Origin of the sequence: Persephonella sp. (assembly GCF_027023985.1) — a bacterium.
GTDB lineage: Bacteria > Aquificota > Aquificia > Aquificales > Hydrogenothermaceae > Persephonella_A.
The window spans coordinates 1-57,172 of the sequence record NZ_JALVTW010000029.1 but is presented as its reverse complement, the minus strand read 5'-3'; the positions used below and the strand labels follow the sequence as shown (position 1 = coordinate 57,172).

The 57,172-nt window shown below is 35.1% G+C and carries 68 protein-coding genes (1 of these 68 cut by a window edge); 55 read left to right on the top strand and 13 right to left on the bottom strand.

The genetic code is table 11. The features are described 5' to 3' along the window. The 7 genes in view from MVE07_RS07070 to MVE07_RS07040 are tightly spaced (at most 14 nt apart) and all read left to right on the top strand, a layout consistent with a single transcriptional unit that may run on beyond the window. Window positions 1-1,399, top strand: the 3' portion of a protein-coding gene (locus MVE07_RS07070; protein WP_297455752.1) for a nitrite reductase. Its footprint begins 245 nt before the window's first position; the window shows 1,399 of its 1,644 coding nt (coding positions 246-1,644); its start codon lies beyond the left edge, outside the window; it ends in the stop codon at window positions 1,397-1,399. Between the two features lie 14 nt (window positions 1,400-1,413). Then, complete coding sequence (locus MVE07_RS07065) at window positions 1,414-3,093, top strand: cytochrome D1 domain-containing protein (RefSeq protein WP_297455750.1); 1,680 nt, start codon at window positions 1,414-1,416, stop codon at window positions 3,091-3,093. After that, the gene (locus MVE07_RS07060; RefSeq protein ID WP_297455749.1) at window positions 3,077-4,219 is read left to right on the top strand and encodes a radical SAM protein; all 1,143 of its coding nucleotides are present in this window, start codon (window positions 3,077-3,079) and stop codon (window positions 4,217-4,219) included. The genes MVE07_RS07065 and MVE07_RS07060 overlap by 17 nt, the downstream gene beginning before the upstream one ends. Then, on the top strand, window positions 4,182-5,240 hold the full coding sequence (locus MVE07_RS07055) for a cytochrome D1 domain-containing protein (protein WP_297455747.1): 1,059 nt from the start codon (window positions 4,182-4,184) through the stop codon (window positions 5,238-5,240). The genes MVE07_RS07060 and MVE07_RS07055 overlap by 38 nt, the downstream gene beginning before the upstream one ends. A 14-nt stretch (window positions 5,241-5,254) precedes the next feature. Next, window positions 5,255-6,007, top strand: coding sequence for a uroporphyrinogen-III C-methyltransferase (gene cobA / locus MVE07_RS07050; RefSeq protein WP_297455745.1), 753 nt, complete (start codon window positions 5,255-5,257; stop codon window positions 6,005-6,007). Further along, window positions 6,004-7,032 (top strand): Lrp/AsnC family transcriptional regulator, encoded by a 1,029-nt coding sequence (locus tag MVE07_RS07045; RefSeq protein WP_297455743.1) that lies wholly within the window; start codon window positions 6,004-6,006, stop codon window positions 7,030-7,032. Before cobA ends, MVE07_RS07045 begins: the two co-directional genes overlap by 4 nt. Continuing rightward, window positions 7,016-7,498, top strand: a complete 483-nt coding sequence (locus MVE07_RS07040) for a V4R domain-containing protein (protein ID WP_297455741.1) — start codon at window positions 7,016-7,018, stop codon at window positions 7,496-7,498. Before MVE07_RS07045 ends, MVE07_RS07040 begins: the two co-directional genes overlap by 17 nt. A 54-nt stretch (window positions 7,499-7,552) precedes the next feature. Here the strand turns inward: MVE07_RS07040 and MVE07_RS07035 are convergent, their stop codons facing one another. The 7 genes from MVE07_RS07035 to MVE07_RS07005 all read right to left on the bottom strand — a co-directional run bounded on the left by MVE07_RS07035 (window position 7,553) and on the right by MVE07_RS07005 (window position 12,319). Next, window positions 7,553-9,856 carry a cbb3-type cytochrome c oxidase subunit I gene (locus MVE07_RS07035; RefSeq protein ID WP_297455739.1) on the bottom strand — a complete coding sequence of 768 codons (2,304 nt, stop codon included), beginning with the start codon at window positions 9,854-9,856 and terminating at the stop codon, window positions 7,553-7,555. A gap of 13 nt (window positions 9,857-9,869) precedes the next feature. Continuing rightward, window positions 9,870-10,280: a hypothetical protein gene (locus MVE07_RS07030; RefSeq protein WP_297455738.1), complete on the bottom strand. Its 411-nt coding sequence runs from the start codon at window positions 10,278-10,280 to the stop codon at window positions 9,870-9,872. A gap of 10 nt (window positions 10,281-10,290) precedes the next feature. Next, window positions 10,291-10,413, bottom strand: a complete 123-nt coding sequence (locus tag MVE07_RS07025) for a hypothetical protein (protein WP_297455736.1) — start codon at window positions 10,411-10,413, stop codon at window positions 10,291-10,293. Between the two features lie 222 nt (window positions 10,414-10,635). Beyond that, a complete protein-coding gene (locus MVE07_RS07020; RefSeq protein WP_297455734.1) occupies window positions 10,636-10,956 on the bottom strand; it encodes a cupin domain-containing protein in 321 nt (106 codons plus the stop codon). A 9-nt stretch (window positions 10,957-10,965) separates the two neighbouring features. Further along, complete coding sequence (locus MVE07_RS07015; protein ID WP_297455732.1) at window positions 10,966-11,406, bottom strand: Rrf2 family transcriptional regulator; 441 nt, start codon at window positions 11,404-11,406, stop codon at window positions 10,966-10,968. Further along, a complete protein-coding gene (locus MVE07_RS07010; protein WP_297455729.1) occupies window positions 11,406-11,861 on the bottom strand; it encodes a hypothetical protein in 456 nt (151 codons plus the stop codon). Before MVE07_RS07010 ends, MVE07_RS07015 begins: the two co-directional genes overlap by 1 nt. 2 nt (window positions 11,862-11,863) lie before the next feature. Further along, window positions 11,864-12,319: a CopD family protein gene (locus tag MVE07_RS07005; RefSeq protein ID WP_297455727.1), complete on the bottom strand. Its 456-nt coding sequence runs from the start codon at window positions 12,317-12,319 to the stop codon at window positions 11,864-11,866. A gap of 300 nt (window positions 12,320-12,619) precedes the next feature. On the opposite strand from MVE07_RS07005, the gene gspG reads away from it, so the two are divergent. The 16 genes from gspG (at window position 12,620) to MVE07_RS06925 (ending at window position 26,206) form a co-directional block, all read left to right on the top strand. Then, window positions 12,620-13,030, top strand: coding sequence for a type II secretion system major pseudopilin GspG (gene gspG, locus MVE07_RS07000; RefSeq protein ID WP_297455791.1), 411 nt, complete (start codon window positions 12,620-12,622; stop codon window positions 13,028-13,030). Next, window positions 12,981-13,328 (top strand): prepilin-type N-terminal cleavage/methylation domain-containing protein, encoded by a 348-nt coding sequence (locus MVE07_RS06995; RefSeq protein WP_297455725.1) that lies wholly within the window; start codon window positions 12,981-12,983, stop codon window positions 13,326-13,328. The genes gspG and MVE07_RS06995 overlap by 50 nt, the downstream gene beginning before the upstream one ends. Then, window positions 13,318-13,848: a prepilin-type N-terminal cleavage/methylation domain-containing protein gene (locus MVE07_RS06990; protein ID WP_297455724.1), complete on the top strand. Its 531-nt coding sequence runs from the start codon at window positions 13,318-13,320 to the stop codon at window positions 13,846-13,848. The genes MVE07_RS06995 and MVE07_RS06990 overlap by 11 nt, the downstream gene beginning before the upstream one ends. Continuing rightward, the gene (gene gspK, locus MVE07_RS06985) at window positions 13,845-14,735 is read left to right on the top strand and encodes a type II secretion system minor pseudopilin GspK (RefSeq protein ID WP_297455722.1); all 891 of its coding nucleotides are present in this window, start codon (window positions 13,845-13,847) and stop codon (window positions 14,733-14,735) included. The genes MVE07_RS06990 and gspK overlap by 4 nt, the downstream gene beginning before the upstream one ends. Then, window positions 14,736-15,860 carry a hypothetical protein gene (locus MVE07_RS06980; RefSeq protein WP_297455720.1) on the top strand — a complete coding sequence of 375 codons (1,125 nt, stop codon included), beginning with the start codon at window positions 14,736-14,738 and terminating at the stop codon, window positions 15,858-15,860. Continuing rightward, window positions 15,857-16,330, top strand: a complete 474-nt coding sequence (gene gspM, locus MVE07_RS06975) for a type II secretion system protein GspM (protein ID WP_297455718.1) — start codon at window positions 15,857-15,859, stop codon at window positions 16,328-16,330. Before MVE07_RS06980 ends, gspM begins: the two co-directional genes overlap by 4 nt. Before the next feature lie 83 nt (window positions 16,331-16,413). Then, on the top strand, window positions 16,414-16,974 hold the full coding sequence (locus tag MVE07_RS06970) for a hypothetical protein (RefSeq protein ID WP_297455716.1): 561 nt from the start codon (window positions 16,414-16,416) through the stop codon (window positions 16,972-16,974). Then, the gene (locus MVE07_RS06965; protein ID WP_297455714.1) at window positions 16,971-17,822 is read left to right on the top strand and encodes a PDZ domain-containing protein; all 852 of its coding nucleotides are present in this window, start codon (window positions 16,971-16,973) and stop codon (window positions 17,820-17,822) included. The genes MVE07_RS06970 and MVE07_RS06965 overlap by 4 nt, the downstream gene beginning before the upstream one ends. Next, window positions 17,809-19,815 carry a type II secretion system secretin GspD gene (gene gspD, locus MVE07_RS06960; protein WP_297455712.1) on the top strand — a complete coding sequence of 669 codons (2,007 nt, stop codon included), beginning with the start codon at window positions 17,809-17,811 and terminating at the stop codon, window positions 19,813-19,815. The genes MVE07_RS06965 and gspD overlap by 14 nt, the downstream gene beginning before the upstream one ends. A 2-nt stretch (window positions 19,816-19,817) precedes the next feature. Beyond that, a complete protein-coding gene (locus MVE07_RS06955; protein WP_297455710.1) occupies window positions 19,818-21,248 on the top strand; it encodes a GspE/PulE family protein in 1,431 nt (476 codons plus the stop codon). 3 nt (window positions 21,249-21,251) lie between these two features. Continuing rightward, window positions 21,252-22,457 carry a type II secretion system F family protein gene (locus tag MVE07_RS06950; RefSeq protein WP_297455708.1) on the top strand — a complete coding sequence of 402 codons (1,206 nt, stop codon included), beginning with the start codon at window positions 21,252-21,254 and terminating at the stop codon, window positions 22,455-22,457. A 48-nt stretch (window positions 22,458-22,505) separates the two neighbouring features. Next, window positions 22,506-23,192 carry a type I 3-dehydroquinate dehydratase gene (aroD, locus tag MVE07_RS06945; protein ID WP_297455706.1) on the top strand — a complete coding sequence of 229 codons (687 nt, stop codon included), beginning with the start codon at window positions 22,506-22,508 and terminating at the stop codon, window positions 23,190-23,192. Window positions 23,193-23,194: 2 nt separating this feature from the next. Next, window positions 23,195-23,545 carry a TraR/DksA C4-type zinc finger protein gene (locus MVE07_RS06940; RefSeq protein ID WP_029522751.1) on the top strand — a complete coding sequence of 117 codons (351 nt, stop codon included), beginning with the start codon at window positions 23,195-23,197 and terminating at the stop codon, window positions 23,543-23,545. 12 nt (window positions 23,546-23,557) lie between these two features. Continuing rightward, entirely contained in the window at window positions 23,558-24,142 is a 585-nt protein-coding gene (locus tag MVE07_RS06935; protein WP_297455704.1) for a nicotinamidase, read from the top strand. Next, window positions 24,139-24,450 (top strand): heavy metal-binding domain-containing protein, encoded by a 312-nt coding sequence (locus MVE07_RS06930; protein WP_297455702.1) that lies wholly within the window; start codon window positions 24,139-24,141, stop codon window positions 24,448-24,450. The genes MVE07_RS06935 and MVE07_RS06930 overlap by 4 nt, the downstream gene beginning before the upstream one ends. Window position 24,451: 1 nt before the next feature. Next, the gene (locus MVE07_RS06925; protein WP_297455700.1) at window positions 24,452-26,206 is read left to right on the top strand and encodes a bifunctional 3'-5' exonuclease/DNA polymerase; all 1,755 of its coding nucleotides are present in this window, start codon (window positions 24,452-24,454) and stop codon (window positions 26,204-26,206) included. Window position 26,207: 1 nt separating this feature from the next. Here the strand turns inward: MVE07_RS06925 and MVE07_RS06920 are convergent, their stop codons facing one another. Genes MVE07_RS06920 through MVE07_RS06910 form a run of 3 tightly spaced genes read right to left on the bottom strand, consistent with a single transcriptional unit; the run spans window position 26,208 to window position 29,067 of the window. Further along, window positions 26,208-26,573, bottom strand: coding sequence for an ankyrin repeat domain-containing protein (locus MVE07_RS06920; protein ID WP_297455698.1), 366 nt, complete (start codon window positions 26,571-26,573; stop codon window positions 26,208-26,210). 39 nt (window positions 26,574-26,612) lie between these two features. Further along, window positions 26,613-27,350, bottom strand: a complete 738-nt coding sequence (locus MVE07_RS06915; RefSeq protein ID WP_297455697.1) for a copper resistance protein B — start codon at window positions 27,348-27,350, stop codon at window positions 26,613-26,615. 10 nt (window positions 27,351-27,360) lie between these two features. Next, a complete protein-coding gene (locus tag MVE07_RS06910; protein ID WP_297455695.1) occupies window positions 27,361-29,067 on the bottom strand; it encodes a copper resistance system multicopper oxidase in 1,707 nt (568 codons plus the stop codon). A 113-nt stretch (window positions 29,068-29,180) separates the two neighbouring features. On the opposite strand from MVE07_RS06910, the gene recO reads away from it, so the two are divergent. Then, on the top strand, window positions 29,181-29,867 hold the full coding sequence (gene recO, locus MVE07_RS06905; RefSeq protein ID WP_297455693.1) for a DNA repair protein RecO: 687 nt from the start codon (window positions 29,181-29,183) through the stop codon (window positions 29,865-29,867). Window positions 29,868-29,930: 63 nt separating this feature from the next. Beyond that, window positions 29,931-30,572: a hypothetical protein gene (locus MVE07_RS06900; protein WP_297455691.1), complete on the top strand. Its 642-nt coding sequence runs from the start codon at window positions 29,931-29,933 to the stop codon at window positions 30,570-30,572. Here MVE07_RS06900 and MVE07_RS06895 read toward each other — a convergent pair. Then, complete coding sequence (locus tag MVE07_RS06895; RefSeq protein WP_297455689.1) at window positions 30,569-31,576, bottom strand: SDR family NAD(P)-dependent oxidoreductase; 1,008 nt, start codon at window positions 31,574-31,576, stop codon at window positions 30,569-30,571. The genes MVE07_RS06900 and MVE07_RS06895 overlap by 4 nt on opposite strands. A 62-nt stretch (window positions 31,577-31,638) precedes the next feature. On the opposite strand from MVE07_RS06895, the gene MVE07_RS06890 reads away from it, so the two are divergent. The 14 genes from MVE07_RS06890 to MVE07_RS06825 all read left to right on the top strand — a co-directional run bounded on the left by MVE07_RS06890 (window position 31,639) and on the right by MVE07_RS06825 (window position 43,861). After that, window positions 31,639-32,721, top strand: a complete 1,083-nt coding sequence (locus MVE07_RS06890; protein WP_297455686.1) for a glycosyltransferase — start codon at window positions 31,639-31,641, stop codon at window positions 32,719-32,721. Next, window positions 32,711-33,769: a polysaccharide deacetylase family protein gene (locus MVE07_RS06885; RefSeq protein WP_297455684.1), complete on the top strand. Its 1,059-nt coding sequence runs from the start codon at window positions 32,711-32,713 to the stop codon at window positions 33,767-33,769. The genes MVE07_RS06890 and MVE07_RS06885 overlap by 11 nt, the downstream gene beginning before the upstream one ends. 34 nt (window positions 33,770-33,803) lie before the next feature. Beyond that, window positions 33,804-34,760: a dihydroorotate dehydrogenase gene (locus tag MVE07_RS06880; RefSeq protein WP_297455682.1), complete on the top strand. Its 957-nt coding sequence runs from the start codon at window positions 33,804-33,806 to the stop codon at window positions 34,758-34,760. Between the two features lie 21 nt (window positions 34,761-34,781). Further along, the gene (locus MVE07_RS06875; protein WP_297455680.1) at window positions 34,782-35,114 is read left to right on the top strand and encodes a hypothetical protein; all 333 of its coding nucleotides are present in this window, start codon (window positions 34,782-34,784) and stop codon (window positions 35,112-35,114) included. A 9-nt stretch (window positions 35,115-35,123) separates the two neighbouring features. Further along, complete coding sequence (locus MVE07_RS06870) at window positions 35,124-37,106, top strand: M3 family metallopeptidase (protein WP_297455678.1); 1,983 nt, start codon at window positions 35,124-35,126, stop codon at window positions 37,104-37,106. A 10-nt stretch (window positions 37,107-37,116) separates the two neighbouring features. Further along, entirely contained in the window at window positions 37,117-37,437 is a 321-nt protein-coding gene (locus tag MVE07_RS06865; protein WP_029522736.1) for an antibiotic biosynthesis monooxygenase, read from the top strand. Between the two features lie 10 nt (window positions 37,438-37,447). Continuing rightward, window positions 37,448-38,599 (top strand): RuBisCO large subunit C-terminal-like domain-containing protein, encoded by a 1,152-nt coding sequence (locus MVE07_RS06860; RefSeq protein WP_297455675.1) that lies wholly within the window; start codon window positions 37,448-37,450, stop codon window positions 38,597-38,599. A gap of 4 nt (window positions 38,600-38,603) precedes the next feature. Beyond that, a complete protein-coding gene (locus MVE07_RS06855; protein WP_297455673.1) occupies window positions 38,604-39,299 on the top strand; it encodes an MtnX-like HAD-IB family phosphatase in 696 nt (231 codons plus the stop codon). A gap of 43 nt (window positions 39,300-39,342) precedes the next feature. Continuing rightward, window positions 39,343-40,119 (top strand): c-type cytochrome, encoded by a 777-nt coding sequence (locus MVE07_RS06850; RefSeq protein ID WP_297455671.1) that lies wholly within the window; start codon window positions 39,343-39,345, stop codon window positions 40,117-40,119. Between the two features lie 12 nt (window positions 40,120-40,131). Continuing rightward, window positions 40,132-41,526, top strand: coding sequence for a cbb3-type cytochrome c oxidase subunit I (locus tag MVE07_RS06845; RefSeq protein ID WP_297455669.1), 1,395 nt, complete (start codon window positions 40,132-40,134; stop codon window positions 41,524-41,526). A gap of 14 nt (window positions 41,527-41,540) precedes the next feature. Beyond that, complete coding sequence (locus tag MVE07_RS06840; protein ID WP_297455667.1) at window positions 41,541-42,272, top strand: cbb3-type cytochrome c oxidase subunit II; 732 nt, start codon at window positions 41,541-41,543, stop codon at window positions 42,270-42,272. A 51-nt stretch (window positions 42,273-42,323) separates the two neighbouring features. Then, on the top strand, window positions 42,324-42,620 hold the full coding sequence (locus MVE07_RS06835; RefSeq protein ID WP_297455665.1) for a hypothetical protein: 297 nt from the start codon (window positions 42,324-42,326) through the stop codon (window positions 42,618-42,620). Then, complete coding sequence (locus MVE07_RS06830; RefSeq protein ID WP_297455662.1) at window positions 42,620-42,844, top strand: cytochrome C oxidase subunit III; 225 nt, start codon at window positions 42,620-42,622, stop codon at window positions 42,842-42,844. Before MVE07_RS06835 ends, MVE07_RS06830 begins: the two co-directional genes overlap by 1 nt. A 342-nt stretch (window positions 42,845-43,186) precedes the next feature. After that, entirely contained in the window at window positions 43,187-43,861 is a 675-nt protein-coding gene (locus MVE07_RS06825) for a rhomboid family intramembrane serine protease (RefSeq protein WP_297455660.1), read from the top strand. Here the strand turns inward: MVE07_RS06825 and MVE07_RS06820 are convergent. Next, window positions 43,848-44,735, bottom strand: coding sequence for a lipoprotein (locus MVE07_RS06820; RefSeq protein ID WP_297455658.1), 888 nt, complete (start codon window positions 44,733-44,735; stop codon window positions 43,848-43,850). The genes MVE07_RS06825 and MVE07_RS06820 overlap by 14 nt on opposite strands. Continuing rightward, a complete protein-coding gene (gene kdsA, locus MVE07_RS06815; protein ID WP_297455656.1) occupies window positions 44,719-45,507 on the bottom strand; it encodes a 3-deoxy-8-phosphooctulonate synthase in 789 nt (262 codons plus the stop codon). Before kdsA ends, MVE07_RS06820 begins: the two co-directional genes overlap by 17 nt. Window positions 45,508-45,558: 51 nt before the next feature. Between kdsA and MVE07_RS06810 the strand changes: the two genes are divergently transcribed. The 16 genes from MVE07_RS06810 to purQ all read left to right on the top strand — a co-directional run bounded on the left by MVE07_RS06810 (window position 45,559) and on the right by purQ (window position 56,971). Next, a complete protein-coding gene (locus MVE07_RS06810; RefSeq protein WP_297455654.1) occupies window positions 45,559-46,035 on the top strand; it encodes a MotA/TolQ/ExbB proton channel family protein in 477 nt (158 codons plus the stop codon). Beyond that, a complete protein-coding gene (locus MVE07_RS06805; RefSeq protein WP_297455652.1) occupies window positions 46,035-46,442 on the top strand; it encodes a biopolymer transporter ExbD in 408 nt (135 codons plus the stop codon). The genes MVE07_RS06810 and MVE07_RS06805 overlap by 1 nt, the downstream gene beginning before the upstream one ends. Continuing rightward, window positions 46,439-47,362: an energy transducer TonB gene (locus MVE07_RS06800; RefSeq protein WP_297455650.1), complete on the top strand. Its 924-nt coding sequence runs from the start codon at window positions 46,439-46,441 to the stop codon at window positions 47,360-47,362. The genes MVE07_RS06805 and MVE07_RS06800 overlap by 4 nt, the downstream gene beginning before the upstream one ends. 2 nt (window positions 47,363-47,364) lie before the next feature. After that, window positions 47,365-47,802, top strand: a complete 438-nt coding sequence (gene rnhA / locus MVE07_RS06795; protein ID WP_297455648.1) for a ribonuclease HI — start codon at window positions 47,365-47,367, stop codon at window positions 47,800-47,802. Between the two features lie 48 nt (window positions 47,803-47,850). Beyond that, window positions 47,851-48,267, top strand: a complete 417-nt coding sequence (locus MVE07_RS06790) for a hypothetical protein (RefSeq protein WP_297455646.1) — start codon at window positions 47,851-47,853, stop codon at window positions 48,265-48,267. Between the two features lie 65 nt (window positions 48,268-48,332). Continuing rightward, entirely contained in the window at window positions 48,333-49,673 is a 1,341-nt protein-coding gene (radA, locus tag MVE07_RS06785; protein WP_297455645.1) for a DNA repair protein RadA, read from the top strand. Continuing rightward, the gene (locus MVE07_RS06780; RefSeq protein WP_297455643.1) at window positions 49,670-50,320 is read left to right on the top strand and encodes a uracil-DNA glycosylase; all 651 of its coding nucleotides are present in this window, start codon (window positions 49,670-49,672) and stop codon (window positions 50,318-50,320) included. Before radA ends, MVE07_RS06780 begins: the two co-directional genes overlap by 4 nt. Window positions 50,321-50,385: 65 nt before the next feature. Further along, window positions 50,386-51,069: an orotidine-5'-phosphate decarboxylase gene (gene pyrF / locus MVE07_RS06775; protein WP_297455641.1), complete on the top strand. Its 684-nt coding sequence runs from the start codon at window positions 50,386-50,388 to the stop codon at window positions 51,067-51,069. Then, window positions 51,062-52,360: an RNA polymerase factor sigma-54 gene (gene rpoN, locus MVE07_RS06770; protein WP_297455639.1), complete on the top strand. Its 1,299-nt coding sequence runs from the start codon at window positions 51,062-51,064 to the stop codon at window positions 52,358-52,360. The genes pyrF and rpoN overlap by 8 nt, the downstream gene beginning before the upstream one ends. Next, window positions 52,357-52,920: a ribosome-associated translation inhibitor RaiA gene (gene raiA / locus MVE07_RS06765; protein WP_297455637.1), complete on the top strand. Its 564-nt coding sequence runs from the start codon at window positions 52,357-52,359 to the stop codon at window positions 52,918-52,920. The genes rpoN and raiA overlap by 4 nt, the downstream gene beginning before the upstream one ends. 71 nt (window positions 52,921-52,991) lie before the next feature. After that, the gene (rplM, locus tag MVE07_RS06760) at window positions 52,992-53,444 is read left to right on the top strand and encodes a 50S ribosomal protein L13 (protein WP_029522716.1); all 453 of its coding nucleotides are present in this window, start codon (window positions 52,992-52,994) and stop codon (window positions 53,442-53,444) included. A gap of 18 nt (window positions 53,445-53,462) precedes the next feature. Further along, the gene (gene rpsI / locus MVE07_RS06755) at window positions 53,463-53,891 is read left to right on the top strand and encodes a 30S ribosomal protein S9 (RefSeq protein ID WP_029522715.1); all 429 of its coding nucleotides are present in this window, start codon (window positions 53,463-53,465) and stop codon (window positions 53,889-53,891) included. 93 nt (window positions 53,892-53,984) lie between these two features. Next, entirely contained in the window at window positions 53,985-55,019 is a 1,035-nt protein-coding gene (gene argC / locus MVE07_RS06750; protein WP_297455635.1) for an N-acetyl-gamma-glutamyl-phosphate reductase, read from the top strand. Between the two features lie 22 nt (window positions 55,020-55,041). After that, window positions 55,042-55,998 (top strand): D-glycero-beta-D-manno-heptose-7-phosphate kinase, encoded by a 957-nt coding sequence (gene rfaE1 / locus MVE07_RS06745; protein ID WP_297455633.1) that lies wholly within the window; start codon window positions 55,042-55,044, stop codon window positions 55,996-55,998. Window positions 55,999-56,039: 41 nt separating this feature from the next. Further along, window positions 56,040-56,285, top strand: a complete 246-nt coding sequence (purS, locus tag MVE07_RS06740) for a phosphoribosylformylglycinamidine synthase subunit PurS (RefSeq protein WP_029522712.1) — start codon at window positions 56,040-56,042, stop codon at window positions 56,283-56,285. Window positions 56,286-56,287: 2 nt separating this feature from the next. Then, the gene (gene purQ, locus MVE07_RS06735; protein ID WP_297455630.1) at window positions 56,288-56,971 is read left to right on the top strand and encodes a phosphoribosylformylglycinamidine synthase I; all 684 of its coding nucleotides are present in this window, start codon (window positions 56,288-56,290) and stop codon (window positions 56,969-56,971) included. Window positions 56,972-57,172: the final 201 nt, after the last annotated feature.

The following is a 57,172-nucleotide window of genomic DNA, read 5'->3' as shown; positions in this document are numbered from 1 at the left end:
AATTAAAAACTTCATCTATTACGGAACACCTGGTGGAATGCCAGATTGGGGTAAACAAGGGGTTCTTACAAAAGATGAAATTGACCTGATGGCAAGATTTCTACTTAATCCACCACCAAATCCACCATTACTTTCATGGAAAAAGATTAATGATTCCTGGAAAGTATATGTTCCAGTAAATAAAAGACCTAAAAAACCAGCTAATCCTAACTGGAAAAACTTCTTTGGTGTGATTCTCAGGGATGTAGGTAAAGTAGCTATCATAGATGGAACAACTAAAAAACTATTAAACATTGTTGACACAGGATTTGCTGTTCATATTCTCAGAACATCTGCTTCTGGAAGATATATGTATTCAATAGGTAGAGATGGTAAGGCTACAGTTATTGATATGTGGATGAAAAAACCTGACAAGGTTGCAGAAGTTAAAGTGTGTTATGATGCACGTTCAATAGATACAAGTAAATATCACGGATACGAAGACAAATATGCTGTCGTTGGTTGTTACTGGCCACCATCATTTGTAATACTTGATGGAAAAACATTAAAACCAATCACAAGGCATGCAACAAGTGATTACTACTACGATACAAAAGACTTTGTTAGAGAAGCACGTGTTGCTTCAATTGTTGCATCTCACTATGACCCATTATGGATACTTAACATCAAAGAGGCTGGACAGGTATGGCTTGTTGATTACTCCAAAGTTGATAAAGGAACTGTAAGTATTGATATGATTGATGCAGAAAGATACCTCCACGATGGTGGTTGGGACTTGTCCAAGAGATACTTCCTTGTTGCTGCTAACATGAGAAACAAAATAGTAGTTGTTGATACAAAAGAGAAAAAATTAGCAGCAATTGTTAAAGTCGGAACAAAACCTCACCCAGGAAGAGGAGCAAACATAAACCATCCTAAATATGGACCAATCTGGTGCACAGGTCATATCGGGGAAAACAGAATCGCATGTATTGGAACAGACCCACAAAAACATCCCCAGTATGCATGGAAAGTTGTCCAGTGGATTAAAATGCCTGGAGAAGGTGGAGGTAATCTCTTTATCAAAACACATCCAAAAGCTAAATGGTTATTGGCTGATAGACCACTTAACCCAGACAAAAATCTCCAAAGAAGCATATTCGTATATGACAAATACTCCTTCAAACTGGTTAAAACTCTGAAAGTGCCTGATGGTATCCCAGGAAGAGCTGTTCATGAAGAGTTCAACAAAGACGGTTCAGAGTTCTGGATTTCTGTATGGGGTAGAAAAGACCAACCTACAGCGATACTGGTTTATGATGCTAAAACACTCAAACTGAAAAAAGTTATTAAAGGCGATTGGGTAAGAACACCAACAGGTAAATTTAACGTATACAACACAATGAATGATATCTATTAATAGAAGGATGCTAAATGATGAAAAAAATAATCCTGCTGCCGCTAACCCTCCTGATAGTGTTTGGTGCCTTTGCAGGGGAGTTGGCAAAAGGGAGCCAGCTGTACCAGAAATATTGTGCCTCTTGTCATGGGGTGGACAGGGCTGGGACAGTGGCTCCCCCTCTTTTACCTTTATTTTTAAAAAAAATTCCTGAAAAAAAACTGATTAAAATCATCAAAAATGGTCTTCCTGCAACACAAATGCCCGCTTTTCCACAACTATCAGACCAGCAAATTAAAGAAATAATATCATATATAAAATCACCGGCAAAGATTAACTGGTCAAAAGATAAAATTATAAAGACTATCCAGCTTAATAAAGACCAAAAAACAAAAAAACTACCGGTAAAAAATATAAAAAACATAGTAGCTGTTGTAGAAAGAGGGCATCAAAAAGTATGGATAATGGAAGGATTGAATATTTTGGACAAATTTGATTTCAAAAATGTCCATGGAGGCTTAAAGTTTTCCCCATCAGGATGGAAAATTTACGTCCCAGCCAGAGATGGATGGATAGGTAGATATGATATAGATAAAGGTAGATTTTACGGTAAAGTTAGAGCCTGCGTGTATTTAAGAAATATATCTTTAGATAGAACAGGAAAATATATACTTGTTTCCTGCTGGTTGCCAAAATCTATAGTTATTCTTGATGCGGAAAGCTTTAAGCCTGTGAAATACATAAAACAAGATGGCTTAATTTCTGCTATTTATGGACTTTATTCAAAAGACCAGGCTATTTTTACTTACAGGGATAAAGCAAAAATTGGATTTTTAGATACCAAAACTTTCAAAATAACCTACAAGAACATCTCTGAACCTTATGAGGACTTTTTTATAGACCCATTTGAAGAGTATATAATCGGTAGTTCAAGAAAAGGAACGAGATTATCTGTTTACAGCATTGCAGAAAATAAGGAAGTCTTTTCTTCAAAAATGGAGGGAATGCCCCATTTAGCCTCAGCGTCAATATGGTATAAAAAAGGTAAATTCTATTTTGCTACACCCCATATCACAAAACCTTTTGTTACAATCTGGAACCTTTATAACTGGAAATTTGTTAAAAAGGTAGATATAGATGGAAATGGATTTTTTGTCAGAACCCATCCAACAACTCCTTATTTATGGACGGATAACGGAAAAGACAAAATAGTTCTTATAAACAGAGATGATTTTTCAGTTAAAACAATAGAAACTAAAAAAGGCAAAAGAGTTATTCATACTGAATTCAACGGCGATGGAAATCTGGCTTATGTTAGCCTTTACAACAAAGATGGAGACCTTCTTATATACGACAGCATAACCCTTAAACTTTTAAAAGATATACCTGCAAGTATCCCTATTGGAAAATACAATATCATAAATAAATCCAGAAAATATCAACCTGTATTACTTGGTAAACAGGTATTTATGGAAAAATGTTGGGGCTGTCATCACCAAACCCAAGAAGCATTTGCCCCATCTTTCAGATGGATAGTAAATCACAGAAAACCGGAAGAAATAGCAGCCCAAATAGCAAATCCTGAAGTTATGTATAAAAAACTTGGTTATAAAAGAAATGCAATGCCTAAGTTAAATCTTTCATCTTACGAATTAAGGGCTATTATATCTTATATGATGCAATTTAAGGACAAAAAAGATGCTAAGAATAACTGAGTATATTAAAAAAACTTTAGATGGAAAGGAAATTAAACCCTTCAATGGAAAAATCCTAATCTGGAATCTCACAAATGCCTGTAATCTTTTCTGTCAGCATTGTTACTCTGCAGCAAACACCTCAAGAAATGGCGAAATCTCTATTAATGAGATAAGAAAGCAAATTCCATATCTTAAAAAAGCCGGTGTAAAGGTTCTTATACTTTCAGGAGGAGAACCACTTATCAGAGAGGATATATTTGATATTGCCCAGCTTTTTAATGAAAATGGTTTTGTAACAACCCTTTCAACAAACGGTCTTTTAATAAATGAAAAAAACATAGACCAGATAAAAAAGCAGTTTTCCTATGTGGGAATTAGCATAGATGGGGACGAAAAAACCCATGACAGATTTAGAGGAATGAAAGGTGCCTTCAAACGTTCAATGGAATCTGTCCGGCTAGTAAGGGACAGTGGTATAAAGGTAGGTATTAGATTTACCTTATCCTCAATGACAGAAAAAGCCCTGCCGTTTATTTTCTCACTGGTAGAAAAAGAAAATATCCCAAAAGTCTATATATCCCATCTTGTTTATTCAGGTAGAGGAAAACATCTTTCACAGACAGAAAAAGAAAGATATAGAAAACATGTTGATTTCATAATAGATAAATCCTTTGAGTATGTGGAAAAAGGTATTCCTATAGATGTTGTAACAGGAAACAACGAAGCAGACGCAGTTGTTTTATACTATAAATTCAAAGAAAAATATCCGGAAAAAGCAAAGCTTTTATATGAAAACCTCAAAAGATGGGGTGGAAATCAAGCTGGAGTCAGAATTTTTGATATAGATTACAGAGGTTATATAAAACCTGATACATATTTTCCATACAAGATTGGAAATATCTATGAAAAAAACTTTTATGATATAGTGAATTCAAACGGACTATTAACAAAACTCCGTCAGCATCCACGCCCGGTTAAAGGAAGATGTGCAAATTGCAGATATCTTGAAATATGCAATGGTAATTCCCGTTCAAGAGCTTACGCAGTCTATGGCGATATATTTGCAGAAGATCCAGACTGTTATATATCTGAAGAAGGAGAGGGTAATGAGAAAAACACTGCTGCTTCTGCTTATACTGGTTAATATTTCTCTTGCTGAAAAACTTTATGTTGTGGAAAGGGAAAGGGGTTCCCTTGCTGTTATTGAAAATGACAGGCTTATTGGAGAAATCCATGATCTTGGGAATTTAAATCATGCTGTTGTTAAAACAGATGGAGACTATAGCTATTGCATAGCTAGAAATGGATACTTTTCAAAAATAGATAATATCCATGATAAATTGCTCAAAAAAATAAAACCAGGAAACAGCGGGATAGGATTTACATTTATTGATAAATACATAGCCATTGCCCATTATGACCCAAAGAAAGTAACAATCCTAACAAAAGACCTTGATATCTATAAAGAAATAAAAACAGGTTCAAGAAATGTAGGCATAAAACCATATAAAAATCTTCTTGCATTTGCCCTCATGGATAAAGATGAGATATGGGTTCTTGATGCAAAAAAAGATTTTCAAAGGGTTTACAGGGTGGAAAATGCCGGCAAAATGCCCTTTGATGCTCTTATTGATAAGAACAGATACATAGTGGGATTTTTCAAAGAAAGAGGTGTTGGAATTCTTGATTTAGATAAATTTATATACAAAAAGGCAAAATTCCTCTCAAAAAACAAACAGGAAATAGTTTTCAAAATTCCACACTTTGGAATGTGGGGTGTCGTCGGAAATATAGCACTGATCCCGGCAGTTGGAGAGAAAAGGGCTTATGTTGTTGATATAAACAAAATGGCTGTTATTGACCATATAGATCTTGCAGGTTTACCAGTTTTTATATCAGTATCCCCTGATAAAAAAATAGCAGTAGTTAATTACAGCGGCGATAAAGATGAACTTTTATCTGTTATAGACCTGAAAAAACTAAAGGTAATCAAAACCTTCCCTGCAGGAAAAAGAGTAATGCACATAAGATTTTCCAAAGACGGTAAAAAGCTGTATGTATCCTCATACTTTGATAATTCTGTGAAAATCTTTGATACAAAAAGCTGGAAAAAGCTAAAGGAAATTACTGTTCCAAATCCATCAGGTATTTTTATCGTTAGATAAAGGGGGATACTGTTATGGGTAAGGTTTATATTGTCGGAGCAGGACCGGGAGACCCGGAACTTTTAACGGTAAAGGCTGTAAGGGTTTTGAAAGAGGCAGATGTAATACTTTACGACAGGCTTGTTAATCCAGAAATCCTGTTTTATGCAAAGCCTGGATGTGAGCTTATATATGTGGGTAAAGAAGACGGAAAACATATTTTAGAGCAGGATAAAATAAACTTTTTGATATATGAATTTGCCACTAAAAATGATATAGTTGTTCGCCTTAAAGGTGGAGACCCTTTTGTATTCGGTAGAGGTGGAGAAGAAGCAATTTTTCTAAAAGAAAAAGGAATTCCCTATGAAATAATCCCCGGAATAACATCAGCTATTTCTGTTCCTGAATATGCAGGGGTTCCAGTTACACATCGGGGAGTTGCATCATCTTTTGTAGTTGTAACAGGACACGGTTCAAAGGGTCAGTTTCCTGATATAGACTGGGAGGCCTTATCAAAAATAGACACAGTTATATTCTTAATGGGCGTTTCAAATAGAGACAAAATAGCTCAAAATCTGATAAAGGCAGGAAGATCTCCGGAAACACCTGTTATCTTTATAGAAAAAGGTACCACCAAAGAACAAAAAGAAATTACAGCAACATTAAAAGATGTAGCCGAAGGTAAAGTAAAAGTTTATCCTCCTGCCATATTCCTCGTTGGAGAAGTAGTAAATCTAAAGGACAAAATAAGCTGGTTTGAAGAAAACTTAAAAAAGGTGGAGATATGATAGCAACACTGTCAGATATTGAGAAAAAGATTATCTCACAACTACAAGAAGGTATTCCAATTGTAGAAAAACCATTTGAAAAGTTATCCTCTGAAATCGGCATTTCACAATCAGAATATCTGGATGTAGTCAATAATCTAAAAGAACAAAAAATTATTAGACAGATTTCTCCAATTTATGACACAAAATCCCTTGGATACGACAGTTCACTTGTAGCTTTTAAAGTGGAAGATGACATAGAAAAGGTTGCCCAATTTGTCAATTCTCATCCGGGAGTTAGTCATAACTACGAAAGAACCCATGAGTTTAATTTGTGGTTTACAATAGCAGTTCCACCGGACAGTAGTCTTGGACTTGAAAAAACTGTTCAACTTATAGCTGAAAAAAACAATATCAAACAGTATGCAATCTTAAGGACGGAAAAACTCTATAAGATAGGGGTTAAACTGGATACAGAAGGGACAAAGAAAAAAGAAAAAATAAAGAAAACACAGCCAAAAATTGACTACCAGCTTCAAGAAGAAGACAAAGATATTATCAAGATATCCCAAGAGGATATACCTCTTGTTGAAAATCCATTTGAAGAATATGCTAAACAACTGGGAATATCTCAGGATTATCTACTGGAAAAACTGAATTTATATCTTAAAGCAGGTCTTATGAGGAGATTTGCAGCAATCCTGTATCACAAAAAAGCAGGCTTTAAAGCTAATGGTATGACCGTATGGAATGTCCCAGAGGAAAAAATAGACAAACTTGGTTATAAACTGGCTTCATACAAAGCTGTAACCCATTGTTATAAAAGAACAACCAATAAATACTGGAAATATCCGCTGTTCTCAATGATACATGCCCAGACAAAAGAAGAACTTGAACAATTTGTAAAAGATATAGCAGAAGAAGAAGGAATAAAAGATTATCTAATCCTTTACTCAACTACGGAATTCAAGAAAAGAAGAATCAAATATTTTTCAGATGAGTTTTATAAATGGGAGGTTTACATACAAAATGGAGGAAATAATTAAGCAAATTTCAAAAGTTAAAAGAGAAAAATTAGGAACAGAGATCCCCATTCTTGTTTTCCGTGCATTACGCCATTACACAGATATTTATGCCACAGACTTACTCGGAGAGAATGCTGCACATATACTATTTATTAATGCTGGAAAATCATTAGGAAAAGCTTTAGGTAGAGAACTTTATGATACAGATTTAAGTAAATACTTAGAAAATATAGTTAAGTTCATTGAAGAAGAAAAAATAGGTTTATTAAAAATAACGCATTTTGACGATGAAAAACTTGTAGTTCAGCTTGATGAATGTATTACATGTGCAGGAATGGATAATATCGGGAAAAGAATATGTTTCTTTGAAGTCGGATTAGTAGCAGGTTTTGTTGAAAATTATCTTGGTAAGAAAGTTATAGCACAGGAAACAAAATGTAATGCAAATGGTGAAGAAACTTGTGAAGTAACTGTTAATCTAAAATGAAACATTATTTTTATTTTTTTATAAAAAAAGCCCCCAATTGGGGGCTTTTTTAGTTTATGCTGTTGCAGTGGCTGTAGCCTCTTTTTTGGACAGATAGAGTTTATATACCAGGTCTACCAGTAGTAGAACTGCACCGGCTATAATCATAAGGTCAGGTATAAGTCTTATCCATAGCCAGAATCCCATTCCTTCAAGAACTTCTCTTGTTCTTGCTACCCAGTATCCGTAGTTAAATGCCCATTCCATTTGTTTTTCACCAATTACCAGAACAGGGAATGCGAAGATGAATATTCCAGCTGTTGTTAACCAGAATGCAAGATTTGAAACTTTTTCGTCCCAGTGTAGACCCTTGGCCAGTGCATTTGCCCTTGCTATGAAGTAAAGGAATGCAATTGAGATGTATCCAAATGCACCAAGGAGTGCCACGTGTCCGTGAGCCATTCCAAAGTATGTTCCGTGTTCATAGTAGTTAACAATTGGTAGATTAATCAGCATTCCGTAAAATCCGGCACCCAGCCAGTTTAGGAATGCAGAACCGGCAAGCCAGAGGAAAGCCATTCTGAATGGGAATGCTTCACCTTTTTTCTTGATATGGAGATACTCTTTTGTGGCTTCAATCATCAGGATAACAAGTGGTAATGGTTCAAGGGATGATAGAACACCACCCCATGCAATCCAGTATTCATTTTCACCCATCCAGAAGTAATGGTGACCTGTTCCTATTGTTCCTGCAGCAACAATCAGGAATGCTTCAAAGAACATCATAATAGTTGCAAATCTGGCGCTTACAAGTCCAAGGGCTACTGTCAAGAATGCCAGTGTTCCAGCTGCAAATAATTCAAATGTATTTTCAACCCAGAGGTGAACAACCCACCATCTGAAGTAATCATCAATTGTGAAGTTAGGCATTATTTTTGTAAGAGGAGCCATTCCTGCCATATACAGAACAGCAATTGCGAATGCAGACCATATCATCATCTGAAGTGGAGGAGTAATTTTTTCCGCTTGACGCACTGTAAAGAAGACTATTGTAAACCACAGGACAAGACCTACAACAAGACCTATATCCCATATTCTACCAAGTTCAATATATTCTCTACCTTCAGAACCAAGCCAGAACCAGAGGCTATCTGGAAGTTTTCCAAGGGCACCAAGCCACAGACCTATAAGACCACCACCACCAACTATTAGCAGAGCTATCCATAGAATATCAACAGCTATGGGGAATTTGAAATCTTTTCCTCCAGACGCAAGAGGAGCTACAAATAGACCACCGGCAAGCCATCCTATTGCAATCCAGAGAACAGCAAGGTTCAGATGGAATTCTCTTGCAACGTTAAATGGGAATATTGCCTGTGGAATAATCCAGTTGTGGTGTGGGTCAGCGAATAGGTGTGCAAGATAACCACCCATTAAGGTTTGTAGCACGAAGAATAAAGGAACTAGTGGAACAAACTTAATAACTTTTTGTTGCATTGGTGTAAGTTTTGTTATTTTGAGAGCTTCTGAGTATTCTTTTTCTGTGTCAAATTTCAGGAAGTAATCGTAGAAAGCCCACATTACAATGATTGTTAATGTCCAACATGCCATAAATGCAACCAGTGACCAGAATAGAGAAGAATATCCGGCATCCATTCCAATGGCAGGTTCAGGCGGCCAGTTATTTGTATAAGTTGGATGCATGTTCAGTGTTTTATAAACATTAAGAGAACCACCAAGAGATTTTATTACAGATACATTATCTTTTGGTTCCATTCCAGGTCTTGGTGTTACGGCAACGAGAGTAGTCCAATCTACAAAATCTGCAATTTTGTCAGCTTCTTGAGGTTTGATAATTCCACCAACCCATGCGTAGTTTGGATTTCCTTTAACAAGAAAATCAACTAATTTTTTCTTAGCAGCTTGAAATGCTTTTTCATGTTCAGGAGTTACTTGAGTAACACCATCTTTGAGTATTGACTTTTTACGGACGTCCTGAGTTACCAGGTAATCAATCTGAGCTTTTTCCTCTTTTGACAGGCTGTTGTAATCTTTGCCGTATTTTTCCTGTGCATAGATGTTCTGAAGCTGGACTATTTTTTCATGAAGTATCCAGGATGTGTAGTCAGGTCCGATATATGCACCGTTACCAAGGAGAGTTCCATGATCCATAAGCACATATTTCTGGAAGTAAGCCTTACCCTGAATAATGTCATCATAAGTGTAAAGCGTCTGTGTTCCTTTTACCTCCTTAGGAATAGGAGGAACATTCTTAATCTGATTAACCGTAAGGAACAGGAAAATACCTACTGCAGCTATCGTGGACAATAGGAAAATCAAGAACCACTTCTTAGCACTTGCATCTGTTAGGTTACTCATCTCCTAAACCCTCCTATGAAGTTAAATAAACTCTTATTAGATACACAATCAAATAACTAACAAACATAATTCCAAAAAGATTTTTATAAATCCTTCCCTCTCCTCCTTTGTAGATAAGAGCAAGAGAAATTACAAAAAGAACAACGATATAACCTAAAATCATTGCAAGAGCACTCTGTCCCATAGGATTAGATGTTAGGTCATCCATTCCGGTCATTGTTAGTATAGAAAGAAGGAGAATTCCTGTAGCTCCGGTTAATAAAACCAGCATAAATGCTATCTTCAGATACCTTTTGACAATATGTTCTTTTAATATTTCTTCGTTACCTATAGTGAAAACCAGCGCAATACCAAAAAATCCAGCATTTGAAATAACATGTATCATATAAGACAATTTCCATAACCAGGAACCGACTTCCATCATAATTAGATCATTATCCTCCTATCATCCTTATGATTGCTATTACACATGGTCCTGCAAAAGCTAAAAAAGCAGCTATCAGAAAAATAATCAGTGAAATCACTATCGCCCATTGCTTTGAAGTCCATTCTTTCAAAAAGTTTCCTCACTTTGAGAATTTCATACTTTTTTGTCTTAAATTAAATTGGTTAGACCCATATTGCATTGACCTGAATCAAGGAAAATAAAAGATGTTATATGACTTTGCCTAAAAGGATTTGCTTAATATTGCTTTTTTTATATGTAATATCTTTTGGAAAAAGATTTTGTATTATTAAAGGAAAACCTGCACAAAGGGAAACCTTTGTGCATATTAAGATTACTTTTGAGGATTTGGAGAAATAACAGCCTGAACAATCATATCTTCTTCTGCTTCGAAACCATGTGGTTCTTCGGCAGGGTAAAACAGACTTTCTTCTTCTTCCAAAACTTCATAAGTATTCTCATCCTGGTAATAAAACTTGCCTTTACCTCTTAAAACAGTCACTAATACTTCTGATTTAGATACATGTAGTGGTATTTTTTGACCTGCCTTAAGATAAAAATGAACAACAACCATATTATCTGTTGAAATGATTTTTTCAGAAAGGGGTCTTTCAGGATTAAAATTTTCTGATACAGGATAAATTTTCAGTGCCATTTTTTCCTCCTAAACTTTTATATTTTCAAATTTTTCAATATTTTCAGCTGCATCTTTTAAGGTTGTGTTGTTAAAAAGTTCGTATATTTCCTGTCTTTTAGCAGCCCAGAGATTATGAACTGTGCATGGATTTTCGTCTGAGCATTCCTCAAAACCAAGGATACAGGTATGAAAAAAATCCATTCCATCAATGACAGCAATTATGTCTATAAGTTTTATATTTTCCGGTTTTTTTGCCAGTTTTACTCCACCTGTAGGACCTCTATGGGATTTTAATAACCCTGCTTTTACAAGTTTTTGTAAATTCTTGGACAGAAAATAAAAAGAAATACGCAGGTCTTTAGCCACTTTATGAATAGATATAAATTTTCCTGTATATTCTTTTTTTTGAGACAGATTTGATATATATATCATTGCCCTAATAGCGTCTTTACAGGCTGCTGATAGCATTATTCAAACCTCTCTAAATCATATTTCAAAATATCAGGAAAGAAAAAGTGTTCTTCTTCTGTAAAATGATCTTTGAGGGTCTGGGCAAACTCATGAAATGTTTTTGCTATTTCCTTTTGTAAGTCTCTACCTCTATACTTCCTCTCACCTTTTTTATAAAGGTCTGCCAAATACTCAAGATGTTCAGCGATTTCATCCAGAGTTCTGTGCCCAAAATTAAGTGCCTCTATATCAAAATCAGTTATTCCTGCCTCCTGAAGTGCTTCATCAAGGTCATTTTCTTCTATTTCTGCATGTTTATTTACTTTTTCATGTATAAATTTTAATGCCCTATCAATAGCTTCTTCTGAAAAGTTTTCTTCTAACTGTTTTTCTATTTCTTCAGACTCTTTCAATAACTCAATGTGTTCTTTTGTAAGCTGACTTAAGATTTCTTTAACCCTGTCAAAAGCCATTATTATCCTCCTAATCTCAGTTTTGCAGCGAGGAATATAATTGACAGTCCTAAAATCAGATTGACAATACCTATTATTCTTGCTGCAGTCTTATACTTTTCATTTAGATGTGAACGGGGTCCCAGATAAAAGTCGTGAATTACTGCAAGTATTGCAGTAAGTATAAACAGATGGACTTTATGATGCAGTGTTGAAACATAAGGACTATTTGGATGCATAAATTGTGAAAAAGACACACCCATAGTTTTCATGTTATATAATCCAGTCAAGAATAAAACCGGCAAACCAATGACTGTTCCCCAAAAGCTATATCTTCTTCCTACTGCCTGGTAAGCCTGCACACTAATTTCCTTAGGAAGTTTCCTTACATAAGGTGAAAGTGCAAGAACCATAAAAAGCATTCCACCAATCCAGAATGAAGCAGCAAGGAGATGAATGGTCATTACAATAACACTCATTCTTCACACCCTTAAAAAATTTAAGACAAATTAGTCTTAAAATAATGATAGATTAGAAACAAGGGATTTTCAAGAAAAAAGGAATCCCCCCTCCCTCAGACATACGAAGTGGGTATTCTGTCTCCCCCTACCCCCGGATTTTTTACTATTTTGGGTTATAGAATAAAAACTATTTCTAAAAATGTCAAGCATTTTTAATAGTATATTATTAATTCTATATCTTATTGAATTATATCTGTTAAAATTCAAAAAACAAGGAATATGTTATAATTAGGCAAAAAATTAATGGAAAAAGTAAAAATGAAAGGAAATAGAGGATTTACATTACTTGAATTATTAGTAGTAATAGTAATTTTATCCCTTATTGCTGCTTTGGTTATACCTAAAATAACCGGAAGAGTAGATGAAGCAAAAATCAAAACAACAAAAGTCCAGCTGAAAGAATTAAAGAGGGCACTTGAGATGTATAAGCTGGACAACGGTATGTATCCGACTACAGAACAGGGGCTTAAAGCGCTGGTTGAAAAGCCTAAAACACCCCCCGAACCTAAAAAATGGAAAAAATATCTTGATAGTGTTCCAAAGGATGGCTGGGGGAATGATTTTATTTATATATCCCCTGCAGAAAAACATCCATTTGAACTAAAGTCCAAAGGCCCAGATGGAGAACTGGGAACAGATGATGATATATCCGTATGGGATGAAAACTAATTCAGGTTTTACTCTTCTTGAGGTAGTTGCTGCTGTTACTATATTTGCGATAGCATTTACCGTTTTAATAAAAATCCAGTCTAAGCATATAGCTGATTTGCAAACCCAGTTTGAAAAATTACAGGCTTTAAAATTTTTTAAAATAAAAACTTATAAAATTCCTGGAGAAACCTTAACAGACAGATTTCATCTAAAAGAAGAATCAAAAACCATAGATTTCGGTATAAGACAGATTAAATACACAATCTTTGATAAAAATCAGCATAAAATTCTGGAAATAAAAACCTATGAAAAATAAAGGATTTACTCTTCTTGAACTTTTACTTGTTGTAACACTTCTTCTTGTTGTTTTTTCTGTTGTAGGCTCAGTTTTCATATCTGAGATGAAAGGAAATCTCCAGCTTACAGCAAAGATGAACCGGTATATTCAGTATCTTTCTGTAAAAGACCAGCTTACAAAGCAGTTTTTTTCAAAAATAGAAAATAGAAGTATAAACTTTAAGCTGGGTAATGATGGAATTTCATTTTATACCCTTTATCCTCTTTTTTTTACAGGTGCAGTCAGGGCAGAGTATAGAATAGAAAAAACAAAAGATGATAAATATAGGCTTATTTATGAAGAATTTCCCTATATTGACGGTAATCTGGGGGGTGCAGGTCTAAAAAAAATAACATTGGGAACATTTGATGATGTAGGTTTTTCAATAATAAATAATGGTAAAGAGTATGAAAACTATTCTGGAAAGAAATTTCCCCAGATTTTAAAACTAAAAATCAATGAAGAAACATTTTATATAACAGATGGAAAAATCCAATGATACTGATTGTAGTTTTTCTCCTAATATCAGCTTTTGGCTCGGTGGTTTTGAATTTTTCAGAGGACAAATTTGTTTTTGACAACTATGTGGCAAATGATATACAAACAGAAAAACTAATTCTAATTTCTTCATCTATTTCTCAGGCACTTGAACAATTCTTAGACCATGATGATAAAACAGTAGACCATCTTGGAGAGTTCTGGGCACAGCCTATTCCATTTACATTTGAGGATATATCTATCAGTGTGGAAATTGCAGACCAGGAAAGATATTTAAATCCAAATTTTTTAATAAACGGCAGGTCTATAAACCGGAAATATTTCCGGATATTTGAGAGATTATTTGAAAATTTAGGAATAGATGACCAGATACTTTTTAACATAATAGACTGGATAGACCCTGACAAAGTAAGTAATGGTGGAGAAGAAGACTATCAGGATTATCCTGCAAAAAATGCAAAATTAGACACACTGGAGGAACTTTATCTGATAAAAGGAGTCTCAAAAGAAGTTTACAACGGAACGGTGATAAACGGTGTTTTCCGGCCGGGACTTAAGGCAGTTTTGTCCCCTTATTCCAACGGTAAAGTAAATATAAACACTGCACCTAAATGGGTTTTGATGGCTCTGGACAGGGATATAGATGAAACAATTGCAAACTCTATAATTGCCTACCGCCAGAAAAGACCATTTAAAAGGATTGATGACCTTATAAATGTTGATGGTATGAATTCGGATATAATCTACAGAATAAAACCTTTTACAACAGTAAAAAGTGAGCACTTTCTTGCTAATATAAACATAAAAATAGGCGATAGGGAATATAAATTTATTGTATTATTAAAAAGAAAAAACAAAACAAAAACCGTCTGGGAGAAAATTTATTAATTGGTTATAAAAGGTATAGATTTAGGCTTACAGGTATGGCTTTTTGGTGAAGTTAATCCCTTAAAAAAAGAGGTAAAATTACTAAAAAAAGAGCCTAAAAACTACAAAAGGATTTATGCTTTTCCTGCCTCAAAATCAACTTTTAGAAAATATATATTCCCATTTAAAGATAAAAATAAAATAGAAAAAGCGGTCAGAACCCAGATACAGCTTGATATTCCTATAGAACCTGACCAGCTGGAATACGGATACTATGTCCACCATACCAAAGGAAAATCTGAAGTTTTTTGTGTAATAGTTAGAAAAGAGGATTTGTCCTCAATAAAGGATGCAGACATTATAGACAGCGAAATTTTTTCTTTGCTTAGGGTGGCCAGATATTACGGAATAAAAAACTGCAAGATAGTTCATTTTTTAAATGACTACATACTTTATCTTCAGATAGAAGATGAATTTATTCAGCAGGCGAGGGTTTTGTCCTCTATGCCTGAAATAGATGATGAGACCTATTTATCTGGCAAAATTCCACAGGATATAAAAAATCCCAAAATCCTGAAAAATCCCGAAGAAAATCCGGTTCTAAATATTGCTTTCGGTGCTGTTTTAAGAGGCATAGACGATACAGGTGTGGATTTTCTCCACAAAACTGAAGGAAAAACTGCAGAAAGATTAATAAAAGGGGCTATTTATCTATTTATTGCAGTTGTGCTTATAAATATTGCCTTATTTGTAAAGCTATTTCTCCTTGAAAAGGAGCTTAAAGCTGTAAAAGAAAAAGAGAAGGAAGTCTTTATAAAAGGCTTTAACTATACAGGAGAAATTTTTGATCCTCTTGAACAGGCAAAAGGTAAACTAAAAGCAATAAAAGAAGGTTCCTCAATATCAACAGATGCTGTTGATGTGCTGTCTTTTATAGCAAAGGAGAAAAAATCATTTCCGGATATCAAAATTTACAGAATAAATATCACAGAAAGCAGATTTATTCTACAGGGAACTGCTCAGGATATAAAAAGCGTAGAAAACTTTAAAAATAAGCTATCCCAAAAATATCCTGCTTCTATTGATGAAACTGTATCCATCCCTGATGGCAAAATAAGATTCAGTATTTCAGGAGAGGTTAAGTGAAAAGACTGCTACTTTTTATAAACTCCCTTGAGGAAAGGGAAAGATACATTCTTATAGGTGGGCTTTATGCAGTTATTATCATAGTAGGAATATTTTTTATCGCATCATATATGCTGACAAAGATTGATAGGCTTGAAAAAAAACTAAGTAGAGAGATAAACAACTACATCCAGCTCCAAAAATTAGTTCAGGAATATAAACGATACAAACCATCTGTAAAACCAGTCTTGTCCCTGACAAAGATAGAAGAAATCGCAATGAAAGTAGGAGCAAAATCAAATATAGTTTCGATAAAACCATATCAGCAAGGAGAGTCCATAGAAATATCCTTTGAAAAACTTTCAGCTGACCAGATAAGCAGGTTTCTAAAAAAAATAAAGGAAAATGGATATATTGCCCAGTTCATAGATATCAATGACCCTAAAGGAAATGGCCATTATAATATGCGGGTTATTTTAGGGACAAAATGATGAAAAGGGTAATTTTATATTTTTTTATATTCCTTATTGCCTTTATTGTAACCTTTATTTTTACATTTCCTGTGGGGAACTATTTGTCCTATTATCTATCAAAAGCTGGATTTTATTACAGCTATATTGGGGGAAACCTTTTTCATATCAAAATAAAAGACCTTGAAAAGCAAAACTTTTATATAAAAAGCCTTAATATAAAAAACCGGCTTTATAAGATAGATATTTCTATAGATAAAAATTTAAGTATTTCTGTGTATCCGTTATCAAAAACAGCTGATATAAACAGTGATAAATTTGATATCTCCTCGGTGCAGAAAAAACCTGAGGTTTATGGTAAACTTTCAGGAAAATACCATTTAAAAATAAAAAATAAAGAGATAATGATAAGCGGGGAAGGCAATTTAACACAGTTTAGAACAGCTTTTTTTCCTATGAATATAGACTATATAAAGCACAAGTTTAATAAAAATGAGATTGATGCTACTTTAAAAGGTAAAAATTTAGATGGAAAATTTACCGGAAAGCTATATCTACCGCTGAATATTAAAAACGGTTATATAAAGGGAAAATTTGCCGGTAAGTTTATGAACACCAATATAGACCAGAATATTTATATAAGATTTGATAGGTATATCAGATGATAGCTTTAAGAATAAATCCTGAAAAACTGCTTTTGGGGGTGTTAGTTGCTTCGGCAGGAGTTTCAACTGCAATTATTATTAATGCTATTTTGCAATATAAAGCTTTTACATTGCCGTCTATAAAAACAGAAGCTAAAAGCTACTATCATCTAAAACCTAAAAATAACAGCTACAGATTTCTTGATTATTTATTTGCAAGACCTGTTTCTAACACAGGTATAGAAACCACCCCATCAACTGCAACAAGCATATCAGGAATTAAACTGGTGGGAATATTCAGTTCAGATAAAGAAAAAATAGCATTTTTCAAAAGTAGAAATGACCTGTTATTCATTAAAGAAGGTCAGAAAATAGCAGGATACACTCTAAAAGAAATAGGAAAATTCTCAGTAGTCCTTGAAAAAAATGGCAGAAAAATAAAACTTTCCATAGAACCAGAAAAAAGTAATTTTTCCACAACACAGCTTGCAAAGCTAAGAAGACCTCCTGCCATTTCACAGCCGGAGAATCTACCTATCAGATACAACGGGGATACAATTCAGGTAGATAAAAGATTTATAGAAGAAAAAACAGCCGATATAGGAACAGTTTTAAAGGATGTTATGATAGTCCCTGTGGTTAAAAACAATGAAACAATAGGATACAGATTCAAATATATAGGACCTAACAGCATACTATATAAACTGGGACTCAGGTCAGGAGACCTTGTTGTTAGTATAAATGATATGCCTGTAAAAACTGCCGAAGATGCATTTAAACTGTATAACATGTTACGAAATGAATCCCATATAAAAGTAGTTGTTGAAAGAAATCATAGGAGGAAGGTCTTAAACTATGAAATCAGGTAAAAAAATAATAGCCATATTTATAGCAATTTTCCTTATTATCCATGGAAATACACCTGCAGATGAAAGTAATCTTCAAAAAATTCTCCAGCAGGCAGAAGAGTTCAAAAAAACAGGCAAGGTCTACTTTAATTTTGAAAAGATAGATTTAAAACTACTTACATATTTCATATCAGGTCTTACCGGAAGAAATATAGTTCTTGGAACAGATGTTAAAGGTGAAGTTTCTCTAATTTTTCCTGAACCTGTTTCAATAGATGAAGCGTGGAATATATATACTTCTGTTCTTAAAGCAAGAAACTATATTCTTATAGATAAAGGAAATTATTATGAAGTTATATCTGCCGGATACTATAGGAATAACACGCCGCCGCTGAAAACAAAACCAGATGGTTCAGAAGACCTTATAACCTATGTTTACAAATTCAGACATGCAGATGTTACGCAGGCAGCTAATATTCTCAGAGGTTTAAAATCTCCCCGGGGATTAATATTCACGTATAATCCCGCCAATATTGTTGTGATTACAGATACACAGGCTAATGTAAAAAACCTGAAAAAAGTCATTTCAATGATTGATACCACAGGCGGAAACACACAAATAAAAGTTTACAAACTCCAGTATGCAGATTCTTCAGAGGTTGCACCAGCCCTAAATACATTATTTTCTGATTATGCAAAAAGAGGAATACAGGTAAGGGTATACAACATAAAATCCCAAAATGCTGTTGTGATAAAAGCCCCAGCAGATGCATTTGATAAGATAAACTCAATAATATCTCAGCTGGACAAACCAACTACAAATGTAATTAGCAGAAGATTTGATGTTATTTATCTTAAAAACTCAAAAGCTGAAGAAGTTGCCAATGTTATTAATAAGCTCCTTGAAAATATTCAGCTTGTTTCTTACGGGTCAAAAAAAGAAGGGAGAAAGAAAAGAAAAATCCCAATCAGTAAGTATTCCCAAAGTTCACAGGAAAAACCAAAAGTTGTTGCAGATAAATCCTCTAACTCTTTAATAGTTTATGGAAATGAAAACGAAATAAGGGCAATAAAAGATATAGTAAGCAAATTAGATAAACAGAAAAAACAGGTTCTTGTAACAGCCCTTATAACAGAAGTATCCCAAAAAGCATTACAGGAAATCGGAGTCAGATGGCAGATATTCGGTTCCCACGGGGGAGCAGCATTTAGAGGAGGGATATCTCAGGAAGGATTTTATAATCTGCTTGGTTCCTCAAACTTTGTGGCAGGGGTATTAACCACTTCCGGAAAAAATATAGAAATCGCAGGAAATACCCTGTTTTTTCCTGATTTATTATTTCTGTTTTCACTACTTGAAAGGGGAACAGGATTTAATATTGTTTCCTCCCCAAAACTGCTGACGATGGATAACAAAGAAGCAACGATAAATGTTTCACAGGTTACACCATTTGCCCAGAGTGTTAAATTTGATGTTAACGGAAATCCAATAATCAATTATGACTACAAAGAAGTAGGTCTAATCCTGAAGGTTACCCCTCACATATCACAAGATAATATCGTGATGGACATACATCAAGAAGTTAATGAAGTAATAGGCTTTGAAAAACCACAGATAGGTGAGCTTAGTTATGTTGTTCCAATAACATCAAAAAGAGAACTTGACACTACAATAACGGTAACAAATGGAAAAACAATAGTCTTAGGTGGACTTGTATCCAAGAAAACAATCAAAACAATGGAAGGTGTGCCCATTTTATCTTCTATTCCAATAATTGGTAATGCTTTCAAATACAGGTCTGAGGATATGAACAAAACAAATCTGTTTATTTTCCTGACCCCTTATATAATTAAAACCCCTGAAGATTTAGCAAGAATTACAGAGGAGCACAAAAAACTAAGCGAAGAACTGATGAAAAAAATACAAAAAGAAGAAAAACAGGAAAAAAGTATTGATAAAAAGGAAAACACAGATACCTTTGAAGAATACAGGAGAAAATATTTTGGAGGATAAGCTTGACCCTCAAAGAGCTAACAGTTGATTTTCTTAGGGAAAACCAGATAATACCTGTTGACGAAAACAGAATATACATAACCAAAAATACGCCTTTTTATGCCATAGAAGATATAAGATTTCTCACAGGTAAAACCCCTGAAACTATACTGATTTCTGAAGAAGAATTCAATGAAAAATTAGAAGAATATATCTCAAACCTTGAAAACAAAATTGAAGAAGAAGAGATAAAAGAAGATACATTCCTTGAAGACCTGTTAACAGGTTCAGATGCACCTGTAATACAGCTTATAAACTCCCTTTTTTTAAAGGCAATCAGAGCAAATGCCAGTGATATACATTTTGAGCCATTTTCAGACAAGGTTGTGATTAGATTTAGAATGGATGGGGTATTACACGAAATATCCACAGTCCCGTTGAACACATATCCACAAGTAGTATCCCGTATAAAAATAATCTCACGACTGAATGTTGCAGAGAAAAGACTGCCACAGGATGGTAGAATCAAGGTAAAAATCGGAGATAAAAAGCTTGATATGAGGGTATCCACCCTGCCTACTGTTTTCGGAGAAAGGATTGTTATCAGGCTTTTAGATAAATCTAATAAATTGCTTACCCTTGAAGAACTGGGATTTTTACCGGAAGACCTTGAAAAATACAGGAGAATTATAAAAAAACCATACGGCCTCGTTCTAATCACAGGTCCCACAGGTTCAGGTAAATCAACAACCCTTTATGCATCCCTTTTAGAGCTTAAAACACCCCGTAAAAACATAATAACAATAGAAGACCCAGTAGAATACCAGATAGACGGTATCAGTCAGATACAGGTAAATCCAAAGATAGACCTTACATTTGCAAATGGATTAAGAAGTATTTTAAGACAAGACCCTGATATCATAATGGTTGGTGAGATTAGGGATTTGGAAACAGCAGAAATAGCAATCCATGCCTCTATGACAGGACACCTTGTTTTATCAACACTTCACACAAATGATGCCCCATCAGCTGTTGCAAGACTTGTTGATATGGGAGTTGAGCCATTTTTAATTGCTTCATCTCTGGAAGGAGTGATAGCACAAAGGCTTGTTAGAACAATCTGCGAAAACTGTAAAACAGAATATATACCTTCAGATGCAGAAATTGAGGAAATCAAAAAACATTACAAAAAACCTGTTGAGATAAAACACCTATATAAAGGAAAAGGCTGTCAGGAATGCCTTGGAACAGGCTATAAAGGAAGAATGGCTATATATGAAATAATGGAAGTTGATGAGGATTTAAGAACTACTATATCAAAGAACCCCGAGACAACCGTTTTGAAACAAAAGGCAATTGATAAAGGAATGAAAACACTTATTGGGGATGGTATTTCTAAAGTCCTTCAAGGCAAAACAACACTTGAAGAAGTTCTACAGGTTGCACAGGTGTAAAGGATGCCATTTTTCAGATACAAAGCATACAATCAGGAAGGAAAGGAAATATCGGCAGTTGAAGAGGCCATCTCAGTATCACATCTCAAGGAAATTCTGAAGAAAAAAGGATTAATTCCTTATGAAATAGAAGAGGTTTCATCCCTCAAGAAAAAAAGAAAGTCTATCCTCCAGCTTGATATATTTTCAAAAAACAAAATAAGCAAGGAAGAGCTATCACTTCTTTTATACGAAATAGGAATTTTACTTGAAAGGAATGTTCATATAACCCAGATATTTGATATTTTGTCCAGACAACTGGAAAATCCTGTTTTAAAGGACACCCTTCTTTCTGCCAGAGAGTATATTCAGGAAGGAAGTAGCATTGCAGATGCATTTGACAAGACAGGTGTCTTCCCGAAATTTCTTGTTGAGATGATTAGAGCAGGGGAAACTTCAGGGGCACTGGACAAAGTATTTCTATCGGCTTCAGAATTCATAGAAAAACAAGAAGAATTTAAAAGGAAAATACTCAATGCGCTGATTTATCCTGTTGTTGTTATTGTTGTGGCTTTTGTTTCTGTAATTATAATAATGAACTTTGTAGTTCCTACTATCACAAAAATATATGCCCAGTTTGGTAGAGAACTTCCTACACTTACAAAAATTGTTGTTTTTTTATCAAAACTCACATCTATTTTCCTAAAAGCTTCTCCTATCCTTATTATTCTTGGCTTTTTAGGATATAAAAAATTTGTAACAAAAGAGATAATAGACAGCCTGAAACTGAAAATCCCATTTTTTAAAAAGGTTCATTTATACACGGTTTATCTCACATGGAGTAACACGATGTCCCTTTTACTAAAAGGAGGGCTCACACTTGATAGAGCTATACAGATTGCCAATGAAACAATAAATAATACAGTTTTAAAGAAAGATTTTGATACTGTTGCAAAGGAAATAACAAAAGGAAAACCCCTTTCACAACTTCTTGAAAAATATAAACTGCTACCTGAAGACAGTATCCAGCTTATAAAAATCGGAGAAGAGACAGGACAGCTGGAAAAAATGCTTGCCTTGATATCCCAGATATACAGAAAACAGACAGATAGATTAATTACCATATTCCTCAGTTATCTGGAGCCTGCTGTTTTGATACTCCTTTCGGTTGTAATCGGCTTCTTTGTATTTGCAACCCTTTTACCAATATTCAGCCTCAGTGTTAAATGATTTGTCCCCTCATGTTAAAATTTTCTTATTCCAAAGAAGGAGGGGAAAATGGGCAATTATCCACTTGTTGTTCTACCTGTAAGCGATGAAAACCTTGAGAAAATTATTCCTATAGCAGTTGATAAAAAAATAGATATGGTTGAACTCAGGATAGACCAGTTTTCTAATCTGGAGATTGATTACATTCTGGAAAAAGCCAGATTTGTGAAAAAATACGACCTTGGAATAATAGCAACTGTCAGGTCTGAGCGGGAAGGTGGAACAGCAATACCTGATGAAGAAAGAATAAAGATATTTGAGGCAGTGGTTGAATACTCTGACATACTGGATATAGAGCTTACATCAACCTCTATAAACCAAAAAGTGATAGAAATAGCAAAAGATGAAGGTAAACTCTCCCTTGTTTCTTACCATGATTTTGAGAAAACTCCTCTTGAAGAAGAAATTCAGGAAATAATAGATAAAGCAGCTTCTTTATCCCCTGATATTATCAAATATGCCTTTAAAGTCAACAGCTATGAAGATGTAAGCCGTATATTATGTGTAACTGCTAAAAATAAGGATAAAAAACTTGTTGCCATAGGAATGGGAGAAGAAGGAAAGATAACCAGAGTTGCAGGATTTTTCTTTGGGTCTATACTGACTTATACCTATATAGGCCAGTCCTTTGCACCTGGACAGATTGAGGCCTCTAAGCTTATTGAGGAGCTTAAATTTTATGGATTAAGGAGTTAAAAATGAAACATTTAACACCTGAACAGATTGAGGAATTAAAACAGACTCTTTTAGAGTGGAGAGAAAAACTCCTGAGTGAAACCCAGGAAAATGTTGGGGAGCCCCTTTCCTATGAAGGTGGAGATGAGATTGATAGGGCAGATGCAGAGGCAGGTAGACTTGTTATGCTAAGAAACCTTGACAGAGATAGAAAAGTTCTAAAAAGAATAGAGATGACACTTCAAAAGATAGAGTATGGCACTTACGGAATATGTGAGATGTGCGGTGCAGAAATTCCATACGAAAGATTAAAGGCAAGGCCAATTGCTAAACTTTGCATAAATTGTAAAGAGGTAGAGGAAGAAAACGAGTAGAGGGCAGATGCCATGAAACTGAAGATAAATGATTTTGATGCATTGATTGTTGTTGATATGCAGAAGGATTTTATGCCTGATGGTGCACTGCCTGTTCCGGAAGGAGATAAAATTGTTCCTGTTTTAAACCAGTATATACAGCTTTTTGCAGACAAAGGAAATCCTGTTTATTTTACGAGGGACTGGCATCCACCTAATCATATATCCTTTAGAGGACATGGTGGTATATGGCCACCCCATTGTGTTCAGGATACAGAGGGGGCAAAATTCCATCCAGACCTTAAAATACCTCTGGATAATAAATTCATTATTTCAAAAGGCACATCACGGGATTTTGATGCTTATTCAGGCTTTCAGGGAACTATTTTAGACCAGCTTCTTAAGGAAAGGGGAATAAAAAGACTTTTTATAGGCGGAGTTGCTACAGACTATTGCGTTAAAAATACAGTTTTAGGCGGACTTAACCTTGGTTATCAGGTATTTGTCCTTGAGGATGCAATAAAAGGGGTAGAGGCAAATAAGGGAGATATAGAAAAAGCAATAAACCAGATGCTAGAGAAAGGAGCAGTATTTATAAATTACGGTGAAATAGAATGATTTTAACCACAACAGACACTATATCAGGTAGACAGATAAAAGAGTATAAAGGTATTGTCGCTGCTGAGGCAGTTATAGGAGTAAATGTAATCAGGGATTTGTTTGCAAGTATAAGGGATTTCTTGGGCGGCAGAACCCGTTCCTATGAAAAAGAGTTAAATAAATACAGGCAAAAATTGCTGGAGGAACTGCAGGAGCAGGCTGCCGAAAAGGGAGCAAATGCAGTTGTAGGGATAAATTTTTCCTATGAGATGTATGAATCTATGCTTATGATTTCTGTATGGGGGACGGCAGTAGTAATTGAGTAATATGAAGTATAGTTACATATTTTCTTTAGATGAGGCAATAGACAGTCTAAAAGCTTTTGAAAAAGATAAATATCTATTTCTGGATACGGAAGTTGCTGTAAAATCCTTTAAAGATATTGATTTTTTCTCAGATAAAATTCGCCTTGTTCAGATAGGCAACTATAATGAGATATTCCTGTATGATATGTTTCTCATACCTGAGTTTGCCAAATACCTAAAGCCGCTGCTGGAACAAAAAGGCATTATAGGGCATAACCTTAAATTTGATATAAAGTTTCTCAAAACAAACTTTGATATTTTTCCCCAGATTGTTTTTGATACAATGATTGCCTCTCAACTACTTTCAGAGCATGAAGGGGAAAAGCATTCTTTACAGGCAGTAAGCTACCGTCTGACAGAAAACCATTTAGACAAAAGTCAGCAGGCATCGGCATGGGGATTAAGGGATTTATCTCAGGAACAGCTTGATTATGCAGCAAAAGATGTTGATATTCTCCGTGAGATTTTTCCTATACTCAGAGACAGGCTTAACAGCATAAAAACTTCCCATAAAGCCTCAGGGGAAATACATAAAACATTTTCCCTTGATAATGCTGTTGCAGTTGTTGAGATGGCATTTGTGCCCCAGCTTGCCCAAATAGAACTTACAGGTATGCCTGTTGATGAAAATGAGCTGAAAAAAATGCTTCAACAGGTATCACAGGACTACCAGAGAAAGTATATATCCTTTTATAGAAAGTATGGTGTTGACCCATTCTCACCTCAAAAGGTAACCGCATGGCTTACAAGCAAGTTAGGCCTTAAATTACCGAGAACACAAAAAGGCTCTCTATCCTCACAGGACAGTGCTCTGAGACAGTATATTGACAGAGCTGAAGTAAAAGAACTTCTGGAAATACGTTCTGAGAAAAAGACCCTTGATAAACTAAAGGAACTGAGTTCCCATCTTAGAAATGGCAGGATATACAGCGAATTTAAACAGATTGGAGCACCTACAGGAAGAATGGCCTCTTCCCGTCCTAATCTCCAGAATATAACAAGGGAGCTTAGAAAATTATTTAAAGCACACAAGGGTAGAAAACTTATAGTTGCAGATTACTCACAGATAGAACTAAGAATAGCCGCTGAGTATGTTAATGATGAAACGATGATAAAGGCTTTTTCGGAAGGAAAAGATCTCCACAGGTTCACAGCCTCCCTTATTCTTGGAAAGGAATATGAAGAAATAACCAAAGAAGAGAGGCAAATGGCAAAAGCTATCAACTTTGGCCTTATTTACGGTATATCTCCAAAATCCCTTATGGAATATGCAAAAAACAACTACGGTATAGATATAACCCTTAGAGAAGCCCAGAAGTTCCACGAAAGATTTTTTGAGGTGTATTCAGGATTTAAAAAATGGCATGAAAAGGTAAAAGAGGAACTTTCCAAAAAACACAGCATTGTTGTTTATTCTCTGCTTGGCAGGAGAATGGTTGTAAATAGATTTACAGAGGCGGTTAATTTTCCGATACAGGCCACAGGCAGCGATATGCTTAAAATGGCAGTTGTATTTTTCGGAAAACTAAAAGATGGCCTTGATGCAAATATAGTTAATCTGGTTCATGATGAGATTGTGGTTGATGTAAAAGAGGAAGATGCACCGAAGGCAAAGGATATCCTGTCAGAAAGTATGCTTCGTGCAGGGAAAATACTCCTTAAAAAAGTTCCTGTTGAGTTTGAAGCCCAGATAGTTGAAAGCTGGGCAGAAAAGTAGTTTATTCTTTTTTCTTTTTCACATACTTTTCCAGTAATTTGAGCATTTCCTTTTTATTATTTATCCTTGCAACATCTATAGGAGTTATTCCGTCTTTATCTTTTACTAATGGGTCTGCACCCTGCATCAGTAATAACTGGACTATATCTTTATATCCGTAAAATACTGCCCAGTGTAGAGCTGTTCCTCCGTGTTCGTCCTGATAATTGAGATTTGCACCTTTTGCAATTGCCAGTCTTACCCTATCAATATCTCCAAGCTGGGCTGCTGTTAAAAGCATATCATTTGGATTTGAGTTGTCTATTCTTTTACAGGCTGTTGAAAAAAGAGCAATCAGAATAACTAATACTGGCACTAATCTTTTCATTTTTCTCCTAATTTTTGGTTTTTAACAATTATAAAATATTCAGAACCATATTCTAATGCCAGCTATTATATCAGTGTATTCAGTTTTTTCCCCTTCTGATTTAGCTAAACTTTTTGTCTGACCATATAGCCTTGTATAAGAAATACCTATATAAGGGGCAATTTCCCTTTTTATCTCGTATCTGAGCCTCAAGCTTAGATTAATATCATTTATACCGGAACCTATTCCTATTTCTTCAATCTTTGAGAAAGAAAATGTTGTATCAAACTTAGGTTGTAAGGCTAACCTTTGGGTAAGCCATATATCATATTCTGCCTCAAAATCTCCATAAAACTCTCCCTTTGTTGTGAGCCTTAAGTTTGTATCCACCTCAAACATATACGGTGCAAGTCCTTTTAAACCGACAACAGCCATACTCCTGTTTCCGCCATCAGATTTATATGAACCTGTATAGCCTGCACCAATCCTGAAGTCCCAGAAGGGAGATATGGCTTTACCATAAAGCAGGTCTAAGTTTTCTATATCTCCGCTTCCTGTATTAACATTGTGTTCTCCTTCTATTTCCAGCCATACTTTCTGGTAATCTCCACCATACCAGCCTGTAATCTCATAATCTATTCGGTGGCCGTTATCAATTGCATACTCAATTCTGTCAAAAAGCAGCTGCCCGTAATAAATCGGTTCCATGGGCTTGATAGGATGCAAATTACATTTTTTCTCCTGAGCATACACAAAAGAAGTTATTAATAATCCTACAGTTAATATCTTTTTAAACATAATTTCCTCCTTAACAGACTTGCAGAACTCTAAACATACCTGTATGCATGTGATAAAGGATGTGGCAGTGGAATGCCCAGTTTCCTATGGCATCACTATCTATTTCTACACAAACCTTTTCACCGGGCTTTAGATTTATTGTATGTTTTCTGGGGTTAAACTCTCCGTTTCCATTTTGTAGATACATCCAGATACCGTGTAGATGCATAGGATGGTCCATCATTGTATGGTTGATAAACATTATTTTTATTCTTTCATTTAGTTTTGCTTTAATAGGTATTTCAAATTTATCTGTTAGTTTCTTTCCATCATAGGAATACATCTTCCAGATAAATCTTTCCATATTTCCTGTTAGATGAATATCTATCTGTCTAACCGGTTTTCTGACAGGATGGGGCTGGAGACTTTTTAGGTCAGAGTAAGTTAAAACCCTGTGCTGAACCTTTTCCAGTCCGACACCTGCTTCATTTAATCTGCATACTGGATTTTTATTTATCATTGCTGCATCAACTCCGAAGCTATCAGGTATCATCAGAGGTTTACAATCTCCGCATCTATCCATCATACGCATATCTTTCATATGTCCCATATGGTGATGCATTCCCCCCATTGCTCTCATGCTTCTTTCTGCAGGAGGTCTTTGGGGTGGAACCGGAGCAGATAAACCTTTTTTATAGGTTAGGGTTCCCCTTGTATAACCGCTTCTGTCCATTGTTTCTGCAAAAATTGTATAGGCATTTTTATCAGGCTGAACAATCACATCATAGGTTTCTGCTATCGCTATTCTAAATTCATCAACTACAACAGGTTGAATATTCTGGCCATCTGCCTGAACCACTTTCATTTTTAAGCCTGGAATACGGACATCAAAATATGTTGCCGCAGAGGCATTTATAAATCTTAAGCGGACTTTTTCACCTGGATTAAATAGAAATTCAGGGTTTTCCTCAGCTGTTTTTCCATTCATCAGATATGTATACGTTGCACCTGTTATATCAGCTATATCCCGGGGGCTCATTCGCATTTTTGCCCACATAGACCTTTCTCTCAAAGTTCTTTGAAAACCTTTTTCTTTTATATCTCTTATAAGGTCTGAGATAGTTCTTTTGTGGTAGTTGTAATATCCATCCCATTTTTTTAGATGCATTAAGACATCATAAGGGTCTTCAAATGTCCAGTCTGATAAGACAATCACATACTCCCTGTCATACTCAAATGGTTCTGGTTCTTTTGGGTCTAAAATAAGAGGCCCATACAAACCAAGCTGTTCCTGCAAGCCTGTATGGCTGTGATACCAGTATGTTCCAGATTGAACAACAGGGAATTTATATGTAAAACTGCTTTTTGGCGGAATTCCGTCAAAAGTCAGTCCCGGAACACCGTCCATCTCATTGGGGATTATAAGACCATGCCAGTGGATTGAGGTAGATTCATTCATATCGTTATAAACCTTGATAATTGCCCATTTTCCCTCTTTTAGTCTTATAAGGGGTGCAGGAAAATTATTGTTTATGGTAATGGGCATTCCCTCTCTGTTTCCTATAGATAGGGTTTGTTTTTTTATTACCAGTTCATACTCAACGGTGTTTTCCGTTTCTTTTCTGTTTGCTACTGTAATGCCCCTATCTGCTGCATAAACAGGGAGTTTTAATCCTGTAAATCCTGCCATAGAGAGCATGATGGAGGTTTGTAAAAGCTTTCTTCTTGATATTTCCATAACTTTCTCCTGAAAGTCAGATTTTATTAATAACTCTGTATAAAAATAATTAACCTGTTTATGATTGTGAACATATTTTTGATTTTCTTGGGATATATGGATAAATTGGTTATATGGAGTTTGTAAAAGACGAAGGAATAGTTTTAAGGAAATCGCTGGCAGGGGATTATGACCTTTCTATAACTGTTTATTTCCGCAAGTATGGGAAAGAAAATATCTATATCCCAAAAGGACAGCTTTTAAAATCCCCTTTTTTACATGTAACAGAGCCTTTTTCCTGGTTTTATGGGGTATATTTCAAAAGAAAAGAAAAGTTTTTCATAAAGGAGTTAGACCGTTCAAAAAGTCTTGGCCTTGAGATAGCAAAAGATATAAACAAACTAAAGACCGGATTTGAGATTCTTAATATTTTTAACAAATATGTGATTTTTCCAGATGAAAAAGTTTTTATACTGCTGAAAAAAAGCCTTTACTATCTTACAACAGATATAGATACAGACCTTTTCCGTTTAAACTTTCTGGCCAAGCTGATTTATCTGTCTGGTATTTATCCGGAGCTTAATCAGTGTGTTAGATGTTCTACAAAAATAAACAAGTATAACTATGGTTTTTTATCTACAAATGAAGGTGGGGTAGTTTGCAAAAAATGCACTAAAAAGAGGGATAATCTAACTTATCAAGATATTGTAACCCTGAAACTCTTAAAAGATATAAGATTCCAGAGTCTAAATAAACTAAAACTTGTTTCTACACCCAAACTTGAAAACTTTTTAAAAGATTATTTATCTAAAAATCTGTAAAGTTTGACTTTTATAACGTAAATTACTACTTTTTATATTATCAGTCTTGATTAGGTGATTAAGATGGCATCTTTAGAAGAAAGAATAAATAGGAATGAAGAAAAGATAGATAGGCTTGAATCTATGATGATGCGGGTTTTGTATGTTCAGCAACAAACACAGATAGAGATTCAGGAGCTAAAGGAGGAGATGAAGGAATTCAAAGATGAAATGCAAAAAACAGTTGAAGAAATGAAAAAGGATACACAAAAACTGAGACAAGATATGAACAAAAAATGGGGAGAAATGGCAAACAAGTTAGGAACTATAGTTGAAGATATAATAGCACCTGCTACTTCTCCTGTAATAAAAAGATATTTCAATTGTGAAGTAAATGATTTACAGGTCAGGCGTAAGAAAAAAGATATAAAAACAGGTTTAAAAGATGAATTTGATGTTATTGCAGTAAGCGATGAATGTGAAACAGTTTTTTTAATAGAAGTAAAATCTTATCCTAAAGTTGAATATATAAACGAATTTAAGGATAAAAAAATAGATAGATTTTTTAAGCTATTTCCTGAATACAGTAGTTATAAATTAGTTCCCATTTTTGCCAGTTTGAGACTTGAAGATGATATACTCAATTATCTGACCAAAAACAAAATTTACGCAATGGCTTATAGAGAATGGGACTATATGGATTTACTTAATTTTGACAAAATCTAAATATTCTGTTTTCCTTCTTCCAGACTTATATCCTTAAGCCAGTCTTTATTTTCCAGATACCATTCAACAGTTCTTTTAAGTCCCTCATCTATATCTATTTCAGGTTTCCAGCCAAGTAATTTTTCTGCTTTTTCTATATCTGCCCAGGTTTCCTTCATATCAGCTTTATGGAAAGGTCTGTATTCTATCTTTGCCTTTTTTCCCAGTAAGTTTTCTATTTTTTCAATTATGGTTTTCAGGGATATTGGATTTTTCCCACCACCAAGATTTATGATTTCATATCCTAAAGGCTTCATTGCCAGTATTGTTCCCTTTGCAATATCATCAACATAGGTAAAATCCCTTGCCTGTGAGCCATCTCCAAATAGTTTTATCGGGGTTCCTTCATCTATCCATTTAATAAATCTGAAAATACTCATATCCGGTCTTCCAGCAGGACCATAAACGGTAAAGTATCTAACGACGGTAATATCCATATCATAAAGATGATGATATGTATAAGCCATCACCTCTGCAGCTTTTTTAGAGGCAGCATAAGGTGATATAGGAGTATTTACAGGTAAGGTTTCTTTGAATGGCATAGGTTGTCCTGCATAAAGGGAGGAAGTGGAAGCAAGCACCATCTTTTTAATACCTTTTTCTTTCATCATTTCAAGAAGATTTAATGTTCCCTGAGCATTAGTCTGGAGATAAACATGGGGATTTTCCATTGAGTATCTCACGCCGGCACGGGCAGCTATATTTAAAACAGCATCAAAATCAAAATTATCAAACAGAACCTTTAAAGCTCCTAAATTTTCTATATCAATCTCAAAAAATCTGAAGTTTTCATACTTTTCAAGGTCTTTTTTTCTCCATTCCTTCAAACGAACATCATAATAATTGTTCATATTATCTATTCCAACAACATTAAAGCCACTTTCCAGTAAAAATTTTGCTGTTCTCCAGCCTATAAATCCTGCTGCGCCTGTTACAAGAATAGTTTGTGTCCCTTTTGCTTGCATTTAACCACTCCTGATATAATTTGAAAACCTATAAATTATAACACTTAAACAGAGGTTAGATTTTGAAAATCCTTCAGGTTGTTGATGGATATGGCTGGGGTGGAACAAAGGAACAGGTTTATTTGACCACAAGGGAGCTAAAAAAAGCAGGTGTAGATGTTCATATTGCCCTATCTTTTCAATACAAAGAGATGGTTGATAAACTCCAACTTTATAATGTTCCTATCCATTATTTTGAAAATCACGTAAAAAATGCCAGATACAAATGGGAAAACTACAAAAGATTAATCAAAATTATAGATGAAAACAGATTTGATATTGTTATAGGAAACTCTCCCCATGCTTTTGATTACGTAAGAATAGCTAAACTTTTTCTAAAAACAAAACCTAAAATAATAAATGTAAAGCGTTCAGGCAGACTTCCCTCTGCACTTTCAAAATACCTGAAATACTCTGCAGCAGACAAAATTGTTGTTGTTTCAAAAAATGTGGAAAAGTATCTAAGGGAAAATAATTTCCTTCCTGAAAAACTGATAACTATAGAAAGCGGAATAGACCTTGATAGATTTAAACCTGAACCAGAAAAAAAATTAGAACTAAGAAAATCTCTTGGACTGCCGGTAAACAAAAAAATATTCATAAACGTTGCAAACTGGAACCCTGAGGTTAAAGGACAGGATAAACTGATAGAAACATTTTTAAAAGCAGATATAAAAGATGCAGTTCTGGTCTTAGTAGGCAAAAATACAGACAAACATGCATCAGGAATTTCTGACAGGGTTATCGGACTTGGATTTAGAACAGATGTGCCTCAGCTTTTAAATGCAGCAGATTATTTTGTTTTGTCTTCATACCTTGAAGGTATAGCAGGGGCATTGCTGCAAGCTATGGCAACAGGGAAAGTAGTTTTATCAACCCTTGCAGGTGGTATAGATGAGTATCTGATAGACGGATATAATGGATTTTCTGTTCCTGTAGGAAATTTTGAAGCACTTGGGAAGAAAATGAAAGAGATGGTAAATCTTCCTGAAAAAAAATACAAAGAAATATCTGAAAATGCTATAAAAACAGCGCAAAACTACTCAATCCAAAATACCGCTCAAAAATACATAAAACTATTTGAGGAAATGCTCAATGAAAAATAATGTATTTATTATTTTCTACCACAAAATAATTCCTAGATGGGGACATACAAAGGCCGTTTCCACATTTAGATGGGAGATGTCTATCCTGAAAGAGCATTTTAATGTAATAACCCTTGAAGATGTTTATGAGTACTTAACCACAGACAAATGGCCTGATAAACCTTCAGTTGTAATATCCTTTGATGATGGTTATCTGGATAACTATGTTTATGCCTATCCTGTTTTAAAACAACTTGGCCTAAAAGCAACTATTTTCCCAATAAGTTCCAGAATAATAAAAGAGGATATAAAAAGGCCTACCCTTGAGGATTACTGGCAGGGAAAAGTTTCAAAGTCCCAGCTTCATAAACCAAAAACAATGGCAGAAGCTAACTATGAATTTTTATCAACAGGAAGGTCAGAAGATTTCCTGTCAATAACCGAACTAAATGCGATAAAGGATGTTTTTGATATATACGGACATGCCAAAGTTCATGCAAAGGTTTTTTATTCAGAAGAAATAATAGATTTTTATGACGGTAAAAACGGGCACTGGAGTAATATATACGCCTATGGATACTCAACAGATTTTTCACAACTGGATGAGCCCAAAATCGGATATCCCCTTTTTCCTGACAGGAATAATCTGGCAGTTAGAAGAGGCTATTTAAAAAAAGAAGTAAAAGAGTTCATTAACTCCCTTGGGAATTGTTTTTTCAATAGGAAAAACTGGAAAGAGGAACTAAAAGAGGAGTTATATACAAATTTTCGTTCATTTCTTGATTTTGAAACAGAAGAAGAAAGAAAAGAAAGGGTCAAAAAAGAGCTTACAGAGGCAAAACAAGAGCTGGAAGAAATGATAGGGGAAAAAGTTAGATTTTTCTCCTATCCATTTGGTCATTATGACGAAACACTGATGGAAATTGCATCTGAGATATACGATGCTTCATTTACAACAGAAAAGGATATTATCAGAAAAGGGCAAAACTTACAGAAGCTACCCCGTATAGAAATAGCAAAAGATTTCCCAGCATTCCTGTCCAAAATAATAAAATTCTCCTTTAAATAAGCTATAATTGAGAAAAAAAGAAAAGGAGTGCAACTTGGAAAGTCCGGTAAAACCTCTTGATACATCCCTTTCTTATGAACTTTTCGGAATAAAATTCAAAAATCCTGTCTGGACTGCGTCAGGATGTTTTTCCTATGGACTGGAAGTTGCAGAAAATCTCTACGATATAAGCAAATTAGGTGCTGTCGTTGTCAAAGGGCTTTCATATAGACCCCGTGAAGGAAATCCACCCCAGCGTATAGTGGAAACTCCCTGTGGAATGCTTAACTCTATAGGACTTCAAAATCCGGGAGTTAAATATTTTGCAGAAAATATACTTCCTAAACTCAAAGAATACGATACTGTTATCATTGCAAATGTATTTGGTGAGGATGAGGAAGAATACCTGAAAGTTGCAGAATTTTTAGATAAAACAGATGGAGTTCATGCATTAGAGCTTAATGTTTCCTGTCCTAATGTTAAAAAAGGCGGAATAGCTTTTGGTTCAGACCCAGAAACCCTTTACTCCCTTGTCCAAAAACTAAAAAATACTACATCTAAACCTTTAATGGTAAAACTCAGCCCCAATATTACAGACATAACAGAAACGGCACAGGCCTGTATTGAGGCAAAAGCGGATGGTCTTGTTTTGATTAACACACTGCTTGGAATGGCAATAGATGTTGAAAAAGAGGAACCTATCATAGCAATGAAAACAGGAGGCCTATCTGGTCCCGCTATACTACCGATTGCAGTTAGAATGATTTATCAGGTTTATGAAAAATTTGGGGCTTCTGTCCCTATAATAGGAGTAGGTGGAATAACCACTGCACAGGATGCCCTCCAGCATATACTTGCAGGTGCTGTTGCTGTTCAGATAGGAACAGCCAACTTTTATGATCCTTATGCACCTTTAAAAGTTATAGATGGCCTTCAGCAGCATCTTAATAAAAAGGGATACTCCCATATCCTTGAGTTAACAGGAAAAGCACATAAATTAAAAATTGAATAAATAAAACGGAGGGCATGAGAGATGGAACCAATTAAACAGTGGGACATTGAGCTTGAACTTGTAAAAACAAAAACAGGAGCACTTCTTTACAAAATTAACGTAGCAGACAATCATTTTTTCCTTGAGCAAAATCCACTAAAGGACAGCAAATATGGTGTGGCTTACAGAAAGCTTAAAGAAAAATATCCGGAATTCTATATGTTCTGGGAAATCAAAAACAACAGATATACAGGCAGACTTTTAACAGGAACATTCCTAGAAAAAGAAGATATAGACCGTTTCATAACAGATGTTCTCCAGAGCGAAGAATATAAGCAGTTTGAAGATGTAAAAGAAGAAATAGAAAAACAATAGGAGGTGTTAATGACAGCAGTATTCCCCGAGTTTACCGTAAATGATGAAAACTTAGACCAGCAGAAAGAACTTGTTTTAAATCAAATAAAACAGAATAAGGAAAAACTGCAACAACTTTTTAAAATAGAAAACAAAACATACCAGAACTTTGTAAAACCATACCAGCTTATGCATATAAAACTGGGAATTTTATTCTCCCCTATTTCCCATCTAAACTATGTTAAAAACTCTCCTAAAACACAGGAAGTTTACACAGCACTCCTTCCTATAATAACCGAATACTACACAGAACTGGGACAGAATGAGGAGCTTTATAAAGCTTTCAAAGAAATATATGAGAAAGAAAAGAACACTCTTAATCAGGAACAAAGGAAAGTTCTTGAAGATGCTATAAAAGATTTTGAACTATCCGGTGTTAACCTTGAAGGTGAAAAAAGAGAAAAAGTTAAACAGATAAACATAAAACTATCCCAGCTGCAAAACCAGTTTGCCCAAAATCTTCTCAATGCCACAGATAGCTATGAGATGATTATTGAAAACTACGAAGATGTGAAAGAACTACCTGAAACAGAGCTTAAAGCGGCACAGCAGGTAAGAGATGGCAAAACAGTTTACAGATTTACTCTCCATCAGCCATCTTATATAGCATATATGACCTACGGTTCAAACAGGGAAAAAAGGGAAGAACTATACAAAGCTTATGTAACAAGAGCACCGGAAAATGACAAAATTCTGGAAGAAATACTTGCCTTAAGATACGAAAAAGCAAAACTCCTCGGATTTAATAACTATGCAGAGCTTTCCCTTGCCACAAAAATGGCACAATCTCCATCTCAGGTTTTAGATTTTCTCTATGACCTTGCCAGAAAAAGTAAACCTCAGGCTGAAAAAGAGTATGAAGAATTAAATAACTATGCTAAAAAGCTCGGCCTTAAAGACAACCTTCAGGCTTATGATTTCTCATACTATGCAGAAAAACTTAAAAAAGAAAAATACAATGTAAATGATGAGGAATACAAACCCTATTTTGAGAAAAACCGTGTAATCAAAGGACTTTTTGATTTCCTTAACAAACTATTCAAACTGGAATTTGAGGAAGTGAACGTTCCAGTATGGCATCCATCTGTAAATGTTTTTCATATCTACAGAAATAATGAACTGATAGGCAGACTTTATCTTGACCTTGAGGCAAGAGAAGGGAAAAGAGATGGAGCATGGATGGATGAGTGGGTGGCACACCACGAAGATGAAGAAGGAAATATCATAAAACCTGTTGCATTTATTGTTGCTAACTTCTCTCCTGCTACCGAAGATACACCATCCCTTCTAAGACCTTATGATGTGGAAACACTCTTCCACGAAATGGGGCATGCACTTCACCATCTTGTAAGTAAAGTTAGAGAGCCATTTGTAAGTGGAATAGCAGGTGTTGAATGGGATGCTGTGGAATTTCCATCCCAGTTCCTTGAACAATTTGCCTATGAACCATCTGTCCTGAAAACATTTGCATTCCATTACAAAACAGGGGAACCAATATCGGAGGATATGATAGACAGACTAAAAAATGCTAAAAACTTCCTGTCTGCAATGGCAATGGTTCGTCAGCTTGAGTTTGCTATATTTGATATGCTTATTCATATGGACAGATACACTGCAAAAGATGTTCAAGAGATACTTAACAAAGTTAGAGAAGAAGTAGCAGTAATAAAACCACCAGAATATAACAAATTCCAATGGAGTTTTAGCCATATCTTTGCTGGAGGATATGCAGCCGGTTATTACAGCTACAAATGGGCAGAAGTTTTATCTGCAGATGCTTACTTTATGTTTGTGGACAACGGTATATACAATGATGATGTTGCAGAAAGTTTTTATGAAGAAATCCTAACTAAAGGTGGTAGCAGACCTGCAATGGAACTGTTTAAACAGTTTGCAGGTAGAGAACCTGATGTTGATGCACTACTGAAACTAAGCGGAATAAAATACAACTAAGGAGGTAGAAATGGTAGTAGTATTTACAAAATTCCCAATTAATCCAGAATATAGGGAACAGTTTAAGGAATATGCCCTTGAAAGATTTGGAGAAAAAGGATTGACAGAGCAGGAAGGATTTATAAAGATGAACCTTCTTGAGCCTGTAAACTTTCCTCCAAATAATCAAAATAACACATTTATTATTGCAACTTATTGGGAAAGCATGGAAGCATTGAAAAAATACACAGAAAGCGAGGCATTCAGGAAAGCCCATGAAAACCCTCCGCCAAGGGAATGGTTTGCAGGGCACCCTGTTATAGAGGTTTATAACACAATAAAAGAAGTCTAAAGGTGAAACCATGAACTATATAGAGGCTACTTATCTGCTTACTTCTAAAGAGAAAATCCAGCCTCAACAGGAAGTAAATAAAATTATTGATTTTCTTTCCCTTTCAAGAACACCTCTCCCTGTAAAGCTGGGAGAGGTTGAGGATTTTTATGATACAGACCTAAAAGTCTATAAAGTTTTATTCAAAGTCCAATTTCCTGTTTCTCTGTTTAGACATGATTTATACTCGGTTCTATCCCTTACCTATGGGGAGATGATTTTACCTTATCGTATAAAGCTGATTGATATAGATTTTCCTCCTGCATTCCTTGACCATTTTAAAGGTGCAAATTATGGGATAAAAGGGCTGCAGGATTATATAGAGGTCCATCACAGGCCCCTTTTAATTTCTACAATTCGTCCAGCTATTGGACTTAAAAAAGAAGAAATAGGACAGATATTTGAAAGCCTTATTGATGGCGGGATGGATATAGTCAGAGAAGATGAGTTATTTTTCAATGAAGGATTTGCACCATTTGAAAGCAGGATTGAGTATATCTCACAGCTAAAAGCCAAATTACAGGAAAAACATTCAAGAAAAATTATTTATGCTCCGTTTCTGTCTGGAAATTTGGAAGAAATTGAAAATAAGATAAAATTTGCTGCCAAAAACCATATTAGAATATTTGTTTTAAATCTTTTCCCTCTTGGATTTGAAACAGTTAGATATTTATCAGAAAAATATGAAGCCGGATTTATTCTTAATCTGTCATATCCGTCTTTCTTCTTTGAAAATGATGATTTTGGAATACAACCTGACCTGCTTTTTGGGAAATTAACAAGACTGGCTGGGGGAGATATGGTTTTAATTCCTTCTCCTTATAGATACAAAAATATTCCTCATTTCAAATCAGTTAAAGTAGCAGAAAGTCTCAGGGAAGATTTTGAAAATATAAAGTCTGTTTATTCTGTATTATATGGAGACATCTATCCACAAGACCTATATAAAATATTTGAAGATTTTGGAAATCTTGTTGCAATTGATATAGGAAACAAATACCAGAAGCACAAAGCCGGAATTACAGCAGGTGCGAAAGCATACTTTGATGCTTTAAATTGCACAGTGAATGGTGTTTCCTTTGAAGAGTGTAAATCTTTAAGTAAAGAACTTGAAGAGTTTTAGCAAGATGTCAGCTGTTTTCTTTTCTGATTTTGATGGAACAATTACCGAAAGGGATGTTATTGATGCTATTATGGCTGAGTTTGCACCCCCAGAATACAAAAAAATTCAGGATGACCTTTATTTAGGAAAAATAGATATTGATATCGGAATTCGTCAAATGTTCCAGCTTATACCTTCCAATAAAAAAGATGAAATAGTCAAATGGGTGAAAGAAAATATAAAACTAAGGGAAGGTTTTACTGAATTTCTGGAATTTTTAAATCAAAAAAATATTCCTTTTGTTGTTCTCAGCGGAGGTGTTGATTTATATATTTATCCATTACTTGAAAAATACCTTGACAAGATAAGCCAGATATACTGTAACCGTATAACACTTCAAAAAGAAAAAATGGACGTTATATTTATATATAGATGTGGCGATAAATGTAGAAAAAACTGTGGTATATGCAAACCATACATAATAAAAAATTATTATGGGGGATATAACCTTAAAATATATGCAGGAGATGGTATTACAGACCTTGACGCCTGTATGCATAGTGATATAATTTTTTCAACAGGACAGCTAAAACAGATGTTAGAAGAAGAGGTAATGGAGGGTAAGAGGGTTTTCAAATTCGATAAATTCTCCGAAATAATAAAAAATCCTATATTCAGCGGAGAGGGGTTCCAGCAGGAAAAAACTGTGAAAAATTTGTGAAATAGTGTAAAATAACTTTTCAAATATTTTAGGAGGTAATCTCATGGGAGAAAACACGGCCGTCAAATGGATCCTGTTCTTCTTCTTCCCGGCATTGTTCATTTACGGCCTGTTGCATGTTTATTCATCCAAACCGGCACAGGCTAAAAGAACAAAAGATTTAACTGCGCAGGAAGAGGCAGGAAGAAAGGTCTTCAACAAGTTCTGTGTTGGATGTCACGGCGTTAATGGGGATGGTAACTCTCAGGCTGCAAAATTCTTCAAAGACAAACCACCTAACTTCCACACTGCAGTTTTCAGATGGAAATCCACACCTGAAGGATGTTTACCTACAGATGAAGACTTACTCCACATTCTGAACTGGGGACTTCCACAAACTCCAATGCCATCATTTAAGCTTGTTCCAGAAGTTCAGAAGAGAGCTGTAATTGCTTACATCAAATCTTTCGCAAGGGACAAATGGGAAAAAGGACAACCAGACCCAGAAAAATGTCAATCAGTTTACAAAACAATCAAAAGACCTGCAGACTTTGGTTCTCCTGAACTTATTCAAAGAGGAAAAGAACTTTATGCTCAAAACTGCACAGCATGTCACGGTGAACAGGGTAAAGGTGATGGTCCTGTAGCAGCAACATTGCCAGTCCCTCCAACAGACCTGACTTACCCAGTTAGAGCAGAAGGTCCAAATCCAGAAGATACATTCAGAGTTCTCACAGTTGGTCTTGAAGGTTCTCCAATGCCATCATTTGGACACCTTTCTGAAAGAGATAGATGGGCACTCGTATCTTACATTGCTTATCTAATGAACAAAGGTAAATAAGGAGGGTAAAAAATGGCAGCTAATAATAATCAAGAACTCCAAAACCTTGTCAACTATGGGCTTGTTAAAGCTCATGTGGCAATGGGGTTAATTTTCTTCATTATCGTTGGTTTAATGGGTTTCTTATATTCTCTTCAACTTGATGGAGTATATCCATTTCCAGGAATAGAATTCCTTTCTCCTGGAAGAATTAGAATGATACACACAGCTGGTGCTGCGTATGGATTCCTTGTTAACATGTTTACAGGACTCCTTTATTGGGCAGTTCCAAGATTTACCGGATATAGAGTTTTAAGTGATGCTCTTGGATGGTTTATGTTTATTGCACTTCAAGCAGCTGTTCTTATAACTGTTGTAGCTATCCTTTTCCTTGGAATGGCTGATAACGTTGAATGGGGTGAAACTCCTTGGTGGCTAGATCCAATAATTGTATTCTGGCTCTTACTTGCATTAATGCAATTTGGTGCTCCACTTTATAAAGCATCACAAAGAGGCCCTCTCTATGTTTCTGGATGGTATATTGCTGCTATGCTTGTATGGACACCACTTGTTGTGTTCATGGGTAACTTTATTCCAAGATTCTGGGCTGTAGGTTCCGGAGCAGGTGCTGTTCAATCAACATTCATCCACGACCTTGTTGGACTTTACGTTACACCGGTTGCTTGGGGATTAATGTATTACTTCGTTCCAGTTATTATGAAAAAGCCAATGTGGTCTCACGGATTATCTCTCCTTGGATTCTGGGGACTTGCATTCTTCTATCCTATGAATGGAGTTCACCACTTCCTGTGGTCACCAATACCAATGTTTGCACAATACTCTGCAGTATTTGCAACAGTTGCAGTTGAGTTCGCTGTTACATCTGTTCTGATTAACTTCATGATGACACTTAGAGGTTCTGCAGAACAGCTTAAATACAATGTTCCATTAAGATATATGTATACAGGTGCTATCTTCTACTGGATTACTTGTTTCCAATGTGCATTCCACGTAACACTTACATTCCAAAAAGTAATCCACTTTACTGACTGGGTAACAGGACACGCTCACTTAATTATGTTTGGAACATTTGGTCTGTGGGTTCTTGGAATGGCTGAGTATGTATGGCCAAGACTATTCGGAAAAGAAACAATGTATTCAAAAGGACTTTCTGAAGGTGCTTACTGGCTCCTTATGATTGGAGTTCTGGCAATGTTCTTTGACCTTACAGCTGGTGGTCTAGTTCAAGGATTTGATTGGATTGGACTTAACCCATGGATTGACTCTGTAAACTTCTCTAAGCCATTCTGGTATTTCAGATCTATAGCTGGAATTATGATGCTCACAGGACTATTCATGTATGCTCTGAACTTCTACAAAACTGCTACAGCTAAAGCTGGTCTCACAGCAGAGCTCAGAGAAGTATAAGGAGGTAAAGTGTAATGGGTAAGATGGAACGTTTTTCATTTGTAGCGTTAGTAGCAGGAATTATATTCTTCCTGTTTGCTGACTTTATATCTTGGGCTCTGCCTATGTTTGTTCTCAAGGATATTCCTAAGAAATCTGTTGAGGACCTGGCAGCTGAAGCTATAGCTAAAAACACAACAGTATGGTCTGATTTTAATAAACTTGCGAGATATTATCCTGAAACTTTTAAAAAGCTTTGCCAATACACAGAATCTTTCAGCGGAGCAAATGAAGTAATCAAAGATTGTAAGCCTAACGGTAAAACACTTGCTAAAGCTCTCAGAATTGGACACAGATGGTATGTTGCTGAAGGATGCTGGAACTGTCACTCTCAAATGATAAGACCTGTATCAAACGAAACTCTTAGATTTGGTATTCCAGGCGTATCTAACACAGTATCTTATCCATCTGAATACAACAACGAACTTCAAGCTCCTGTTCTCTGGGGAACAAAAAGAATTGGACCTGACCTGATTAGAGAAGCTGCTGTTCACAACGTAGGATGGCAGGTTGCTCACCTTTATAATCCACAAAGCACATCTCCAGGTAGTAACATGCCTGGATACACATGGTATTTTGAAAAGGATAAAAACGGAAAAATTGTTCCAAACGTAAGAGGTTTTGCTCTTCTCACTTATGTAATGTGGCTTGGAAGCTGGGAAGTAAAACCTCCTAAAGGATTTAGAATTGAAACTGCTGCAAAATAATGGGGCATGCGCCCCATTATTCTCCATTATGGAGAAAATGGAGGTAAAAAGATGAGAATAAGCCAAAAAACCGTAGCACTTTTGATACTGTTTATATTTCTGTTTGTAGTAGGAACTATTATAGCCGTAAGAACAGTTGCATACCTTGAAGCAGGTATGTCAGGTTCTGAGCTTAAGGGCTTCCTTGTAGAAGTTATCTCCTACATTGTTGCTCTTACAGGATGGTTAGCTCTTTTCATTTACTCTTATATGAAAGGGGACTTCAAGGATATAGAGGGGCCAAAATACGAAATTTTAGATTTAGAAGAAGAGATAGTAAAAGCAGAAAAAGAAGGAGGTAAGTACTGATGGCTTCACATTTAGAAAATACAAAAGCGGTAGATAAGATTACATATATGACAGATGCTGTTCCTACATGGTGGATGCTTTTCTGGATTGGATATATTCTCTTTACAGTTGCTTATATCGTTTTTGATTGGATACCTGATTTCCTTGGATGGCTTGATGTTGTAGGAAAAGGACCAGAAGCTGCAGACCACTATATTTGGCTTAGAGAGTTAATGAGACAGTAAATAAGCTAAAATTTTGGCATTTATCTAAATAAAAAAGGGGCTTCTAAAGCCCCTTTTTTTATTCCTTCTTTTAAATCTCTTTTTTCAGCTTAAATTCTTCTTTATATCTTAGTTAATCTTCCAATTAGTCTTTGCATAAACGTAAGTATGTTTTTACTTACTCTAAAAAAAGCAATAGTGCTATAAAAATTTAAAATTTAATAAAATAGTTGACAAATTAATATGTAAGATTTATATTAATAATCACCTCCCCCCTCCCTCCCCCAAAATTCTGAGGCTCTGCAATGGAGCCTCCTTTTTTATTTTATGTGGTATCATTTTTTTAAAAAAACGAGGAAAGCTATGATTCCTATAAAAGATAATATTCCAACCCGAACTTTCCCAATAATTACACTTTTACTTATTATCCTTAATACAGGAATTTATCTTTATGAAGCTACTTTACCACCTCAAAAGTTTGAGTTATTTATTCATCAATATGGATTACTTCCAATTGACCTAATTCATTTTAGATTTGATAAGATTTTTACCTCTATGTTTTTACATGGAAGTTTTGCACATCTATTTGGGAATATGCTCTTTTTATGGATTTTCGGTAATAATGTTGAAGACGCCCTCGGAAAATTTAAATTTATTGTTTTTTATCTTTTATCTGGTGTTGGTGCAGCTTTAACTCAATCTATAGTTAGCTTGTCTGCTGGTAGTTATTTTATTCCAATGATAGGTGCTTCCGGTGCTATAAGTGGAGTTCTCGCTGCATATATAAAACTTTATCCTGAAGCTAAAGTTTTAACTGTAATTCCTCCTTTTATATTTTTTGTCTTTGTTTTACCTGCCTGGTTTTTTATAGGATACTGGTTTTTTATTCAGGTTTTATTTGCAATGATAGTTCCTCCAAATGTGGGAGGTGTGGCATGGTATGCTCATATAGGAGGTTTTATCACCGGTTGGTTTTTACTTGATATTATGTATAGACCTTCCAAAGCAAAGATTGTGCATTACTCTACTTTACGATAGCAGGTTTACTTTTGTTTCCTGCTCTATCAACGGCTATTATTTTAACAATATTTCCTTTTTTATAACCTTTTAATATAAATGAGTAAGTGTATACAGGCTTTGGAGTAATTTGTTTTTCATTAATGAAAATAAGATAACCTGTTACATCTTTGGATGGGCTATCAGACCATATTAAATAATATGTATTTTTTCTTTTTATTATTCTTGGATTTTGTGGAGGTAGAGGAGGGAATATGTCTTTATAAGTTACACATTTAATATCTGATGGAGCACTTTCTACACCTGATTGGTTTTCTATGGTGAGATAATAGCAGTATTTACGGTTATTGGTTACATTACTATCAAGATATTCTGTTTTGTTTTTTACAACTAAATAAGGTTTAGGATAATAAATAGGTTTTGGTATTTTGTATATATCAATAGTTGATGGGTTTTCCCAACTTATTTTTATTCCTTGCTGTGTTATATCTAATTTATATTTGGGAGGTTCTTTGGGATAATTGAACGTGGGAATATAACAAAAATATTTAGAAAATTTACTCTCTTGTTTTACTGTTATCACCTTAAATCTAAAGCAGTATTCATTTTCTCTTAAAAATCTATATCTGAACCAATATAAACTGCCATGTTTGCTTATTTTTTTAATAATTCTATGGTCAAAGGAATATATCTCAAATCTGAAACCTTCTTTCATAGGTCTTCCGTCTGCATATTTGGGAATATAATTCCAGTAGACTATTAGCTGTTGGTCTTGCTGCTTTATAGATGCATTTCTAATGGTTTCTGGTGCGTCTGTAAATGGTGGATAGGGTCCCCCTTTCACACCACAGCCTGCGATGAAAGCAACTGATAGAAGACTAAATATCTTTCTCAATTAGAAATTCCCTCAAACTAAGGAGTTTTTTTATCATATCTGGGAAATCCTTTAGGGGCACCTGGTTTGGACCATCTGATAATGCTTTGTCAGGGTCAGGATGTGTTTCAAAAAACAATCCATCAACCCCAACAGAAATTGCCGCTTTTACCAGTGGATAAACAAACTCCCTCTGTCCCCCTGAAGCTGTTCCCTGACCACCGGGAAGCTGAACACTATGTGTAGCATCAAATATAACAGGTGCAAATTGTCTCATGATTGGCAAGCTTCTATAATCAACCACAAGATTGTTATACCCGAATGAGACTCCTCTTTCTGTAAGATAAAACTTTTTTGCTCCGCCAAATCTCAGCTTTTCAGCAATATTTTTTGTATCCCATGGGGCTAAAAATTGTCCTTTTTTAACATTTATTTCTTTACCTGTTTTAGCTGCAGCAAGCAACAAGTCTGTTTGCCTGCATAGAAATGCAGGTATTTGCAGTATATCAACGACTTCAGCAACTATATCTGCCTGATTACTTTCATGGATATCTGTTAAAACCGGAAGTCCAAACTCTTTTTTTACACTTTCCAGAACCTTAAGACCATACTCCATCCCTTTTCCACGGAAAGAATGGATACTTGAACGATTTGCTTTATCAAATGAGGATTTAAAAACAAATCTAATATCAGAATATTCTTCCTGAAGGTTTTTTAAAACCTCTGCAACCTGGAAACATATATCCTGATTTTCTATAACACAGGGACCAGCTATAACAGTAAATTTTTCCATTTTTTTCACCGATTGAAATTTATATTAGAATTATTATATTACGAAACCAATATGGAGAAGAGTGTGAACATAACAGAGTTTTTTCTTAAACTGGCCTTAATCGGTGAAGCACCTGTCCTGTATCTTTTAATCTTAATGAGTATTATCGGTGTTGCTGTGGTGATTGAAAGGCTAATTGTGATTCCAAAAATAGAGAAAAATATGATGGATTATGACCCAATTACCCTTAAACTTTCCCTTGAAAAAAGACTGGGAATTCTTGCCACATTTGGGAATAATGCTCCATTTATAGGCCTATTTGGAACAGTTCTTGGAATTATCCAGGCTTTCCATGACCTTGGACGTGCATCTGAATTTGGTGTAAGAGTTGTGATGGCCGGTATATCAGAAGCTCTTGTAGCTACTGCTTTAGGATTATTTGTTGCTATTCCTTCTGTTATTGCTTACAACTATTTTGTAAGAAGGGTAAAGAAAATACTGCTTATTTATGAATATAAAAAAAATTTAAATCTTGAATTGGAGGAATAATGAAACTTATAGATGATGAAGACAAAGAAATATCCCAAATAAATATGACTCCCTTTGTAGATATCATACTGGTTGTTTTAATTATTTTTTTGGCAACAGCCACATTTATAGTTGAAGGTAAAATACCCCTTAATCTACCCCAGGCAAAAACTTCAGAAGCGAAGGAAGTAACAGAGAAAAAAATCATAATAACCATAAAAAAAGACGGAACAATTTTTATAGACAAAAAACCTGTAAAGTTATCTGAACTAAAACAAGAATTATCAAATTTTATAAAAGGTAAAAAACCTGTTATTGTTCTCAGGGCTGACCGTGATACACCTTTCCAGAAGGTTGTATCTGTTATAGACACTTGTCGTGATTTAGGCCTTGAAAAATATAGTATAGAAACCTCAAAACTAAATTGAAAAAAATCAGTGATACAAAAATTTTATTAATAGGACTCGGTTTATCTATTATTCTTCACGGTATTGTATTTCTTGTTCTTGCAAATATAAAATCTCCGGAAAAACCAGAAAAGAAAGAAAAGATTGTTTACATAAACATTTTGAAGCCTGAAAAGAAAAAAAATGCTGTTCCAAAACCGAAAAAGAAAATCCCGATAGGACAGCATAAGAAAAAAGTAATTAACCCAGCACCTAAACCGAAACCTAAGCCACCGAAACCAAAGCCTAAGCCTGTGAAACCTAAACCTAAAAAACCAAAACCTATAAAACATAAGCCTAAACCGATAAAACCCAAACCCCGTCCAAAACCTGTAAAGAAACCCAAAACCAAACCAAAACCACAGCCTAAACCTGTAGAAAAACCTCAACCACAGCCTCAACCTCCAAAAAAAGAAATAATTCAGCCTGTAGAACAGCAACCTAAAACTGAAACAAAAGACACAACAGAACAAAACAAAAATGTTTCCCAGAATCAAAACTTTAATCTTTCTTCTCTAAAAGGAAAAGAGCTTATATATCAACATGGAGAAGAAGAGAAAAAAGAAAAGAAAAAAACAGATGAGAATATACAAGCATACATAAGAGCCCTTGAAGAATATCTTAATGAGCTGGCAAGAAGGAAAGATTTGTATCCACCAATGGCAAAACGATTAAGAATAGAAGGTTCTCTGATTGTCAGATTTACAATAAAGGCAGACGGTTCAGTTGATGAAAATTCAATAAAAATAGTAGAAAGCAGTAACTACAGTGTTCTTGATAAAGGAGCAGTTAAAATAATTAAAAAATATGTCCCCCTATTTGCAAAAAAATATGGGAAAAAACCACCAAAAGGTGATTTAACCGTGGAATTACCTGTAACATTTGAAATAATAGGATGGTGAAAATGAAAAAAGTTCAGATTTTTACAGATGGTTCATCCCTTGGAAATCCTGGCCCCGGTGGATGGTGTGCTCTCCTTAGATATAATGAACATGAAAAAATCCTGAAAGGTGGTAAAGCAGAAACAACCAACAATGAGATGGAAATAAAAGCCGTTTTAGAAGGTCTAAAAGCCCTGAAAGAACCCTGTGAGGTTGATTTATATTCCGATTCCCAATATGTAGTTAAAGCTATATCAGAATGGATTTATAACTGGCAGAAAAATAACTGGAGAAACGCTTCCAAAAAAGAAATTGCCCATAGAGAAATGTGGGAGGAGATTTATAACTTATTACAAAAACATAAGGTTAATCCAATCTGGATTAAAGCGCACGCAGGACATACAGAAAACGAGCTCTGCGATAAAATAGCAAAAAAAGAAGCACAAAAATTCTCAGAGTGAGTTATACTTATATAATTAATATTGATACATTATTAATTGGGGGAGATTATGGAAATCTTAATTGAATCAGACAGGTTCAATGTCTGGGATGAAGAAACTACAGATGGCACACTTGGAAGAAGTGTTGCAAACTGGCTGATGGTAGGTTTATCCAGGAAGGGATTTTCACCAAAACTTGAAAAAAAAGAGTTCAGTTGGCAGCTGACTATTCCTAAAGAGGATATGGAGCTTTATATTAAAATCTATAGTATATGGAAGGATGCCCAGGATATAGGAGAAAGTATGCTTGCCTGGAGAATTCTCACAGGATATAAACTTATAAACAAAAGCACGATTCTATCCCTATTCAAACGTCCAAAACCAGAAAGGGAACTTCATAAATTAAACTGGGCTATCAAAGAATTTATATCTTCAGAACCAAGAATAAAAATTCTCAACATGAAAGAAGACCTGATTGAATACTGAGTGTTGCTTTATTTAAAAAATGATTTATGTTAAATTCCTGTTAAATCCATTTAACAGGATAGCAAATGGCAAAGAAGAGAACTATTTACGTATGTAATGAGTGTGGTGCAACTTTTCCTACATGGTCAGGAAGATGTTCAGTATGTGGTAGCTGGAATAGCCTTGTTGAAGAAAAAAAGAGTTCTAATAAATCATTTAGACCTGAAAGGAAAGAATATTCAAGGCCAGTTCCTATTACAAAAGCAAAAATAGAAGAAAAATATGAAAGGATTTCAACAGGGATAAGAACCCTAGATGAAGCATTAGGAGGAGGAATTGTTAAAGGACAGGTTATTCTCATATCAGGGGAACCGGGAATAGGAAAATCAACCCTCTTACTCCAAATATCCTCTAGTATGGCAGATAATTCAAAAGTTCTTTATGCTACAGGGGAAGAATCAGCCCATCAGGTTTATCTGCGGGGAGAAAGAATTCAGGCATTAAAAGAAAATCTTATCATCCTATCTGAAAATATCCTTGAAAATATACTTGATGCCATAGAAAGCGAAAAACCGGACTTTGTTATTGTGGATTCAGTTCAAACAATATATTCCACACAGCTGGAGTCAATAGCAGGTTCTGTTTCACAGGTAAGAGAGGTTAGCAGAAGACTTACAGAAATTGCTAAACAAAAAGGTATTCCTGTTGTCCTTGTAGGACAGGTAACCAAAGAAGGAAATATAGCCGGTCCTAAAGTCTTAGAACATATAGTTGATACAGTTGCACAATTTGAAGGGGAAAGAGGTCATGCTTATAGAGTTCTGAAAATCATAAAAAACAGATTTGGAGCTGCAGGAGAGCTATCTGTATTTTCAATGGAAGAAAAAGGTCTCAAAGAAGTTGCAGACCCATCCTCATTTTTCCTTGCCGAAAGACCTCAGGGTAAACCAGGCAGCGTTATATTTCCATTTACAGAAGGTTCAAAACCTGTTTTAGTTGAAATCCAGGCACTTGTATCAAAAACAGTTTATGCTGTTCCACAAAGAAAAACACAGGGATTTGATATAAATAGACTATCAATAATAACGGCAATTCTTGAAAAAGAGCTTGGAATATTTCTTAAAGACAGGGATATATTTGTAAATATTGTAGGAGGAATAGATATAAGAGAACCTGCAGCAGATTTACCTGTAGCCCTTGCTATAATATCATCCCTGAGGAATACACCTGTTCCGGAAAATCTTGTGGCTTTTGGAGAATTGGGTTTGACCGGAGAGGTAAGGTCTGTTTATTACACAGAGCACAGGATTAAAGAGGCAGAAAAATTTGGTTTCACAAAAATAGTTGTCCCTGCAAATATAGATATGAATAATAAAAATCTGATAAAAGTAAAAAATATACAGCAGGCTGTTGAGGCATTAAAATGAATGAACAACTAAAAAAACATCTTAAAATCCTGCAGGAACTTGGATACGAATATATATACACGGAGAAAGGGATGAAAAATAGTATTGAAGAGAAAATAAAAGAGCTTGAAAAAATAAATAAAGAGATTCAGGAATGTAAAAAATGCGACCTTTATCAAAGCAGAACGCAGGCAGTTTTAGGAGAAGGAAATCCAGAAGCCGAGCTTATGTTCATAGGCGAAGCTCCTGGAGGAGACGAAGATAAGCAGGGAAGACCTTTTGTTGGAAGAGCAGGAAAACTTTTAACAAAACTGATAGAAGCTACAGGTCATAAACGGGAGGAATTTTACATAACAAATATCTGTAAATGCAGACCACCAGGCAACAGAACTCCGACACCCTGGGAGATGGAAGCATGTTTTCCATATCTTGAAAGACAACTTCAGATAATTAATCCAAAGGTTTTATGTCTTTTGGGAGCTACAGCAGCACGGGCATTTCTTGGAAGGCAGGTTGCTATAACCAAAGAAAGAGGTTCAGTAATAAATTGGAATGGAAAACTCCTTTATTTGACATATCACCCTGCCTATGTCCTGAGAAATCCAAATGCTGAGATAACACTATTTGAGGACATTAAAAAGGCAATTGAACTTGCCTATACAGATTGAAATTTCCTCTGGCTTACACTATTATTAAAATTAAATTGGTATAAAAATTGTATAAGGAGTTATCTGTGGGGAGACTTGCTTTAGCCCTTGATGTTCCTGAATCACAGGAAGCCCTGAAAATATTAGAAGATATAGAGGGCTACAACATAATAATAAAAATAGGATATCAGTTATTTATAAAAGAAGGGAAAAGCCTTGTCCAAAAAATAAAGGATATGGGCTTTGAAGTCTTTTTAGACTTGAAATTACACGACATTCCAAACACAGTTTTTAATGGTGTAAAATCTGCAATCTCTTTAAATGTTGATTATCTGACAATCCATACCCTCGGTGGAGAAGAAATGTTAAAGGCTGCCGTTGAGGCAAGGGGAGATTCAAACCTAAAACTTCTTGGGGTAACTATTCTTACCAGTCATTCAGAAGAATATATAAACTACATAGGCTCAAAATATTCACTTGAAGAACTTGCATTAAAACTTGCTAAAATAGCAGTTAATACCGGTATAGATGGTATCGTTTCATCTCCATTTGAGGTTAAAAAATTAAAAAAAGAAATAGGAAATTTTATAGCTGTAACCCCGGGAATAAGACTGACATCTGTCAAAACAGATGACCAAACAAGGATAGCAACTCCTGAATTTGCAGTGTCCCAGGGAGCAGATATACTGGTCGTTGGCAGACCTATATTAAAAGCAGAAAATAGCAAAAAAGCCATAGAAGAAATAATAAACAGAATGAACAATGCTTAAAACAACTATTCAGGTAAAACTTCAAAATAAGTTAGTCTTAACCATAAGTCTGAAGCAACAGCTTGCTTTGCTGGTCTTACCAAAATTAGAGCTTCAAGAAACAATTAGACATGAGCTTGAGGAAAATCCTTTCCTTGAGGAAATTAATACATTAGAACCTGAATATGAACCTATAAGAGATTTATCAAAATATTATGACGAAGATGAAGAAAAAAGGCTTTCTAACAAACTTGTCCATAAACCAGACCTACTTGAACTCCTTGAATTTCAGATTGAGCTTGAATTTGAAGGGGAAAAGAAAGAAATAGCAAAAGAAATAGCAGGAAACCTTAATGAAAAAGGATTTTTAGATATTTCTCTTGAAGAAATTGCCAACAAACTAAATGTTCCTGTTGCTTTAGTAGAAGCAACAAGACAGAAATTTATGAGACTTGAGCCTACAGGTATAGGTGCTTTTGATATAAAAGAAAGTCTGTGGGTTCAGTATTCTGAGATATTCGGAAATGACCAGTTGGCAAAGGAGATTATTTACCAGAATTTTGAGGAGATACCATATCCGGAAAAACTGAAACAAAAATATCCTGAAGAGCAAGTAGATTACATACTTTCAAACATAAAAACATTAAAACCTTATCCTACTTACCCATTTTCTGATGAAGTAACAACATATATTGAACCTGACATATATGTATATGATAACGGGGATAGTTTTGAGATTCATATAAATGAAAAAGGACTTCCTAAACTAAAACTTACCACCGAATACAGAAAACTCATATCAGATAAGAATTTGCCTGAAGAAACCAGAAAATTCCTTGATGAAAAATTACAAAAAGCAATAGGAATAATAAAAGGTATAGAACAGCGGAGAGAAAATCTTAAAAAAATTGCAGAATTCCTTATAAACTATCAGGCAGATTTTGTAAGAAAAGGTAAAGAATATTTGAAGCCTCTTATTTTGAAAGATGTTGCAAATGAAGTAGGCCTTCATGAATCTACAGTAAGCAGAATAATCTCAGGTAAATATGCTCAATTGCCTTCCGGAGTTGTTCCATTAAAAGCATTCTTCTCAACAAAACTTTCTTCTTCCAGTGGCGATGTCTCTGCAGAAAAAGTAAAATATATGATTGCCGAGTTAATAGAAAAAGAAGACAAGAAAAAACCCCTCAGTGACCAAAAAATAGCGAATATTTTAAAAAGTCAGGGAATAAATGTTGCAAGACGAACAGTAACAAAATATAGAGAACAGTTAAATATACCAGATTCAAGAACAAGGAGGATAGGAAGATGAAAGTAGAACATGTTGGAAAAGGTATTGATGTTACAGACTTTATTAAAAGTTACACAGAACACAAACTTGAAAGACTTAAACCCTACATTAAAGACATTGATGTCGCTGAGGATTCAGTTAATGTAAGGGTTACTTATACTTTTGAAAAGCACAGGCACAGAAACAGAGTTGATATAGACATATATTTTAATACTCCCGGTGGTGGTGTAATTCACGCTTGGGAAGAAAGTAATGACCTTTATTCAGCTATAGATTTTGTTATAGACGAGGTTGAAAGACAACTTGTCCGACTCAAAAGCAGAAGAAAAGAAGAAGCAAGAAGACTGGCAAGGGCAGAAAAATTAAAAATGCAAATGCCACAGGAAGAAAGTATAGAAAGACCTTTAATAGTTCAGGAACCAATGCCACTTGAAAAACCATTAACTGTTGAAGATGCCATGATGGTTCTTGAGGAAACCGGAGCCTTTTTCCTACCATTCAGAAATGCAGAAACAGGAGAGATTAATGTTATTTATAGAAAAAAAGCAGGAAACTACGGAGTTATAGTTCCTGGAACATAATTGACAAAAAGTCCTTAATATGTAATAATTTTTGACTTGTTAGACAATACTTAAGAAGAAAGAGGAGGATAATGAAAACATATCACGTTCGCAAAGAGGATGTTAAAAGAGATTGGTATGTAATTGATGCTACAGGTAAAAACTTAGGAAGACTTGCAACACTTATTGCAAATGTTTTAAGAGGTAAACATAAACCTTACTTCCAGCCTGATGTTGATGTTGGAGATTTTGTTATAGTTCTTAATGCGGATAAAATTCAGGTTACAGGTAAAAAACTTACAGACAAACTTTATCAATACCACACCCACAGACCAGGTGGTCTTAGAGTAAGAACTCTACAATGGATGCTTGAACACAAACCAGAAGAGGTTATTAGACTGGCTGTAGAAAGAATGCTTCCTAAAAACAAACTCCAAAAAAGATATATGAAAAGATTAAAAGTTTATACAGGAAATGAGCATAAGCATCACGCTCAAAATCCAAAAAATCTTGAAGAGCTTACAGCTCTCTGGAAAAACTTTTAAAGGACGGAGGTATAAACCTTGGCTGAGATAGTAAAAATAGACCCAAAAGTTGCCAAATACGGAACAGGAAGAAGGAAAGAAGCAGTTGCAAGGGTTTGGATTTTCCCAGGTGAAGGGAAACTATATGTAAAAAGTTCTTCGGGAAAAGAATGGGAAGGAAAAGAATACTTTGAAAGAGATATCCTTATAGAAAAAATAAATAGACCTTTTGTTGTTACAGAAACACTTGGAAAGTTTGATGTTTATGCAACAGTAAAAGGTAGCGGAAAGCCTGCACAGGCTGAAGCTATAATGTATGGTATTGCAAAGGCACTTTTAGAATACAACCCGGAATTCAGACCATCCCTTAAATCTGCAGGTCTTCTTACAAGGGATGCAAGAATCAAAGAAAGAAAGAAATACGCTCAGATGGGTGCAAGGGCAAAATACAGATGGTCCAAACGTTAATATACTCTTTTACGGGGGATATACTCCCCCTTCTTATTTGACATTTTCTTTTCTGCCGAATACTTTTAATATAAAACTCCGGAGTTTTAATTTATGAAAATTGCTATTGTTGGTGCTTCAGGATACACAGGAGTAGAACTCCTTAGAGTCTTGCAACTTTATCCGGATATAGAAATAAATCAAATTATTTCCCGTCAATATACTGGCAAAAAACTCAAGGAAATATTCCCCCACTTTTCATCATCAAAACTAAAAGACCTTATATTTTCTGAAGAAACAGATATTGAAGCCTCTGATTTTTATTTCTTGTGTCTTCCCCATGAACCATCTGTGGAACTGGTAAAAAAACTTTTAGAAAAGAATAAAAAAGTAGTAGATTTATCTGCTGCATACAGAATAAAAAATCCTGCAGCTTATCCTGAATACTATGAATTTGAGCATAAATACCCTGATATTCTCCTTAAAGCTGCCTATGGTTTACCTGAAATATACAGGGAACAGATAAGACAAGCAGATATTGTTGCAAATCCTGGTTGTTATCCTACAGCAACGTTACTTGCTTTATATCCTGCAGTAAAAGAAAAAGTAATCGCAGAAAACAATGTTGTGGTTAATGCTCTTTCCGGTATATCAGGTGCAGGTAGAGGCCTTAAACAACAATTTCATTACCCTGAAGCTTTTGGAAACGCTTATGCATATTCCCCAATAAAACACAGACACATACCGGAGATGGAAGATGTTTTGAAAAATATTTATGGAGACTCTATAACTGTCCGATTTACTCCGCATATTCTTCCTGTATCAAGAGGAATGACATCAACTGTTATTTACAAAACAAATCTTTCCAAACAGCAACTTGTGGAACTATATAGACTTGAGTATAGATATGAGCCCTTCATAAGATTTTGTGATACTCCTCCACAGATAAAAAATGTTATTGGTTCTAACTACTGCGATATCTATGTTGATAAAGATGAAAAAACCGGACAGGCAGTTGTAATAACTGCGATTGATAATCTAGGAAAAGGTGCTTCAACACAGGCAGTTCAAAATTTTAATCTCATGACTGGCAGAGATGAAGAATATATTTTGAAAAATCTGTCTGATACATCTATACTCTTTCCATAAACCACAGCTTTAAAGGTGAAAATTGATTACAAAAAAGCGGGCAAAGGAAATAATACAAAAATTTCCTGAAAAATCCATTCTGATAGTTGGAGACCTGATTTTAGATAAGTATGTATGGGGTGAGGTTGAAAGGATTTCTCCGGAAGCTCCTGTTCCTGTAGTTGAAGTAAAAAAGGAAACCTATAACCCCGGTGGTGCATCAAATGTGGCATGGAATATATCTACACTGGGAGCCTCCTCTTATATATCAGGTGTTATTGGGGAAGATGAAAATGGAAAACTCCTTGAAAAGCTTCTTTTAGAAAAAAATATAAAGCCTGTTAACATTATTGATAAAAACAGACCAACCACAGAAAAAACCAGAATAATAGCTGTAAGTCAGCAACTACTCAGAATAGACAGAGAAAGTAAAGATAAACTTCCAGAAAATATATCATCTAAACTTATAGAAAAAATCAGCCAGATAATAAAGCAAATAGACGCCGTTATTGTCTCAGATTACGGAAAAGGTGTAATAACAAAGGAAATTATGGATTACCTAAAACAAACCGGGAAACCGGTATTTGTTGACCCTAAGCCTTCAAATTTTCATCTGTATAAAAATATTACCACAATGACACCTAACAGAAATGAGGCTTACCAGTGTGTAAAAGCTGAAAAGGATATTCCTGTTGAAGAAGTGGGAAAACAAATCCTAAAAGAACTTGATATAAAAGACCTTCTTATAACCCTTGGTGCAGAGGGAATGGCTTTATTTACAGAAGATAAAGTTATAAAAATCCCCGCCAAAGCCAGAAAAGTTTTTGATGTTACAGGTGCTGGAGATACTGTTATTGCAGTTCTTGCACTGGCAAAGGTCAGCGGTGCCACATGGGAAGAGGCAGCATCACTGGCCAATTATGCTGCAAGTTATGTAGTTGGTGAGATTGGAACGGCAGCTGTTCCACCTGAAACTCTTCTTGAATTAATACCTGACTAAAAGTTATTATATTTGTAGCAAAAAAACTAACGGGGTGTTTGATGCTTATAAAATTCTTTATAAAACCAAGAAAAGGAGTTTTAGACCCACAGGGAAGAGCAGTTGCAGAAAATCTCAGAAGTCTTGGTTTTTCTGATGTAAAGGATGTTAAGGTGGGAAAATATATAGAGGTTTATGTCCAGCATTCTGATAAAGAGAAAGCTATAGAAGAAGCAAAAGAAATGGCGAAAAAAGCCCTTGTAAATGAAATTATAGAAGATTATGAATTTGAAGTAGTGGAGGACTGAGGTTGAAATTTGGTGTTGCTGTTTATCCCGGTTCAAATTGTGATTACGATACATACAGGGTTATCAGAGATGTCCTTAAGGAAGAGGTTGATTTTATAGATTACAGACAGACTGATATACAAGGATATGACTGTATAATCCTTCCCGGTGGTTTTTCATTTGGAGATTACCTCAGACCTGGAACACTGGCAGCACATACGCCTTTAACAGCAGCAGTTAAAGAGTTTGCTGACAAAGGTGGACTGGTTATAGGTATCTGTAATGGTTTTCAAATCTTAACAGAGGCACATCTACTTCCGGGAGCTTTAATGCCAAATATACACGGAAAATTTGTATGTAAACCCCAGTATCTCAGGGTTGAAAACAGCAACACCCCATTTACAAACCAGTGTGAAGATGGACAGGTATTAAAAATACCTATAGCCCATCACGACGGAAATTATTTTGTTGAAGAAGACACACTGAAAAAAATGGAAGATAATGACCAGATTATCCTCAGATATTGTGATGAATTTGGAAATATAACAGAGGACGCAAACCCAAACGGCTCACTTTCAAATATAGCCGGTATATGCAATGAAAACAAAAATGTTTTCGGACTTATGCCCCACCCTGAAAGAGCTTCAGAAAGTATTTTAGGCAGTGAAGACGGACTTTATATACTTAAATCAATTCTTTCAGCTTAAAAATATGGATAATTAGTTTATTTTTATTTTAATCTGAAAATCGCATATACCAATATGATACTCATAAAAAGAACAAGTATAAAAAATACAATATCCATGAAAATTAGATTACTTATTGAAACCAATAAACTAAATATGAAATAAATAGAAATTATTCCAAGAATAACCCCATTTAAGATATCAATAAAATCTATATGACTT

Bases quoted from the DNA above. Each gene is read 5' to 3' on its own strand.
- MVE07_RS07065 (WP_297455750.1), top strand. From the start codon at position 1,414: ATGATGAAAAAAATAATCCTGCTGCCGCTAACCCTCCTGATAGTGTTT.
- MVE07_RS07060 (WP_297455749.1), top strand. From the start codon at position 3,077: ATGCTAAGAATAACTGAGTATATTAAAAAAACTTTAGATGGAAAGGAA.
- MVE07_RS07055 (WP_297455747.1), top strand. From the start codon at position 4,182: ATGAGAAAAACACTGCTGCTTCTGCTTATACTGGTTAATATTTCTCTT.
- cobA (WP_297455745.1), top strand. From the start codon at position 5,255: ATGGGTAAGGTTTATATTGTCGGAGCAGGACCGGGAGACCCGGAACTT.
- MVE07_RS07045 (WP_297455743.1), top strand. From the start codon at position 6,004: ATGATAGCAACACTGTCAGATATTGAGAAAAAGATTATCTCACAACTA.
- MVE07_RS07040 (WP_297455741.1), top strand. From the start codon at position 7,016: ATGGAGGAAATAATTAAGCAAATTTCAAAAGTTAAAAGAGAAAAATTA.
- MVE07_RS07035 (WP_297455739.1), bottom strand. From the start codon at position 9,856: ATGAGTAACCTAACAGATGCAAGTGCTAAGAAGTGGTTCTTGATTTTC.
- MVE07_RS07030 (WP_297455738.1), bottom strand. From the start codon at position 10,280: ATGATGGAAGTCGGTTCCTGGTTATGGAAATTGTCTTATATGATACAT.
- MVE07_RS07020 (WP_297455734.1), bottom strand. From the start codon at position 10,956: ATGGCACTGAAAATTTATCCTGTATCAGAAAATTTTAATCCTGAAAGA.
- MVE07_RS07015 (WP_297455732.1), bottom strand. From the start codon at position 11,406: ATGCTATCAGCAGCCTGTAAAGACGCTATTAGGGCAATGATATATATA.
- MVE07_RS07010 (WP_297455729.1), bottom strand. From the start codon at position 11,861: ATGGCTTTTGACAGGGTTAAAGAAATCTTAAGTCAGCTTACAAAAGAA.
- MVE07_RS07005 (WP_297455727.1), bottom strand. From the start codon at position 12,319: ATGAGTGTTATTGTAATGACCATTCATCTCCTTGCTGCTTCATTCTGG.
- gspG (WP_297455791.1), top strand. From the start codon at position 12,620: ATGAAAGGAAATAGAGGATTTACATTACTTGAATTATTAGTAGTAATA.
- MVE07_RS06995 (WP_297455725.1), top strand. From the start codon at position 12,981: ATGGAGAACTGGGAACAGATGATGATATATCCGTATGGGATGAAAACT.
- MVE07_RS06990 (WP_297455724.1), top strand. From the start codon at position 13,318: ATGAAAAATAAAGGATTTACTCTTCTTGAACTTTTACTTGTTGTAACA.
- gspK (WP_297455722.1), top strand. From the start codon at position 13,845: ATGATACTGATTGTAGTTTTTCTCCTAATATCAGCTTTTGGCTCGGTG.
- MVE07_RS06965 (WP_297455714.1), top strand. From the start codon at position 16,971: ATGATAGCTTTAAGAATAAATCCTGAAAAACTGCTTTTGGGGGTGTTA.
- gspD (WP_297455712.1), top strand. From the start codon at position 17,809: ATGAAATCAGGTAAAAAAATAATAGCCATATTTATAGCAATTTTCCTT.
- MVE07_RS06950 (WP_297455708.1), top strand. From the start codon at position 21,252: ATGCCATTTTTCAGATACAAAGCATACAATCAGGAAGGAAAGGAAATA.
- aroD (WP_297455706.1), top strand. From the start codon at position 22,506: ATGGGCAATTATCCACTTGTTGTTCTACCTGTAAGCGATGAAAACCTT.
- MVE07_RS06940 (WP_029522751.1), top strand. From the start codon at position 23,195: ATGAAACATTTAACACCTGAACAGATTGAGGAATTAAAACAGACTCTT.
- MVE07_RS06935 (WP_297455704.1), top strand. From the start codon at position 23,558: ATGAAACTGAAGATAAATGATTTTGATGCATTGATTGTTGTTGATATG.
- MVE07_RS06930 (WP_297455702.1), top strand. From the start codon at position 24,139: ATGATTTTAACCACAACAGACACTATATCAGGTAGACAGATAAAAGAG.
- MVE07_RS06925 (WP_297455700.1), top strand. From the start codon at position 24,452: ATGAAGTATAGTTACATATTTTCTTTAGATGAGGCAATAGACAGTCTA.
- MVE07_RS06920 (WP_297455698.1), bottom strand. From the start codon at position 26,573: ATGAAAAGATTAGTGCCAGTATTAGTTATTCTGATTGCTCTTTTTTCA.
- MVE07_RS06915 (WP_297455697.1), bottom strand. From the start codon at position 27,350: ATGTTTAAAAAGATATTAACTGTAGGATTATTAATAACTTCTTTTGTG.
- MVE07_RS06910 (WP_297455695.1), bottom strand. From the start codon at position 29,067: ATGGAAATATCAAGAAGAAAGCTTTTACAAACCTCCATCATGCTCTCT.
- recO (WP_297455693.1), top strand. From the start codon at position 29,181: ATGGAGTTTGTAAAAGACGAAGGAATAGTTTTAAGGAAATCGCTGGCA.
- MVE07_RS06900 (WP_297455691.1), top strand. From the start codon at position 29,931: ATGGCATCTTTAGAAGAAAGAATAAATAGGAATGAAGAAAAGATAGAT.
- MVE07_RS06895 (WP_297455689.1), bottom strand. From the start codon at position 31,576: ATGCAAGCAAAAGGGACACAAACTATTCTTGTAACAGGCGCAGCAGGA.
- MVE07_RS06885 (WP_297455684.1), top strand. From the start codon at position 32,711: ATGAAAAATAATGTATTTATTATTTTCTACCACAAAATAATTCCTAGA.
- MVE07_RS06875 (WP_297455680.1), top strand. From the start codon at position 34,782: ATGGAACCAATTAAACAGTGGGACATTGAGCTTGAACTTGTAAAAACA.
- MVE07_RS06870 (WP_297455678.1), top strand. From the start codon at position 35,124: ATGACAGCAGTATTCCCCGAGTTTACCGTAAATGATGAAAACTTAGAC.
- MVE07_RS06865 (WP_029522736.1), top strand. From the start codon at position 37,117: ATGGTAGTAGTATTTACAAAATTCCCAATTAATCCAGAATATAGGGAA.
- MVE07_RS06860 (WP_297455675.1), top strand. From the start codon at position 37,448: ATGAACTATATAGAGGCTACTTATCTGCTTACTTCTAAAGAGAAAATC.
- MVE07_RS06855 (WP_297455673.1), top strand. From the start codon at position 38,604: ATGTCAGCTGTTTTCTTTTCTGATTTTGATGGAACAATTACCGAAAGG.
- MVE07_RS06850 (WP_297455671.1), top strand. From the start codon at position 39,343: ATGGGAGAAAACACGGCCGTCAAATGGATCCTGTTCTTCTTCTTCCCG.
- MVE07_RS06845 (WP_297455669.1), top strand. From the start codon at position 40,132: ATGGCAGCTAATAATAATCAAGAACTCCAAAACCTTGTCAACTATGGG.
- MVE07_RS06840 (WP_297455667.1), top strand. From the start codon at position 41,541: ATGGGTAAGATGGAACGTTTTTCATTTGTAGCGTTAGTAGCAGGAATT.
- MVE07_RS06835 (WP_297455665.1), top strand. From the start codon at position 42,324: ATGAGAATAAGCCAAAAAACCGTAGCACTTTTGATACTGTTTATATTT.
- MVE07_RS06830 (WP_297455662.1), top strand. From the start codon at position 42,620: ATGGCTTCACATTTAGAAAATACAAAAGCGGTAGATAAGATTACATAT.
- MVE07_RS06825 (WP_297455660.1), top strand. From the start codon at position 43,187: ATGATTCCTATAAAAGATAATATTCCAACCCGAACTTTCCCAATAATT.
- kdsA (WP_297455656.1), bottom strand. From the start codon at position 45,507: ATGGAAAAATTTACTGTTATAGCTGGTCCCTGTGTTATAGAAAATCAG.
- MVE07_RS06810 (WP_297455654.1), top strand. From the start codon at position 45,559: ATGGAGAAGAGTGTGAACATAACAGAGTTTTTTCTTAAACTGGCCTTA.
- MVE07_RS06805 (WP_297455652.1), top strand. From the start codon at position 46,035: ATGAAACTTATAGATGATGAAGACAAAGAAATATCCCAAATAAATATG.
- rnhA (WP_297455648.1), top strand. From the start codon at position 47,365: ATGAAAAAAGTTCAGATTTTTACAGATGGTTCATCCCTTGGAAATCCT.
- MVE07_RS06790 (WP_297455646.1), top strand. From the start codon at position 47,851: ATGGAAATCTTAATTGAATCAGACAGGTTCAATGTCTGGGATGAAGAA.
- radA (WP_297455645.1), top strand. From the start codon at position 48,333: ATGGCAAAGAAGAGAACTATTTACGTATGTAATGAGTGTGGTGCAACT.
- MVE07_RS06780 (WP_297455643.1), top strand. From the start codon at position 49,670: ATGAATGAACAACTAAAAAAACATCTTAAAATCCTGCAGGAACTTGGA.
- rpoN (WP_297455639.1), top strand. From the start codon at position 51,062: ATGCTTAAAACAACTATTCAGGTAAAACTTCAAAATAAGTTAGTCTTA.
- raiA (WP_297455637.1), top strand. From the start codon at position 52,357: ATGAAAGTAGAACATGTTGGAAAAGGTATTGATGTTACAGACTTTATT.
- rplM (WP_029522716.1), top strand. From the start codon at position 52,992: ATGAAAACATATCACGTTCGCAAAGAGGATGTTAAAAGAGATTGGTAT.
- argC (WP_297455635.1), top strand. From the start codon at position 53,985: ATGAAAATTGCTATTGTTGGTGCTTCAGGATACACAGGAGTAGAACTC.
- purS (WP_029522712.1), top strand. From the start codon at position 56,040: ATGCTTATAAAATTCTTTATAAAACCAAGAAAAGGAGTTTTAGACCCA.